The sequence below is a fragment of the Bradyrhizobium sp. USDA 3311 genome (assembly GCF_054062495.1).
The window spans coordinates 1,536,159-1,592,386 of record NZ_JBSSFI010000001.1 but is presented as its reverse complement, the minus strand read 5'-3'; the positions used below and the strand labels follow the sequence as shown (position 1 = coordinate 1,592,386).

The following is a 56,228-nucleotide window of genomic DNA, read 5'->3' as shown; positions in this document are numbered from 1 at the left end:
TGTAGCTGCGCGCATAACCACCCGCGAGCAGCACGGCCGAGACGTTGGCAGTGCGTTTGGTCGCGACGTCGGCAAGAACACGCCCGTATTTGTCGGGGCCGAGATTGGTGATCGTGACGCCGCCCTGGCCGAGTAGGTTGCGCAGCGCGTCGGTGGCGGCTTCAGCTTTGTCCAGTTCCTCCTGGCAGGACGCTTTCATCTCCGGCGCATCGATGCCGCGCAGGCGCACGCGCACGACGAGATCGCGGCCGCCCTGCTGATGCACGCGCGCGAGAAAAGTGTCGCCGTCGATGGTGCGGATGACGTCGACGGGCTGACGGCTAGCGGAATTGCCGGATTGCTGGAGGATGATCTCGGTATCTTGCGACCGACCGTCATGCGGAACGGGCGCTCCGTGCCGGAAGGTGAGCACGATCGCCGCCGCGACGCCGACCACGAACATCCACGGCAACAGGCCCGCGAAGCGGCGGCCGAACGGCGAACCGCCGAACTGCGGCCGATAGGCATTGGGGCGATCGTGGAAGCGCATCAACTCACGCTAGGACTGAGTCGGGGAAACCGGCAAGGCACGATCGGCACCCGGGCTGATCGGTGATCGCTTGATCGCCCCGATCGTTGCCCGACGAAGAAACGTACCTATGCGCGGCGCGCTGTTCCAAACGCTCTCCGCTCGATACCTCCTGTAGTTGTACGGAGTTTAAGATTCACGCGTTGTTTAGTAATAGGGCGGAGTACTCGGTTTGCGTGTGGGGAGCGGTAAGCATGGCATCGTTCAAGGTTCGCATCGGTACAAAACTGGGATTGACCGCGAGTGCGGGTGTCCTTCTCGTCGGCGGCATGCTCGCCAACCAGCTCATTCGCAACGAGCAGATCGCGGACCTGAGCCGGCTGGTGGTCATCAACACCGCGAACAAGGCCAACGCCCAGGGCGCCGAACTCGCAGTGACCCGGGCACGCCTCGCCATAGCGGAAATCGGATCCGCATCCTCCGCCGACGGTCTCGCCAAACATCTCGAAACATTGCGTGGCTCCATCGCCGGTGCCACGACCGAAATAGACGCCGCATTGGAACGGTCCAAGCGTGCCGAAGCCAAAGAGCTTTGTCGCGAGGTGAAGATCCTGCTCGACGCCTCTCTGAAGGCCGGCAACGATCTCGGCGAGGCTCGTGGCACCGCCGTCGCCGAATTCGCCTCGGCAAGCCAGATCGAGGAGGCCTGGAACAAGGCCCTCGAGACCCTGTTGGCGTCGTCCGCAATCGCCGCATCGCAGAACCGGCTCAACATCGAGGTCGCATTGCGCGAAGCCGACGCCTTGTTCAAGGCGGTCAGCGCGGCCGACTGGCATTTCACGGCGACCGGCGACGCCGTGCAGAAGGACCGCATCGCCGAACGCGCCGACGCCATGATCCGCGTTCTGAAACAGGTCCGTCAGTCCGCCGACGACAAGAAGATCGTCGACGGTGTCGACGCGCTCGCCGCGCTCGCCGGACGCTACAAGGCGGCAACCGGCGCAGCCATCAAGGCGGAGGAAGCCAAGAGGCGCATTTTCGACGAGCGGGTGCTTCCGGCCGCCAAGGAAATCACAACGCGCGTCGACAAGCTGGTCGCCGCCAACAACGAATATATGGCTCTGCGGCAGAGCCAGCTCGTGACCGCGCTGGAGCAGGCGACCCAGGTCAGCCTGGCCGTCGGCGTCCTCGTGATACTGGTCCTGGCCGGCTCCGCCCTGTTTTCCGTGCTGAGCATCGCCCGGCCGATCCGTCGCATCGGCGACGTGCTGCTGCAACTCGCCGGCGGCAACAAGGCCGTCGAGATTCCCTACACCGCCCGCGGTGACGAAGTCGGCGACAACGCTCGCGCGGCCCGCACGTTCAGGGACAACCTGATCCGCATCGAGCAGATGGAGGCCGACCAGAAGGATCAGGAGGCCGCAGCCGCTGCGCAGCGCAAGCAGGAGATGATCCGGCTGGCGGGCGCGTTCGAGGATGCGGTCGGCGGCATCATCAATTCGGTTTCGGTCGCCTCGCAGCAGCTCGAATCCGCCGCCGGCACGCTGTCGGGGACAGCGGAAGAGACCGAGCAGCTTTCCGGAATGGTGGCTGCGGCGTCCGAAGAAGCCTCTGCCAATGTCGGAGCCGTGGCGTCCGCCGCCGAGGAGATGAGCGCATCGGTCGTCGAGATCGGCCGCCAGGTCCATGATTCCAGCCGCATCGCCGGCGAAGCGGTGCGGCAGGCCGAGCGTACCGACCTCCGGATCAATGAATTGCTCAAGGCCGCGGGCCGGATCGGCGACGTCGTCAAATTGATCACCGCAATCGCGGAGCAGACCAACCTGCTGGCCTTGAACGCCACCATCGAAGCGGCGCGCGCCGGCGAGTCGGGCCGCGGATTTGCCGTGGTGGCGAGCGAGGTCAAGGCGCTCGCAGCCCAGACCGCGCGGGCAACCGACGAGATCGGCGCACAGATCGCCGACATGCAGACGGCGACGGAAGACTCCGTCGGTGCCATCAAGGAGATCGGCACGACCATCTCCAGGATTTCGGACATCTCGACCACCATTGCCGCCACCATCGAGGAGCAGGGGGCTGCGACGGCCGTGATCGCACGCAATGTCAGCGAAGCGGCTAAGGGAACGGTCGAAGTCGCCGACAAGATCGCCCAGGTCAGTCATGGCGCCGGCGCCACCGGTTCGGCGTCGACGCAGGTGCTGGCATCCGCGCGCTCACTCTCGACCGAGAGTGGCCGCCTCAAGAACGAGGTCGCGAAATTCCTCGATACGGTGCGGGCCGCCTGAGGACCCGCACGTCCTGCGGCCGGCCCGAGGCCGGCCGCAAGCCACCTTTCTCATGTGACGAACAATCAACGGCTTTGGGAGACCCCCACGCCGAGCCCCCGCTCGCGCCTGGGTCAAACATATAGACTGGGGGATTGAGCGATGATCATCAGCATTGTCGGCGGTGGCGCGACCGGCATCACGATCTTGCGTCATCTGGCGGAGCTCGCCGCATCAGGGCGAGACAACGGCGCGATCAGCGGAATTCAGCTCTTCGACAAGTCCGGTTTCGATGGCGGCGTTGCCTATCGCACGCAGAGCGACCGCCATCTGCTCAACATGAAGGCGTCGACGATGTCGATCCGTCCGGGCGACGCGGACGAGTTTCTGCGCTGGCTTCGGGCCCGCGGCCTCTCCTGCCACGGCAACAGGCACCTGCCGCGGATGGTCTATCGGGACTACCTCGACGCCGTGCGACTGGCCGCGATCGCGCAATGCCGCAGCGCCGGCGTGCCCGTTCATGTCGAGCATGCCGAAATTGTCCGCATGCGGTTCTCGCCGGATCGCGATGTCCTGCTGACGACCGACCTCAACATCACGCATATCTCGTCCGTGCTGATCCTCTGCACCGGTCACAACGCGCCCGACGACCATTACGGTCTCGCCGCAAACCCGAACTACATCCGCGACCCCTACGCCCAATTCGCCTTCGCCGATCGCGATGGCGTCGAGGTCGGCATCCTCGGAAGCGGACTCAGCGCGGTCGACACCGCGGCGGCGCTGGCCAAAACCCACCAGTCCGTCAGGATGACCTGCTTCTCCAGAAGCGGCCTGTTTCCGACGGTGCAGCCGGTGACGAGTCCCGCCATCGCAAATGGCTTCCGCGACGCCCTGCATCGCTATGTGGCCAGCCGTGAGCGAATCGAAGCGGACGCCTTTGCCGCCCGCCTTTCCGAACTGCTGCTGGAGACCACCGGAATTCGCTGCGATCTGTCTTGCCGCAACGTCGGCGGCGACGCGCTGGCCGATCTCGAGCGCAACATCGGGCGAGCCGAGTCCGGTGAGCCCAGCGTCCACTCCTATCTCGTCAGTGTCATCGACGTGATGTGCGATGCCTGGAGCCGGATGCGCGATGTCGAGAAGATGCGCTTCATGGACGTCTACAATTCCGGCTGGCTCCGCAATCGTTCGGCGATGCCGCTGGAGAACGCAATCCGTATCCGACCTGATGCGCTCGGGCAGGCTCTCGGCCCACGCCCGGCTGCGCAACGTGACCGGCATCGGCGGCCGATTTCGCGCGATCCTCGGCGACGGCGATCGTCACGACGTCGATTACGTCATCGACGCGACAGGACCGTCCTACCGGCTGGACACCAGCCCGCTCTATCAGGACATGCAGCGGCAGGGGCTCATCGCGTTCGACGACTCGGCGGGATTCGCTGCGGCTACGACGACAGCCGTGTCCACGACCGCCACGGCACAGCTCATCCGAACGTGTACGCGGTCGGTGGCCCGACCAAGGGCACGCACTTCTACGCCGCCGCCGTCGACATCAACCTGCGCCGCGCCCAGGAGCACCATTATCTCTAGCGGCCGGGACGAGCCTTGCCCGCATCATCGGCCGATCCGGCTGACGGCTCAGAAATCGGAAGCGATGCCCTTGCGCTCCCAATCGCCGTAGCGGGTCGGCTCGGGTCCCTTCGGCCCCTGCAACTCCTTCGGCGTCGCCTTGGCGTCGTCCTCGGCCTGGATCGCCGCAGCCTGTCGGCGCGCCTCGGCCTCGGCCAGCGCGCGCTGGGCTGCCGGCGACAGCGGCTTGCGATCGGAAACGGGTGGCTGGTCACTCATCGCCAGGTCTTCTAGCGCAGGACGAGCCGCAATGCGACGTCCAATAACGCATTCCTGAAATCGGGCCCAAAGGGCTGAAAAAGCCGGAAGCGATTCTTACATTTGGCATATTCGCGTGCCAGAGATCGCTTTCTCAAGGCATGCGCCCATATCGGCGGAACTGCCGCTCGCTCAGAACCTTGCTTCCGCATGCCATCTCAACGTTTCGCCCCACCATCCGAAGTGCCTGGTCTCGCGGCGCGGCGGATTGCCGCCGACATCGTCGACGGCGTGCTGCACAAGCACCGCACGCTTGACGACCAGCTCGACGGCAGCGGCGCCCATTCCGGACTGAAGACGCTGGCCGACCGCGACCGCGCGCTGATGCGCCGCCTGGTCGCGACCGTGCTGCGCCGGCTCGGCACGCTCGGCCATGTGCTGTCCCGCCTGCTCGACAAGGGCATTCCCTCCGAAGCACCGCGCGCGCAGAGCGCGCTGCTGATCGGCGCCGCCCAGATCCTCTGGATGGACGTGCCCGATCATGCCGCCGTCGATCTCTCCGTCCGCCTCGTGCAATCCGACCGGCGCGCCGCGCGCTATGCCGGCCTCGTCAACGCCGTGCTGCGCCGCTGTGCGCGCGAGGGCCAGGCGCTGGTCGAGGAAGTCGCCACGCAATCGCTGGACCTGCCGCCATGGCTGCTGGCGCGCTGGCGCGCACATTATGGCGAGGCCGCCGCAAGAGACATGGCGCTGGCGCTCGGCCATGAGCCGTCACTCGATCTGACCGTGAAGTCGGACGCCGAACAATGGGCGAGCCGCCTGCACGGCGAGACGCTGCCGACGGGGACGGTGCGGATGCTGCTGCACGGCTCGGTGACCATGCTGCCCGGCTTCGCCGAGGGACAATGGTGGGTGCAGGATGCCGCCGCCGCATTGCCGGCCCGGCTGTTCGGCGACATCAAGGGCAAGTCCATTGCCGATCTCTGCGCCGCCCCAGGCGGCAAGACCGCGCAACTGGCGCACGCCGGCGCGCATGTCACGGCGATCGACCGCTCGCCCGCCCGGGTGGCACGGCTGCGCGAGAACCTGGCGCGGCTGTCGCTCCAGGCCGAGACCGTCGTCGCTGACGCCGCGGAATGGGCCGGCCCCGCCGAAGGTTTTGACGGTATTCTGATCGACGCGCCCTGCACCTCGACCGGCACGATCCGCCGTCATCCCGACGTGGCCTGGCTGCGACAGGAGTCCGACATCGCCGCCCTGACCGCGCTCCAGCAGCGGCTGCTGCGAAAATCGGTCTCGCTGCTCAAGCCGGGCGGGACGCTGGTCTACTGCACCTGCTCGCTGGAACCCGAAGAGGGCGAACAGGCCATCGCCACGCTGCTGGCCGCAGAGCCTGCACTTCGCCGCGTCCCGATCGAGGCGTCGGAGGTCTCAGGGCTCTCCGAGATCATCACTGCCGAGGGCGACCTGCGCACCCTGCCCAGCCATCTGCCGAACGCCGATCCCAAGCTCGGCGGCCTCGACGGATTCTTTGCAGCCCGGCTCGTTAAATCCTGATTTTGCACTGGTTTTTGCGACCTCGGCGTTGATTCCCGCCGTTCAAGGTGGTGTCAGACGGTCGATTTTGGGATTAATAAGGATTCGTCGGAATCCTCCTCTCCCCCTTCAAGGCAAGGCGTGTCGGTCGCTCAACGCAGACGTATCTCGACGCTGGTGATGAACCGCTTCGCGCGGAACATGCTCGCGCGCGCGAGCGGCGGCTCCGTTGCGCTGTCACGGGTCTGGCCCGGCCGCACCGACCGCCTGATCATCGCGCCGCATGATCTGCGCACCGCGGACGCGACCCGCGCCGCCGAGATCTATGCCGGCCGCTTCGTCTTCGCCGGCAAGATCGTCAATTGCCACGGCCGCTCGATCTTCGATCTCGAGCCGCCGTCGGAGGATTGGGAGGTTGCGCTGCTCGGCTTCGGCTGGCTGCGCCATCTGCGCGCCGCCGACACCGCGCTGACGCGCGCCAATGCGCGCGCGCTGGTCGAGGACTGGATCGCCAACCCCGCCAACAAGCGCCGCCTCGTCGCGCGGCGCGCCGACGTGCTCGCGCGGCGCGTGATCTCGCTGCTGTCGCAGGCGCCCCTGGTGCTCAACGACACCGACAACAAATTCTACCGCCGCTATCTGCGCGCGCTGGCCCGCGAGATCCGCTTCCTGCGCTACACCATGGTCAACATCCCGGACGGGGTGCCGAAGCTCCAGGTGCTGATCGCGCTGTGCTACACGACACTCTGCCTCGCCAACCAGGCGCGCCATATCCGCAGCGCCTCGAAAAAACTTTCGGACGAGTTGCAGCGGCAGATCCTGCCCGACGGCGGACACATCTCCCGCAATCCGGGCGCGCTGATCGAGCTCCTGATCGACCTCTTGCCGCTGCGGCAGACCTTTGCCGCGCGCAACATCGCGCCGCCGCCGGCGCTGCTCAACGCGATCGACCGCATGATGCCGATGCTGCGCTTCTTCCGGCACGGCGACGGCAATTTCGCGCTGTTCAACGGCATGAGCGCAACGCCCTCGGACCTGCTCGCCACGCTGCTCGCCTATGACGACACCCACGGCGCGCCAATGGCGAACATGCCGCATACCGGCTTCCAGCGCCTCGATGCCGGCCAGACCACACTGATCATCGACACCGGGCCGCCACCGCCGGCCGGCGTCAGCCACGACGCCCATGCCGGCTGCCTGTCGTTCGAATTGTCCTCCGGCATCAGCCGCATCGTCACCAATTGCGGGATGCCGACCACGGGCCGCGACAATTGGCGGCCGTTCGCGCGCAGCACGGCGGCGCATTCGACGCTGACCTATCACGACACCTCTTCATGCCAGTTCGTGGAGATGTCGGCGATGAAGCGGCTGTTGCATGGCTCGCCCGTCACCAGCGGCCCGGTCGAGGTCGAGAGCTATCGCGAGGTCGTTCAGAACGGCACGCTGCTCACGACGTCGCATGACGGCTATCTCGCCAAATTCGGCGCGATCCATCGCCGCGTCCTGATGATCGCCAATGACGGCGCGCGCATCGACGGCGAGGACACGCTGTCGCCGCCGCAAGGCGGACGTTTCAAGGGTGCGGATGCCGATTTCGCGGTCCGCTTCCATCTGCATCCGGCGGTGAAGGCGAGCCGGCTGTCGGATGCCCGCGGCGTCATGCTGGTGCTGCCGAACCGCGACGTCTGGACCTTCGAGGCGCTCGACGACAAGGTCGATCTCGAGGACAGCGTGTTCCTGGCCGGCAATGACGGCCCGCGCCGCACCGCGCAGATCGTGGTCCGGCAGGATGCCCGCCAGGCGCCCTCGCTCCGCTGGAGCTTTGTCCGCTCCACCGCTTCGCCCGCTGTCACCAATGCCCGCCGCAACGCCCGCCGCGAGCCGGAACTTCCGCTGTAAATGCGCACGATTCGGCCCCATCTCATCGTTGTGAAAACGGCCGAAAGCTGCTATCGAGCGCTCGCTCGCGCGACTGGCGACCTTGGATGGAGCACCATCGGGAAGCGCGGGACTTAAGACGCCGCGCGCCTGGGCATAGACACTCCTTAAGACAGAGGATCTTGCTCATGACTGACCATCCCCGCCGCGTCACCCGTGCCCTGCTTTCCGTCTCCGACAAGACCGGCCTGATCGAATTCGCCAAGGCGCTTGCCGCCCATGACGTCGAACTGGTTTCGACCGGCGGCACCGCCAAGGCGATCGCCGCGGCCGGCCTCAAGGTGAAGGACGTTTCCGAGCTGACCGGCTTCCCCGAGATGATGGACGGCCGCGTCAAGACGCTGCATCCGAAGGTGCATGGCGGCCTGCTCGCGATCCGCGACAACAAGGACCATGCGGATGCGATGAAGGCGCACGGCATCGCGCCGATCGATCTGCTCGTCGTCAATCTCTATCCGTTCGAGGCGACCGTGGACAAAGGCGCGGGCTTCGAGGATTGCATCGAGAACATCGACATCGGCGGCCCCGCGATGATCCGCGCCGCCGCCAAGAACCATGACGACGTCGCCGTGGTGGTCGAGGCCGAGGACTACAAGGCGGTGCTCGACGAGCTCGCCGCCAACAAGGGCGCAACCACGCTGAAGCTGCGCCGGCGGCTTGCCGCGAAGGCCTATGCGCGCACCGCGGCCTACGACGCCGCGATCTCGAACTGGTTCAACCGGCAGCTCGAGATCGACGCACCTGATTTCCGCGCCTTCGGCGGCAAATTGATCCAGTCGCTGCGCTACGGCGAGAACCCGCACCAGACCGCGGCATTCTATGCGACTCCCGACAAGCGCCCGGGCGTCTCGACCGCACGGCAGCTGCAGGGCAAGGAGCTCTCCTACAACAACATCAACGACACCGATGCGGCCTATGAGTGCATCGGCGAGTTTGACGCCAAGCGCACCGCGGCCTGCGTCATCGTCAAGCACGCCAATCCCTGCGGCGTCGCTGAGGGCTCCGACCTCGTCAGCGCCTATCGCAAAGCGCTCGCCTGCGATTCGACCTCGGCGTTCGGCGGCATCATCGCGATGAACCGCGCGCTCGACGCCGACACCGCGCGCGAGATCACGAAGATCTTCACCGAGGTGATCATCGCGCCCGACGCCAGCGAGGAAGCGATCGCGATCATCGGCGCGCGCAAGAACCTCCGCCTGCTGCTCGCGGGCAGCCTGCCCGATCCGCGCGCGCCGGGCCTCACCGCCAAGACGGTGGCCGGCGGCCTGCTGGTGCAGAGCCGCGACAACGCCGTGGTCGACGACATGACGTTCAAGGTCGTGACCAAGCGTGCGCCCACGGACGCCGAGATGCGGGACCTCAAGTTCGCGTTCCGGGTGGCCAAGCACGTCAAGTCCAACACCATCATCTACGCCAAGGATCTCGCCACCGTCGGCATCGGCGCGGGCCAGATGAGCCGGGTCGATTCAGCCCGCATCGCGGCGCGCAAGGCGCAGGATGCGGCGGCTGAGCTGAAGCTCGCCGAGCCGCTCACCAAGGGCTCGGTGGTGGCCTCGGATGCGTTCTTCCCGTTCGCCGACGGCATGCTCGCCTGCATCGAGGCCGGCGCTACCGCCGTGGTGCAGCCCGGCGGCTCCATGCGCGACGACGAGGTGATCAAGGCCGCCGACGAGCACGGCATCGCCATGGTGTTCACGGGAACGCGGCATTTCAGGCACTGATTTCGCCGTCATTCCGGGGCGCGCGCAGCGCGAACTCTGGTGCGCAATTGCGCACCTGAGAATCTCGCGCGACAACTTCTGGATTCCGGGTTCATCGCTCCGCGATGCCCCGGAATGACGGCGGGAAGCTACTCCCGCACCCGCATCAAGAGCCCCAGTCCCGCGACGAAGAACACCACCAGCACGGCCATGCCGGCCTTCTGGCTGGCCGTCACCGCCGTGATCATGCCGATCAGCAGTGGGCCGATGAAGGACGTCACTTTCCCGGTCAGCGCGAACAGGCCGAAATACTGCGCGATGCGATCCTTTGGCGCGAGGCGGATCAGCAACGTGCGCGAGGCAGCCTGAAGCGGACCGCCGGCGGCGCCGATCAGGCAGCCCAGCACGAGATAGGCGCGTTCAGCCGCGCTCGAGAACAGGGGCGCGCCCGGCTGGGGGGCCGCGACCTTGACGAACAGCACGCTGTCCTTGTCGACCAGAAGAATCGCCGCCACCGACAGCAGCAGAATCAGCATGCTGCCGGCGATGACGCGCTTCGGCCCGAGATGATCGTCGAGCTTGCCGCCGAGCCAGGCGCCGAACGCGCCGGCGATGGCGAGCATGATTCCGAAGGTGCCGATCTGGATCGTGTGCCAGCCGAAGGTGCCGGCGGCGTAGATGCCGCCGAACGCGAACAGCGACACCAGGCCGTCGGTGTAGATCATGTTGGCGAGCAGGAACGCCGCGAGCGATTTCTGCTGCGGCAAACTCCTGATCGATTGCTTCAGCTCCGACAGGCCTTTGCGTAGCGCCTCGCGCACCGGCCGCTTCGCCGGATAGTCCGGCGTGAACAGGAACATCGGCGTCACGAAGATGATGAACCACACCCCGGTCAGCGGTCCGGCGGCGCGATCTCCCTGATGGCTGGCCGGATCGAGCCCGAACAGCGGCGTGAAGCCGAGCAGCGTGCGTCCGGTCTCGGGATTCGCAGCGAGCAAGCCGAGCACGATGATCAGGCTCACGATGCCGCCGATGTAACCCGTAGCCCAGCCGGTGCCGGAGAGCCGGCCGATTCGCTCGGGCGGCACCAGGGTCGGCATCATCGCGTTGTTGAAGAGGGTGGCGAATTCCGCGCCGACGCTGGCGAGCGCGACCGCGGTGAGCAGGGGCGGAATGACTGAGGGATCGCCGGGCTTGCCGATCCACAGCGTGCAGGACGCCAGCACCAGCAGCGTGCCGAACCCCGCGATCCATGGTTTCCTGCGGCCCGAGGCATCCGCGATGGCCCCCAGCACCGGCGACATCAGCGCGATGGCGAGGCCCGCAGCCGCCATCGCAAAGCCCCACAGCGATTGGCCTGTGGCAGCATCTGGCGCGATGCTGGTGGCGAAATAGGGCGCGAACACGAAGGTCGTGATCAGCGTGAAATAAGGCTGCGCAGCCCAGTCGAAAAAGATCCAGCTGATGACAGCGGCGCGCGGCGGATAGGTCCGCAGCACGCCGGCCATGCGCGCATCCGAGGCGATCGTCGTCATCACGCAGTCCTCATCACGAACAGTTTTGCCTGTCTTGGGGCAAACCGTATAGCATAAGCGACGCGTGTGAACTGTCCCGAGGACCCGGCGGAAAATTGATGATGTCGTCATTTTCGACCCGGCGGACGTTTTTCGCCTTCCTGGCCACTCTGGCGCTTGGTCTGGCATCTGCGACCGCGCAGGATGCGCGGCGGGGCTATGTCCCGCCGGCGCTCGACACGGTGCATGCCGTTGCAGCCGAGCACGGCATGGTGGTGGCGCAGGAAAAGATATCGGCGCAGGTCGGCGCCGATATCCTGCGACGCGGCGGCAATGCCGTCGATGCCGCGGTCGCGACCGGCTTTGCGATGGCGGTGACCTATCCGCGCGCCGGCAATATCGGCGGCGGCGGCTTCATGATGATCCATTCCGCCGAGCGCAACGAGGACATCGCGATCGACTATCGCGAGACCGCGCCGGCAGCGACCACGCCGCAAATCTTCCTCGGCCCCGACGGCAAGCCCGACATTGCGAAGTCGCGCGATTCCGCGCTCGGCATCGGCGTGCCCGGAACCGTCGCAGGCCTTGCCCTGGCATTGGAAAAATATGGCTCGGGCCAGTTCACGCTGGCGCAATTGCTCGAGCCCGCGATCGCGCTCGCCCGCGACGGCTTCGTCGTCAGCGACGACATCGCCGACACGCTCCCGGGCTGGCACCGGCGGCTGACACGCTGGCCTTCCGCGGCCAGGATCTTCTCGCGCCCCGATGGCGCGCCGCTCAGTGACGGCGACAGGCTGGTGCAGGGCGACCTTGCCGATACGCTGGCGGCCGTCGCCGCGCAGGGACCACGCGGCTTCTATGAGGGCGCGGTCGCGGACAAACTCGCCAAGGCCGTGTCCGAGGCGGGCGGCATCATGACGCCAGCCGATCTGAAGACCTATCAGGCGGTGATCCGCACGCCGGTGCGCGGCACTTATCGCGGCTACGACATCGTGTCGATGCCGCTGCCTTCCTCCGGCGGCGTGGTGCTGGTGGAGACCCTCAATATCCTCGAAGGCTTTCAGCTTGCCGACCTCAAGCAGGGATCGCCGGCATCGCTGCATCTCCTGATCGAGGCCATGAAGCGTGCCTATGCAGACCGCGCGCGCTATCTCGGCGATCCCGCCTTCGTCAATGCGCCGATCGAGACCCTCACGGCAAAGGACTACGCCGCCAAGCTGCGCGCGGGCATCTCCACCAGCCGCGCCACGCCGTCGAAGCAGCTGGTCTCCGCCGCCGCCTCGCCGCGCGAGGGCAGCAACACCACGCATTTCTCCGTCGTCGACAGCCGCGGCAACGCCGTCAGCAATACATACACGCTGAACTTCAGCTATGGCGTTGGCCTCGTCGCCGAGGGTACCGGCGTGCTGCTCAACAACGAGCTCGACGATTTCACCGCGGCGGTCGGCGCGTCCAACGCCTACGGCCTTGTCGGCTTCGAGGCCAACCTGCCAGGGCCCGGCAAGCGACCGTTGTCGTCGATGTCGCCGACCATCGTCCTGAAAGACGGCAAACCGGTGCTGGTGACGGGTTCGCCCGGCGGCAGCCGGATCATCTCCACCGTGCTCCAGGTGATCGTGAACGTGCTCGATTACAAAATGGATGTGGCCGCCGCCGTTGCCACACCGCGGCTGCACCATCAATGGCTGCCGGACGAGGTGCGCGTCGAGCGCGGCTTTCCCGACGTTGTCCTGTTCGAGCTGAAGGCAATGGACCATCCCATCGTCGAGCCGATGGGACAGACTTCGGCCAATTCGATCGCGGTGACACCGAATGGCCCCCTCGGCGCACCCGATCCGCGCACACGCGGTGCAGAGGCGGCGGGGCAGTAACTCGTCCGCCGCATGGCACGGAAGCGGGCGCCGGCTTGCGCCCGCTGCTGCGCGTGCTACCACCGCGCGGCTTTTAAGAAACTGCCGGGGAAACACACATGACCACAGCCGATCCGAACCAGCGCATCGAACGCGCCGAGATCGAGGACACCAGCCTTCTCGCCTTCTATCGCGACATGAACGCGCCGGAGCGGCGGACGTTCTGGGCCTGCGCGGCGGGCTGGGCGCTCGACGGCATGGACTTCATGATCTATCCGCTGGTGATCGGCACCATCATCGCGCTGTGGAAGGTCGATGCGGCCTCGGCGGGTCTCGCCGGCACCGTGACGCTGCTGGCCTCTGCGATCGGCGGCTGGCTCGGCGGCTACCTCTCCGACCATATCGGACGAGTCAGGACGCTCCAGATCACCATCATCTGGTTCTCGTTCTTCTCGCTGGTCTGTGCCGTCGTGCAGAATTTCGACCAGCTCCTGATTGCACGCGCCGTGCTCGGCCTCGGCTTCGGCGGCGAATGGGCGGCGGGCGCCGTGCTGATGGGCGAGGCGATCCGGCCGCAATATCGCGGGCGCGCGGTCGGCTCGGTGCAGTCGGGCTGGGCGGTCGGCTGGGGTCTCGCCGTGCTCTCGCAGGCGATCCTGTTCTCGCTTCTGCCGGCCGAGACGGCCTGGCGCTGGATGTTCGTGATCGGCGCGCTGCCGGCGCTCTTGGTGTTCTACATCCGCCGTTCCGTCACCGAGCCGGAGATCGCAGCCGAGGCCCGTGCCAGGCATGCGGAAACGGGCAGTCATCCGAAGCTTTGGGAGATCTTCACCTTCCCGATGGTGAAGACCACGATCCTGGCGTCGCTGATGGCGACGGGTTGTCAGGGCGGCTACTACGCCGTCACCTTCTGGGTACCGCAGTTCCTGACCAAGGAGCGGCATCTGTCGATCGTCGGCTCGACCGGCTATCTCTCGACGCTGATCATCGGCTCATTCATCGGCTATCTCACCGGCGCCTGGCTCGCCGACCGGATCGGACGGCGCAATCTGTTCCTGATCTTCTCGCTCGGGGCCATGGCCGTGGTGCTGCTCTATACGCAGCTGCCGCTGACCAACGAGATCCTGTGGGTGCTTGGCTTCCCGCTCGGCTTTTTCGCCTCGGGCTATTTCTCGGGGATCGGCGCGTTCCTGACTGAGCTCTATCCGACGCGGCTGCGCGGCTCCGGCCAGGGCTTTTGCTACAATTTCGGCCGCGGCATCGGCGCGCTGTTTCCGTTCCTCGTCGGTGCGCTGTCGGCGACGACGTCGCTTGCGAACGCAATCGCGATGTTTGCGGTGGTAGCCTACGCGCTGTTCTTCATCGCCGCCTTCGCGCTGCCGGAGACGCGCGGTCGCGTGCTGCACGCGGATTAGTGGAAGGCTGTCATTCCGGGGCACGCGAAGCGTGAACCCGGAATCTCGAGATTCCGGGTCTGGTGCTTCGCACCATCCCGGAATGACAGGAACTAACTACCGCCCCACCTGGTACGGCCCACCCTTTTCGAGCGCTCTGGCGTAGGCCGGCCGCGCATGGATGCGCTCCAGGAACGCCATCGCCCTGGGATGGCCCTGCTCCAGCCCGCCGCGCGCTTGCGCGGCTTCGAGCGGAAAGCTCATCTGGATGTCGGCTGCAGTGAACTCGTTGCCGGCGAACCACTCGCTCTTCGCAAGCTCGCCTTCCCAGTAATCCATGTGCTGCTTGAGCTGCGGATTGACCAGCGCGGTAAGCGCCTGGTTCGAGACCTTGCGCACCAGCGGACGAAGCAGCGCCGGCGCACGCTTCGGCATCAGCGTGAACAGCAGCTTGAGCAGCAGCGGCTGCATCGCCGAGCCTTCCGCATAGTGCAGCCAGTAGGTGAAGCGCAGTCGCTCCGGCGTGTTCGGCGGCGGGATCAGCCGGCCGTTGCCGTAGGTGGCGATGAGATATTCGATGATCGCGCCTGACTCGGCGATGGTGTTGCCGTTGTCGGTGATGACGGGCGACTTGCCGAGCGGATGGATCGCGCGCAGCTCCTTCGGCGCGCGCATGTCGGGCTGGCGCTGATAGCGCACGATCTCGTAGGGCACGCCCAACTCCTCGAGCAGCCACAGCACGCGCTGCGAGCGGGAATTGTTGAGGTGATGGACGGTCAGCATCGGCGGGATCCCCAGGCTAGGCGTGGTCTGTTCGCCGCGTACGTGCCAGCCCGGGAACGCAATGTCGAGCCATCCGGACGGATATTTTAACCCGGGTATATTGACGCCGATAATTTACCCGGGTATTAAATGATCAACGTCATCGGGATATAGCAATGATTTCAATGCAGAGGACATTCACGGCCTTCCAGGGCCAGCGTCGCCTGGCGTCCGGGTCGGCCGGAGAGGTCGCACTTGTCGTCAAGCGGATCGTGCCCCCGCCGGACGAGCCCGTCATCATCTTCGAGGACGCTACGGGCCGATCGATCGACTTCGATCTGCGCGGCGGCGATCGCGAGGTGCTGGCGCGGGTGGCGAAGCTTGTCCCGCCTCCGGTTGAGGAGACCGCACCACCGAGCGAGCCGCGCGGGCGCGGCCGGCCGAAACTCGGCGTGGTCGCGCGCGAGGTAACGCTGCTGCCGCGGCACTGGGAATGGCTCAACGCGCAAGCAGGCGGCGCCTCGGTCGCGCTGCGGAAACTCGTCGACGAGGCACGGCGTGCCAGTGGCGACAAGGACCGAGAGCGGCAGGCGCGCGATGCGGCCTATCACTTCATGTCGACCATGGCGGGCAACCTGCCGCAGTTCGAGGAAGCTTCGCGGGCGCTGTTCGCGGATGACCGGCGGCGCTTCACCGGGCTGATCGCCGACTGGCCGACCGACATCCGCGACCACATCGTCAAGCTCGCCTACAGCGACCGCGCGTAGACCGCGCGGCGCTTTCCCTCAACCCTATCGACGGCACAAGCCGCGCCTCGCGCGGCAACGGTTTCGCACGCCCTGATGAAAGGCAAATCCATGTCCGCCGTCACGCCGCTCTGGACAACATTCCTCCGCTTCCTCGCGCCCTTGATGCTGAGCAACGCGCTGCAATCGCTGTTCGGCACCGTCAGCAACGTCTATCTCGGCCAGATGATCGGCGTCGACGCGCTCGCGGCGGTCTCGGCATTCTTCCCCGTGATGTTCTTTCTGTTCGCCTTCGTCATGGGCTTGAGCACCGGCGCCACGGTGCTGATCGGCCAGGCGTTTGGCGCCGGTGAACATGGCCGGATCAAAATCGTTGTTGGCACGACGCTCGCGGTCGGCCTGCTGCTCTCGATCTCGCTTGCACTGGTCGGCGGGTTGTTCAGCCGGCCATTGATGATGGCACTTGCGACGCCCACGGACATTCTCGACCAGGCCAGCGCTTATGCGCGCGTCATGCTGCTCACGATGCCGCTCGGTTTCTTCTTCCTGCTGATGACGGCGATGATCCGCGGTGTCGGCGATGGGCTCACGCCTCTGCTGGCGCTGGCGCTGTCGACCGCGATCGGCCTGATCCTGACGCCAATGCTGATCCGCGGCGCGTTCGGATTGCCGGCGGCCGGCATCACCAGCCCGGCATGGGCGGCCGCGATCGCCAACGTTCTGACACTGATCGTGCTGGCCCTCTATTTGCTGCGGAAGAAACATGCGCTTGCTCCCGATGCCGCGCTGCTGCGTCATCTGCGGCTCAACGGCGCGGTGCTCGGCAAGGTCCTCGGCATCGGATTGCCGAGCGCGATCGGCATGGTGGTGATGGCGATCGCCGAGCTGGTGCTGCTCGGCCTCGTCAACGGCTTTGGCTCCGACGCCACCGCGGCCTATGGCGCCGTCAACCAGGTGATGGGCTATACGCAGTTCACGGCGATGTCGATCTCGATCGCGGTCTCGATCCTCGGCGCGCAGGCCGTCGGCGGCGGCGACAGGGGCCGGCTCGACGGCATCGTTCGCACAGGCCTCGCCTTCAACCTCGTCCTGACCGGCGGCCTCGTGGCGTTGATCTATCTCGCGCCACGCGCCGTGCTCGGCATCTTCATCACCGATCGCGCCGTGCTCGATCTGGCGAAGGAGTTGCTCATCATCGCCTTGTGGAGCTCGGTGCCGTTCGGCCTGGCAACGGTGTTTTCCGGCGCCATGCGCGCCGCCGGCGTGGCGCTGACGCCGATGCTGCTTTCGATCTTCGCGATTCTCGCGATCGAGCTGCCGGCCGCGGTCATCCTGAGCCGCACGATTGGCCTGAAGGGCGTATGGGCCGCCTATCCGATCGTGTTCTGCGCCATGTTCGTTTTGCAGATGGGCTATTACCTCCTGGTGTGGCGCAAGCGGACGATCCGGCGTCTGATCTGACCCGGATCATCAAGGTATTATGACCATCATTAAACGGTGGACCTGTGGCGCGCGCTGCGCCAGAATGGACGAAAAGCCAGATCAAAAGTCAGGTCAGGGAGAACGATTTTGACCCGCACAGCCCCGCAATTCCTGTTCGATTTCGGCAGCCCGAACGCCTATCTCAGCCATCTGGCGATCCCGGCGATCGAGCAGCGCATCGGCGTCAAATTCGAGTATGTGCCGATCCTGCTCGGCGGCATCTTCAAGTCGACCAACAACAAGTCGCCGGCCGAGACGCTCGCCGGCGTCAAGAACAAGCGTGAATTCCAGGCGGTCGAGACCGAGCGCTTCATCAAGCGCTTCAAGGTTCAGCCCTATGTCTGGAATCCGCACTTCCCCGTCAACACGCTGAACCTGATGCGCGCCGCGATCGCGGCGCAGCTCGAGGGCGTGTTCGAGAAATACGTCGAGGCCGCCTTCCACCACATGTGGCGCGAGCCGAAGAAGATGGACGACCCGGAAATCGCGGCGAAGGCGCTGGCATCCTCCGGCCTCGATGCGCAAAAGCTGTTCGCCCGCGCCCAGGAGCCCGAGGTCAAGGGCAAGCTGATCAAGAACACCGAAGAGGCGGTCGCGCGCGGCGCGTTCGGCTCGCCGACCTTTTTCGTGGGCAACGAGATGTTTTTTGGCAAGGAGCAGCTGCGCGAGGTCGAGGAGATGGTATCGGGAAAGTGATTCCCTCATCTCCCCGAAAGCTAGCAATCTCCCCGACGTCGTCCTGGCGAAAGCCAGGACCCATAGCCGCCAAAGGTTATTGATGTGACGAGCTGGGGCTCCAACTTGTCCGACAACATGCAGTCGGGGTAATGGGTCCTGGCTCCCGTGCGCAATTGCGCACTAGGCCAGGACGACAGCAAGAAGAAAAAAGGACAATCCCATGCGCATCCTCGTGGTCGGCGCCGGCGCCATCGGCGGCTATTTTGGTGGCAGGCTGTTGCAGGCCGGCCGCGACGTCACCTTCCTGGTCCGGCCGCGGCGCGCCGGCGAGCTTGCGAGCGCCGGCCTCGTCATCAAGAGCCCGAACGGCGACGTGACGCTGAAGGCTCCACCGACGGTCGAGGCCGACAAGCTGAAGGACAAGTTCGACGTCGTGCTCCTGAGCTGCAAGGCGTTCGATCTCGACGATGCCATCAAGTCGTTCGCGGCGGCGGTCGGGCCTGATACGGCGATCATTCCGATGCTGAATGGCATGAAGCATCTCGATACGTTGGATGCCAGGTTCGGCAAGGAGCGCGTGCTCGGCGGGCTCTGCGCCATCGCAGCGACCTTGAGCGAGAAGCGCGAGGTGGTGCAGCTCCAGCCGATGCAGGCGATCAGCTACGGCGAGCGCGACGGCAAGCTGTCCGACCGGGTCCGGGCGATCGACGAAGCCTTCAAGAGCGGCATCGTTGGGGCCACCGCCAGCCAGAACATCATGCAGGACATGTGGGAGAAGTGGGTGTTCCTCTCCTCGCTCGCGGCCTCCACCAGCCTGATGCGCGCCTCCGTCGGCAACATCCTCGCCGCCCCCGGCGGCAGGGATTTCCTGCTCGGCATACTCGATGAGACCAGTGAGATTGCCACCGCGTCAGGCTATCCGCCAGGAGGCCCGTTCTTCGAGCGGGTGAAGGGCAACCTCACCACCGAGGGCTCGCCGATGACCGCCTCGATGTTCCGCGACATCAAGGCCGGCCTGCCGGTCGAGGCCGATCACGTCATCGGCGATCTCATCGCACGCGGCGATGCCGCCAAGGTGCCGCTGCCGAAGCTGCGCATCGCCTATACGCATTTGAAGGCGTATGAGAAGCAGCGGGCGGGGTAGCGGCCCGCTACACACTCGGGTGTCGTCCCGGACAAGCGTAAGCGCAGATCCCGGATCCATAACCACGAGAATACATCGTACGCGACGTCGTCACTCCGAGTCCCCGTAACCACATCTTTCTGTGGTTACGGATCCCGGATCTGCGCGCGCTTGGGGCGCGCTTGTCCGGGATGACGGCGGAGTGTGGAGCTACTGCAAATGCGCCAGATAGTGCGCGACCGCCGTAATCTCTTCTTCGCTCATCGCGTAGGCGACATCGGCCATCGCGGCGACGCCGCCGCCGACGCGCTGGCCGGCCTTGTAGTCGTGCAGCGCCTTCACGAGATATTCCTCGCGCTGGCCGGCGAGGCGCGCGACGGCCTTGGTGCCCGCGTAAGTGTCCGTGTGGCATGAGGCACAGCGGCGACCGGCCGCGACTTGTGTGCCTTTCTTCGACAGATCGGGATCCTGGTCTTCCGGCCCCTTCGGCGGCGCGAGCTGCGAGAAGTAAGCCCCTAGATTGCGGATGTCCTCGTTGTTGATCTCTTCGACGATCGGCTGCATCTGCTCGTTCTTGCGCGAGCCGGCGCGGAAGAACACCAGCTGCCATTGCAGGAATTGATCGGGCTGGCCCGCGAGCGAGGGGATGTTCTCGGTCTGCGAGATACCGTTCTCGCCGTGACAGCCGGCGCAGACCTCAGCCTTGGCCTTGCCGGCGGCAGTGTCGGCGGCATCGGCCGGGCAGAAGCCCAGCGTGACAAGCGCAATCGCGCTGATTGCGTGCGAGATGAACTGCCGGCGCATGATGGGGATTCCGATCTATCGAGATTGTCATTCCGGGGCGTGCGAAGCACGAGCCCGGAATCCATAACCACCAGTCGTGGTTATGGGTTCCGGACTTGCGCGCAAGGGCGCGCAATCCGGAACGACGGTCATTCACGAAAAAGGCTGCGGCCGACTCATGCCCACCGCAGCCTTTGATTCGCCCGCGCGCTACTTCTTGCTGTAGCTGATGCGATAGATCGCACCGGCCCAGTCGTCGGCGACGAGGATCGAACCGTCCTTGGCGAGGATGATGTCGTTGGGACGGCCGAGATAGCCCTGGTCACCCTCGATCCAGCCGGAGGCGAACACCTCCTGCTTGGCATTCTTGCCGTCGGGCCCGACGATCACGCGCATGATGCGGCCGCCCTGGTATTTGTGGCGATTCCAGGAGCCGTGTTCGGCGATCAGGATGTTGTTCTTGTACTCGGCGGGGAATTGATCGCCGGTGTAGAACTTCATGCCGAGCGGAGCGACGTGCGCGCCGAGATTCAGCACGGGCGGCGTGAACTCGGAGCACTTGTGACCCATCGCGAACTTCGGATCGGGCAGGTCACCCTGGTGGCAATAGGGATAGCCGAAATGCTCGCCCATCTTCGAGATCATGTTCAGCTTGTCGCTGGGCAGATCGTCGCTGATCCAGTCGCGCGCGTTCTCGGTGAACCAGTACTTGCCGGTACGCGGATCGACGTCGCCGCCGACCGAGTTGCGAACGCCGAGCGCATAGATCTCGGCGTTGCCGGTCTTGGGATCGACGCGGCGGATCTGCGAGACGCTGGTCGGGGGAACGCCGACGTTGAAGGGCGGTCCGAACGGCAGGTAGAACCAGCCTTCCTTGTCGACTGCGATGTACTTCCAGCCATGCGCGGCATAGGAAGGCATGTCGTCATAGACGACCTTGCCGTCGCCGAGCTTGTCCAGATTGGCTTCCGCGTTGTCGTAGCGGATCAGCTTGTCGACCGCGATGACGTACAGCGCGCCATCCTTAAAGGCGAGACCGGTGGGCATGTTCAGCCCCTTCAGGATGGTCTTGACCTCTTTCTTGCCGTTGTTGTCCTTGATGGCATAGACGTTGCCGAGGCCGAACGAGCCGACGAACAGCGTGCCCTTGTCACCCCAGGCCATCTGCCTCGCGGCGAGAACGCCGGGTGCATAGACCTCGATCTTGAAGCCCGCCGGCAGCTTGATCTTCTTCATCATCGCCGCGAGCTCGGCCTCCGACGCACCGGTCGGTGGACCCGACGGCGGCGCGAGGCCCTTCTGCGCCTCGGTCTCGTCGCCCAGGAACCAGTCATCCGGCGGATGGGTCCAGAACTCCTTGGTGCCGGATTCGTATTTCTTCAGCGGCTTGTTCTTGTCCTGCTGTTGCGCATTGCCGGCGCTGGTCCCCGCGAGAAGCGCAACCGCTGCAAGCGCCAGGACGGATTGAAAGACGGATTGATGGAATTTCATCGCGTCACTCCCCTAAGGCAGCCGTCAGGGCTGCACGTTATTTTGTTTTGCTAGTCGAGAGGCGAAGTTTGGAGCCTGTCGAGGCGACAGACGCAAAAAGGTTAGCACATCTGCGAGCGGTGAGAAGCGCGCCGCGTGCACTGCGGTTGCGCTCAATAAAAATTGAGGCGGAATTTCTCCGAAGGCGAACGCAGCGACGAGAACGACCTCGCTGCAACGCGGCATCAGCATGGTGCGTGGCTGATTTTCAGGCAGCGGGAGAGGCGGTCGCGCAAAAAACGCGAAAACAACCCCATGCACAGTAGAACGGCAAAGACCATGTTGCGCCCGGTGACGCCGGACAGACGTTTGACGCATCGAGCAAATCAGCAACTTCGGCGCTTACGAGGCGACCGGGTAAGGTCCGTCGTCGAACACCGTGTCATGATAGCCTTTCGACCCGATCTCGCGCGCCAGCGCGCTGCGAAAATCCTGTCCCGCGCGGAGGCTGTGCAGCACATGCGCGAAGTCGAATTCCGGCCGCCACCCCAGCTCGTGCCGCGCACGATCGTTGACGTAGACGCGATCGATCTGCGGAAACAGGCGCCAGCCGTTCTCCGCATAGAGCTGCGCGCAATCCGGATAGAGCTCGCGCACGACGCCGGCCGCGTCGCGCGCCAGCGCCGCGAGATGGTGCGGCTCGAACGGGCTCGTGGCCGACACGATGTAGCGGGCGAAGCCGAGGTCGGGCGCGCGCTGGACGGCGAGCAGATGGGCGCTCACCGCGTCCGCTATATCCAGCCGGCGATAGAGCAGCTCGTTGGCCTGCGCGTTGTCTAGCGCATAGGCCGACCGCATCGAAGGATCGTCATCGTCCTCCGGAAAGAAACGCGAGGTCCTCAAGACGACGACCGGCAGGCCGCGCTCGCGAAAGAACAGCTCGCACAAACTCTCCGCCATCAGCTTGGTCGTGCCGTAGATGTTCTTCGGCACCGGCGACAGGTCCTCGGTGACCCACACCGCGGCCTGTCCGGCCTCGGGGCGGAGCTGCGAGCCGAACGCGCTGGTGGTGCTGGTGAAGACGAAGCTGCGCACGCCGGCGGCCACGGCCGCCTCGAGCAGATTGAGCGTGCCTGTCACGTTGGTGTCGACGAAATCCTGCCTGCCGTGGGTCGCCACATGCGGCTTGTGCAGCGTCGCGGTGTGGATCACGGCGGTGACGCCGTCCATCTGGCGCCGCACGAAGTCCGGATCGACGATCGAGCCGACGGCATCGGTGAAGGGCGATGGCTTCAGGTCGACCCCGCACACAGCGGACCCGCGCCCGCGGAGCGTGCGGAGAAGGGCCTCCCCAAGATGGCCAGCGCTGCCGGTGATGAGAATTGTCATTGCAGACCCAATACAGCCGCCAGCGGCGTGGAAAACCACGGCCCGACCCGGTTTGGCTGGATGCTCTGGGAAAAATTGGAGCGGGCGAAGGGGCTCGAACCCTCGACCCCGACCTTGGCAAGGTCGTGCTCTACCACTGAGCTACACCCGCATCCTGTGTCGGTCGCGTGACGCGCCGGCAACGGCTGTCGTATGCCAAAAGCGGGAGGGGAATGCAACAGCTACCGGCGGCATAGATTGGTATCTTCGGGCCTATATGGACCCCGAAATTGGCCAAATCGACCGAAAATGCCCCGGAACCGGCGAATCGGCCGCGACGGATTGAAATTCGGCCGCCCCGGCCCAATTTAGGAGCCGACAACGAAGCATATGCATTGGCGACGTGCTAAAGACCCGCCATTCCAGACATGAGACGAGGGAATCCCGTGACGATCATCGACCAGGGTAACGGAGCGGCGGGCCCGGCTGCTGCCGATCTGATCAAGGACACCACCACCCAGACCTTCGTGAAGGACGTCATCGAGGAATCGAAGCGCCAGCCGGTGCTGATCGATTTCTGGGCGGAGTGGTGCGGCCCCTGCAAGCAGCTCACCCCCGTGCTGGAAAAGGCGGTCAAGGCGGCCAAGGGCAAGGTCAAGCTGGTCAAGATGAACATCGACCAGCACCCGGCGATCCCGGGTCAGATGGGCATCCAGTCGATCCCGGCCGTGATCGCCTTCGTCAACGGCCAGCCTGCCGACGGCTTCATGGGCGCGGTGCCGGAGAGCCAGCTCAACGCCTTCATCGAAAAGCTGACCAAGGGCGTGACGGCGCCGGGCGAGCCCAATATCGCCGAGATCCTGCAAGAGGCCGAGGCGGTGCTCGCCGAGGGCGACGCCGCCGCCGCGGCGCAGATCTATGCCGAGGTGCTCTCGCACGATTCGACCAACATCGCGGCGCTCGCGGGCCTCGCCAAGTGCTACACCGTCTCGGGCGCGATGGAGCAGGCCAAGCAGACGCTGGCCATGGTGCCGGAATCCAAGCGCAACGACCCCGCCGTGAAGGCCGTGCAGACCGCGATCGATCTCGCCGAGCAGGCGGAGCAGCTGGGGCCGGTGGCGGAGCTGGAACAGAAAGTCGCCGCAAATCCGCTCGATCATCAGGCGCGCTTCGATCTCGCGACCGCCCTCAACGCGCAGGGCAACCGGGCAGCCGCGACCGAGCAGCTGCTCGCGATCATCAAGCGCGACCGCAAATGGAACGACGACGGCGCCCGCAGGCAGCTCGTGCAGTTCTTCGAGGCCTGGGGCGGCACGGATGATGCAACCGTCGAGGGGCGCAAGCGCCTGTCGACCATCCTCTTTTCGTAGGCGCGCGGCTATTTTTGGAGCATGATCTTGTCGGAAAACCGCTTCGCAATTTGCGCCAACGCGGCCCTCCGGCTCCGGATCATGCTCTAGCGCGCGGGACTTCAGCGGGGACCAGATGCCGATCAACATCGAATATCGCGGGCCCGCCGACCTTCCGGAGATCATTCCGGTATTCCCATTGCCGGGCGCGCTCTTGCTGCCGCGCGGCCAAATGCCGCTCAACATCTTCGAGCCGCGCTATCTCGCGATGGTCGACGATTCCTTCCGCGACGGCCATCGCCTGATCGGCATGATCCAGCCTGACGTGGCGCACTCGCCGAAGAATTCCGACAAGCCGGCGCTGTTCCGCGTCGGCTGCGTCGGCCGCATTACCCAGCTCGCCGAATCCGGCGACGGCCGCTACATCCTCGAGCTCACCGGCGTCTCGCGCTTCAAGGTGGTCGAGGAGCTCGAGGTGCTCACCGCCTACCGGCAGTGCAAGGTGGATTTCTTCACCTATGTCGACGACTTCACCGCGCGGATGGGCGAGGACGAGGTCGATCGCGAGGCGCTGCTTGCTGTGCTGGCGGACTTCTTGAAGGCCAACAATCTCAAGGTCGACTGGGAGGGCGTCGAGAGCGCGCCCAACGAGGCGCTGGTCAACGCGCTGGCGATGATGTCGCCCTACGGCCCCGCGGAAAAGCAGGCCATGCTGGAGGCGCCCGACTTGAAGACCCGCGCCGAGATCCTGATCGCGGTGACCGAGATGGACCTCGCCAAGAAGCGCACCAGCGGCGATCCGCCGTTGCAGTGAGGGCCTGAATTGCTCAGGCAGCGCGAACGGCTGCGCCGGCACCTCGCCGCAGCATCCTGGCGATGTCGGATGCAGGCATCGGCCGGCTGAAATAGTAGCCTTGCGTTTCGAGGCACCCCTCTTCGCAGAGGATATCCAGCTGCTCCTTGGTTTCGACGCCTTCGGCGGTCGTCGTCTTGCCGAGGCTGACTGCGAAACGAACCACTGCGCGCGCGAGATGGCGCGCCTCTGCCCTTGCGCTCGAAAGTTCGTTGACGAAACTGCGATCGATCTTGATCTTGTCGAACGGGAACTTTTGCAGAAAGCTCAGCGATGAATAGCCGGTGCCGAAATCGTCGAGGGCGATTCGCACACCGAGCTCGCGCAATTGGCCGAGGACGGCGAAAACGGCTTCGCTGTCATGCATGATCACCGTCTCGGTGACCTCGAGCTCGAGCCTGTGCGGCGCAACTCCCGAACTCGCCAGCGCGCCGATAACGACTGGAACAAGCTCCTTGCTCCTGAACTGAGCGGGAGACAGGTTGACCGCGATCCTGACATGCGCGGGCCATTTGGCGGCTTCGGCACAGGCGGTTCTCAGGACCCATTCTCCCAGCGGCACGATCAAGCCGGTCTCCTCCGCGAGCGGGATGAATTCGCTCGGCATGACCAGACCTTGCTGCGGGTGATGCCAGCGTAGCAAGGCCTCGAAACCATTGACCTTGCCGGTCGCGGGGCTGACGAACGGCTGGTAGTGGAGCTCGAACTGACGGCCGGCAATCGCATCCCGCATGTCGCGCTCCAGGTTGCGTCGCGCATGCATGAGCTCGTCGAGTTCCGGCTCGAAGAAACAGAATGCACCACGTCCGCCACTCTTGGCCGAGTAGAGGGCGAGATCCGCGCTCTTCATGATCACGTCGGAATCGTTGCCATCGCGTGGCGCGATGGCGATGCCGATGCTGGTGCCCACCGTGACCCGGTGATCACCAAGATCGAACGGTTCGCAAAGCGCCTTCCTGATGTTCTCGGCAAGGGCGGCGGCCTCCACGGCCGGGTTGGTCACGTAATCGATCACGGCGAACTCGTCGCCGCCCAGCCGGGCGATCAACGCGGTTTCCGTGGTGCATTCGCGCAAACGCGCGGCGACGGCGCGCAACAGGGAATCGCCCGTCGGATGTCCCAGCGTGTCGTTGACTTCCTTGAAGCGGTCGAGATCCAGCATGAGCACGGCCAGATCGAGGCCGCCATTGCGCGTAACCGCAATGGCATGCTCCATCCGCTCCCTGAGCAGCACGCGATTTGGCAGATCTGTCAACGCATCGTGTTGTGCCATATGAGCGATCTTGGCCTCGGACCGGCGCTGCTCGGTGACGTCAAGATGCGTAGCCACCCACCCGCCGCCGGCCATTGGCTGCCGCGTCACGCAGATCAACCGACCATCCGTGAACTCGTCGATTCTGCTCGAGACTGCATCGAACGGCAACGCAGCCAGTTTCGAGAGGAATTGCTTGGCAGCGCCTTCGCTGGTGTCGCTCTTGAGGATGCCGGTCACGACGCGATGCCTGATGATGTCGGCGTGCGGTGTCCCCGTTCTCAACAGTTCCGGCGGCAGCTGATAGAGTCGGGCATAGCGCTCGTTGCAGACGACAAGTCGCTTCTCCGCATCGAACATGCACAGGGCCTCGACCATGTTGTTGATGGCCGTATCGAGCCTGAGTTTCTGCTCCTGGATTTCCTGTTGCGAATCTTCCACCTGCTGCCGGGCGAGCGAGAGCTCACTGATGATTTGCTCGAATCTGCTGGTTCTGGTCGCAAGGCGGCGATCCGCCAGCACGCCGACGAAGCTCATCCCGAGCACCGACAGGGCCACGCCCGCAATTGCCACGGCGAGGAAGGTCGGAGAAAGCGACAATGTATCGCTTGCCAGCGTAGGGTCTGGAACGATTTGCACGGCCCCCATGGCCGTGAAATGGTGCGACACGATGGCGAGCGTCAGCAGCAGCGCCGCAGCAAAGGTCCCCCACTTGTCCTTGTGGCCTAGGGCAACGGCGAGCGCAGCGTAGCCCAGCACCATGCCGAGGACGATCGAGATCAACACCAGCCCCGGCGACCAGGTCACGCGACCCGGGACCTCGAGGGCCCACATGCCGATATAGTGCATGCTAGCAATGCCCGCGCCGATGATGCCGCCACCGGCAGCTGCGCGCCATTGGCCGGAATTGTTGACGGCAACGCCAAAACCGCCCGAGGTCAGGATCATCGCCGCGGCGAGCGACAGCACCGTCAGGACGAGGCCGTAATTGGTCGGGACGCCGGGCTCGTAGGCGAGCATCGCGACAAAATGCGTTGCCCAGATTCCGTAGCCGATGGCGGCACCGGCAATCGCAACCCAGATCAACCGCGCCCAGGCCCGCGAGGCGACCGCACGATGAAAGATGCTGACCGCAACGATACTTGCAACGAAGCATACCAAGCCGGCAAGCAGGACGAGACGCCAATCGTGTTCGGCCGTAAGGCAGGAAAAAACGCGGAACATCCAATAGCGCTCCCCTCGTCAATATCGTCGATGGTGGATCGCCTAGACGTTCTTCGCGTTAATTTTGTGCAACGCCTGATTGCATGATTACCAGCGGGTTAACGCGGCCTGTGCAATTCGATCTGCGGAAATTTGCGCCATCGACGGCCGGCGGACGTGCGCCGTGATCGGCAACGAACGTCTAGAGGTGAGTGCCGATGCGCTTGCGTCCGGTGATCATCGCGCGGATCAGGTTCTCGCGCTGGAGAATCCCCATCAGCACCACGCCCACGACGTGCAGCACGACCAGGACGATGACCGCGTCCGATGAATAATGGTGGGCGTCTTCGACCCACCAGACGCCAAAGAAGGTGACGGTCACCGACATCGCTCCCGTGATCGTGGAGACGGCGAGCGAGGCCAGCAGCGCCACCAGCATCAACGTGCCGGCGGGATTGAGACCGATGTAGCGGCCGGTCATGCCGCGGCGCAGGTTCCAGAGATAGCCTGGCGCCGCGCGAAGCCTGACGCCGACCATGCGGAAGCGCGAATAGCGGCTTCCCCAAAAACCCCAGACCAGGCGGAAGGCCAGGAGCCCAAGCACCATATAGCCGACGATGCGGTGCAGGCGGTCAAAGACGGTGGGGGTGAACCACGCGGCCAGAACACAGATCGCCAGGGCCCAGTGCCAGAGGCGCAACGGGAGGTCCCAGACCGCGATCGTGCGCGGAGCAGTTCGATCCGCGGGGCTCCTGTCGGACGCCCCGCGCGCTTCTGGCACCGCTTCTTCGATCAAGCGAAGACCACCCTCAAGCCTTACTTTGCGCAGATCACTTCGCGCAGGTTATTTCGCGCAAGTCATTTCGCGATCGTGTGCTTCAGGCTGAGATCTTCGGGGCTGTAGAACAGCTCGTAGAGCTTGCCTTCCTTGACGCCATAGACCTCATAGCACGAGCCTTCGATCTTGGAGCGCCGCACTTCGTAACCGAGCGCCTTGGCCTTGGCTTCGGCTTCGCTCGCCGGCTTCCACGACGCCTTGTCGAGCTTGGTGCAGTTCTTGAAACCGTCGGCCATGGCGGCGGATCCCGTGCCAATCCCGATCGTCAGTACCATGGCAACAACACGAATGACCTTCACGAACGTCTCCTCCTTTGTCGTGAGCGCTGCGCGGGAAGCCGCGAAGCGGGACGGAAGGAAGCAAAGCACATGATGAAGTCAATGCGGTTCGGGGCCGGTTCGCTTTAGAGATATTCTAACGATCCGAGAAAGATCAGCGCTCTCCGCATGCAGCACGCATTTGAACGGCCGCTGCGGCCTTACGTCTCACGGGCCGGAGGCACGCTGCCGCCGGGCTGGTCATCCCTGGATCGCGCTTCGCGCAGCGGGGTAGTTGCGTTGCAGCCAGTCCGCCCAGGAGAGCCGTCCGCGAACGCCTTGGCTGACGACGAAGCCCATGCCGCGCGCCTTCGCGTCCGAAAGATTCATCGGCAGGATTTTCCGATGCAGCCCCCGGGCGTGCTGATACCGGCGGGCCAGCGAGACCAGCTCGAGATCTTCGGGGCCGCCAATCTCCGCGCGCTCGCCACGCATCCCGTCGAAGGCGCAGGCCACGACGTGGTCGGCGACATCCGACGTATCGACGGGATTGAACAGCGTCGTCGGCACCGGCCACACCGGAAGCCAGGCGAGGCCCGAGAGCAGGCTGTCGAGCAGATAGTAGAACGGCATCGCGCGAACCACCGACCAGGACAGAGCCGATGCACGCACCAGCCGTTCGCCGGCAAGCTTGACCCGCGCGTAGGGCAGGGTTGCCTCATCGAGGCCGACGATCGAGACGTGGAGGAAGTGCCGCACCCTGGCTTCCCCGCAGGACGACAGCAGGCGCCCGGTGCCCTCGACGTCCACGGCGGAGGGCGAAGTGAAGAAGTCTTTCGGGCGAATGCCGCCGCGCCGCGCGATCGGCGAATAGGTCGCCGCGTTGATGACCGTGTCGACGTCATGCAGCGCGTCCCGCAACCCGGCGCCTGTGGCGAGGTCGCCGATCGCCCATTCGACGTCCGGTCGCGTGCCCGGCGCTCGCGCAAAGACCCGGACGTGACGTCCGTCGCGAACGAGGCGATCGACGATATCCCGACCGAGATGGCCTGTGCCCCCGGTGACGAGTGTCAGAGCCATGCTTGAAGCTCCATCTGCAACGGCTCGCCGTTCGCCGTAGCGGGAAGGCGTCTACGGCGAGCTCAATAGCCGGCAACCGTCATGGCAACGACGGCGCTGAGCGCCATCCAGCCGAAGTGCCGGCCGCGTGTCGCCCATGCGTTGGCGAAGGCGGAGAAACCGAACACGCAGGCCATGGTGATGACGATCCAGTGGCGCGCCGGCGCCGAGTCCATCCAGGGCGCCGCGATCAGGAGCACGCCGCCGCCGATCCAGGCGACGGTCGATGCCTGCCAGACCAGGCGGATCAGGGTGCGCAGCCGTTCCGGCTCGATGCTCGCGCGAGCAAAGACCTTGGTCTCGCCGAGGATGCCATGGATGAGGGCCACGACGATGGTCAGGACGCCGGCGCACTGGAGCAACAGATCACGCATCGATATCTCCGTACATAACTGTATGGAGACATAGGGGCTGGCCTGCCGCCTGTCAATACACTAGTGTATGGTCAAGTTCCGGGAACCTGGCATGACCGAACAGCTCTCCGCCGACGATTGGATCAAACAGGGGCTGAAGGCGCTCGCGAAAAGCGGCTTCACGGCGCTGAAGGCCGACCCGCTGGCAAAGGCCATCGGGGTTTCGCGCGGCAGCTTCTATTGGCATTTCACCGATCTCGGCGCGTTCCATGCCGCCGTGCTGAAACGCTGGCGCGAGATCGCGGCCGAGCAGATCATTGCCGATGTCGAAGCCGCCGGCGACGAGCCGCTGAAGGCGCTGCTGCGCAGGTCCTTCGGCGCGCGGCTCGATCTCGAACGCGCGGTCCGCAACTGGGCGGCATTCGATGCCGCCGCGCAAGCCGCGGTGCGCGCGATCGACCGCCGCAGGCTCGACTATATCGAGCAGCTCCTGGACAAGCGCGGGCTAGACCCGGCGACGGCGCAGGCTCGCGCGCAGATCCTCTATTGGACATTTCTCGGCTTCGCCCTGTCGGGCCCGCCGGTGCCGGCGGCACGGCTCCAGGGCCTGCTCGACGACCTGCTACGGATGATCTCTGCCGAGTGACCCGTTCCAATAGAACGGGTCACTCGGCGGACGCGAATTTCTGTGCTAGAGGCAGCCCATCGCCGGAGACCACAATGAACGCGCCCACCGAACGCCCCGAAACCAGCGTCGATCCGAAATTGCTGGAGATTCTGGTCTGCCCGCTGACCAAGGGTCCGCTGGAGTTCGATTCCGCAAAGCAGGAGCTGATCTCGCGCAGCGCCAAGCTCGCTTACCCGATCCGCGACGGCATCCCGATCATGCTGCCGGAAGAGGCGCGGAAGATCGATTGAGGTCGCAGTCTTGCGCAGCGGCCGCGCAACAATCGCGATGTCGTCCTGGCGAAGGCCAGGACCCATAATCCCAGGGAGGGGTTTGGCGCGAAGCTGGTAACTCCGAGTCTTCGCAAGACTATTGCTGCGGCGTATGGGTCCCGGACCTGCGCGCGCTTGGGGCGCGCTTGTTCGGGACGACGAGCGGAGGGTGGAGCGCCAGCGAGGATAAGAACTACAACGCCTCGCCCTTCAGCAGCCGCGGCACCTCGCCCGTCAGGCCCGCGGCCTGGCGGATGAAGAGGTTTTTCAGCGGCGGGGCGCGGTCGACGAGGCCGAGGCCGATGTCGCGCACGGTGCGCAGCAGCGTCGACTGGTTGGAGAACAGGAAGTTCAGCGAGTTGGTGGCAACGCCCATCGCCATGGTGTCGAAGCGGCGCCAGCGCTGGTAGCGCTCGAGCACGTCGGCCGCGCCGAGATCCATCCCGAGCCGCGCGGCATCGACGACGACCTCGGCCAGCGCGGCGACGTCCTTCAGCCCCATGTTGAGGCCCTGGCCCGCGATCGGGTGGATGACGTGGGCGGAATCGCCGACCAGCGCGAGGCGCTCGGCGATGAAGGAGCGCGCCACGAAATAGGACAGCGGAAATGCTCGCGGCTTGTCGAGCGCCTTGACCTCGCCGAGATGCAGGCCGAAGCGCTGCTCGAGCTCGCCGTGAAACTCTTCGTCGCTGAGCGCGATGATGCGCGCGGCCTGAGCCCGGCGCTCGGTCCAGACCAGCGAGGAGCGCTTTCCGGACAGCGGCAGGATCGCGAAGGGACCTGCGGGCAGGAAGTGCTCTTCGGCGCGGCCTTCGTGATCGCGCTCATGGCCGACGGTGACGACGATGCCGGACTGGTCATACTCCCAGCCATTGGTGGCGATGCCGGCGCGCTCGCGCAGCTTCGACCTCGCACCATCGGCGGCGACCAGCAGGCTGGCCGCGATCACGCTGCCGTCGCCGAGCGTCACGTCGATGCCGTCGGAACGCGCGTCGTAGGAGGCGACCGTGGTGGCGCGGAGATCGATGCCCTCGGCCTCGGCACGCACGACCAGCGCGTCGATCAGGCGGCGGTTCTCGACCATGTGCGCAAAGGGCTCGCCCGGCGCGACGTCGCCGGCGAAGTTCAGGAACACCGGACGCGTGGCGTCCTCCAGCTTGGAATCGGTGACGACCATGTCGAGGATCGGCTGCGCCTCGCCCCTGACGTCGTCCCAGGCACCGATCGCCTCGAACAGGCGGCGGCAGGCGGCGACGATCGCGGTGGCGCGCGGGTCCCGGCTCGGCCGCGTGCTGAGCGCGGGATCGGCGACGATGACGGGAATCTCGGGCCCGAGCCCCTGGCGGAGCGCCAAGGCCAGCGCCAGGCCCGCAAACGCGCCGCCGCCAATGACAATGCTACCCTGTACCGACATACCAAGCTTCCCGGCCAATACTTCGCCTGTTCTTGGTCTTGCTAGCAGACTTGAGGTGGGCGAAACAGTGCGGTGAAACAAGGGCGGAACGGCCCAATTCCGTCATTCCGGGGCGCGCGGAAGCGCGAACCCGGAATCCAGAGGTTATCGCTCGGGATTCCGGGTTCATCGCTGGCGCGATGCCCCGGAATGACGAGATTTTCGAAAGCACAATCATGTCCAAAAGCCTGATCGACCTGATCTCGATCCTCGACCTCGAACAGCTCGAGGTGAACCTGTTCCGCGGCAACAGTCCGAAGACGAGCTGGCAGCGGGTGTTCGGCGGCCAGGTGATCGGGCAGGCGATGGTCGCGGCCTGCCGCACCGTCGAGGGCCGGCTGCCGCATTCGCTGCATTGCTATTTCATCCTGCCGGGCGATCCGCAGATCCCGATCATCTACCAGGTCGAGCGCCTGCGCGACGGCAAGAGCTACTCGACCCGCCGCGTCACCGCGATCCAGCACGGCAACGCGATTTTCTCGATCATGGTGTCGTTCCATGCCGAGGAGGAGAGCGCGTTCGATCACCAGGACAAGATGCCGGACGTACCGCCGCCGGAAAAGCTGACGGCGGAGGAAGTGGCGAAGCAGCCGCTGTTCAAGGAGATGCCGGAGTTCATTCGCCGCTACTATGAATCCGACCGTCCGATCGAGCTGCGCCCGGTCGAGCTCGGCCGCTACTTCGGCCAGAAGATCGAGGACGGCCGCATCCACGTCTGGATCAGGACCGCGGCGAAGCTGCCCGACGATCCGGCGCTGCACATGTGCGCGCTGGCCTATGCGTCGGATTTCTCGCTGCTCGACGCGATCATGGCGCGCTACGGCCGCACGCTGTTCGACAAGCGCATGATGCCGGCGAGCCTTGACCACGCGATGTGGTTTCACCGCCCGTTCCGCGCCGACGAATGGCTGCTCTACGCCCAGGATTCGCCGAGCGCGCGAAGCGGCCGCGGGCTGACCCGCGGCTCGATCTTCAAGCCCGACGGCACGCTGGTCGCCTCCGTCGCGCAGGAAGGCTCCGTGCGCGAGCGGAGGGCGTAACGCCTAGAGGGAGCCGCGGGGGGCGAGCTCGGTCTGCGACGCAAACCAGTTCATGATCCAGCGATACAACCACGGGATCGGGATGATGAGGCTGAACAGGATTGCGGCCACGATTCCACGCCAGAGAATCTCAAGACCGCTGCCCTTGAAGACGATCTCGCGCCGCGTGCCTTCAATGCTGCGGCAGAACCAGCGCATCTGAGCCGCGGCAACCCAGGCCCAGCCGATGATGGTAATGATCGAGATCGCGAACAGCAGATTCCAGCCGACATAGGCCCAGACCGAGCCGGTGAAGCTGAGGCCGAGCGGCTGCCCATTGGAGGCGAGGTTCGCGACGATCCATTTGATGAGGAGCCAGTAGAGAACGATCTGCACGAGGAACAGCAGGTTGCTCAGCAACTGGCTGCCGATGAAGCCGATCGCGATCGCCAGAACGATGAAGCCGAAAAACCAGGGCACCAGCGCCATCGCATTGCCGGTGAAGCTGAGGTTCGGGCGTCCCGGGACCTTCACGCAAGGCACGATCCATTTTGTGTACCAGACGAAGACCCACGGCGCCGGGATGACAAAGCACATGCCGATCAGCATCACGATGCTGCGCCAGGTGAATTCGAGGATGCCAAAATCGACCGACAGTGATCCGCCGGCGGCGCCACCATTGCCGCGGCCACCCATCGTCGGCGGACCACCGGCCGGGATCATCGGCGGCGCGCCGCCGCCGACCAGGCCGGGGATCTCGGCGGCCTTCTGCCAGCCGGCCATGCCTTCGGTCCACACCAGCGTATCCGGGCGCACGACGCCCTGGGCGATGAGGTCGCGGAACTGCCCTTCGGGAAAGGGCCCCTGCTGCTTGCCCTCGGATGCGTAGAACCAACTCGCCATGAAACGTCCCCCTCAAACATACTTATGTACCGGCTGGGACGCTTCGGTTCACCGCATCCATGCCAAAAATGCATTGTGACGGATGAACGGCTGCCCTGTACAGAGGCGGCCGTTCACAACGCCAAACGTTTTTCCGCTTCAATCTGCAACTTTTTTATGCCATTTGCCCGGAAAGATGCCAGATTGACGCTGCGCCGGGGACATACGGCGCGGCGCATCCCGGGGAATAGGCCTGACCATGAAACTCGTCGTCGCGATCATCAAACCCTTCAAGCTCGATGAGGTCCGCCAGGCCCTGACGGCGATCGGCGTCCACGGCATGACCGTGACCGAGGTAAAGGGTTATGGCCGCCAGAAGGGCCACACCGAGATCTATCGCGGCGCGGAATATGTCGTGAACTTCCTGCCGAAGCTGCGCATCGAGATCGCGGTCGCCTCCGACGTCGCCGACAAGGCGGTCGCCGTGATCACCGCCACGGCGCGCACCGGGCAGATCGGCGACGGCAAGATCTTCGTCACGCCGATCGACCACGCGCTGCGCATCCGCACCGGCGAAACCGACAGCGACGCGCTCTAACGATTCTTCTTCGATCGCGCCGGGCAACGACGCCACAGCTGCGACGCAATTTCTATGCTGGGGGAAATGACATGGCGGGATTGTTGCGCCGCGCGGCCGTTGTGGCTGCGCCGGCCGGACTTATGTCGATCGTTGCCGCGCCGGCGCAGGCCGCGGGTTCCGAGATCAACACCGCCGACACCGCCTGGATGATCGTCGCCACCGCGCTGGTGCTGATGATGACGATCCCCGGCCTCGCGCTGTTCTATTCCGGCATGGTGCGCAAGAAGAACGTGCTCGCCACCATGGCGCAGAGCCTTGCCGCCGTGACGATGATCTCGATTCTCTGGGTCGCGTTCGGCTATTCGCTCTGCTTTGTCGGCGACGGCCCCTGGATCGGCACGCTCGACCGCTGGTTCCTGGCGGGCATGACGCTCGACAGCGTCAACCCGGCCGCGAAGACCATCCCGGAATCGCTGTTCATGCTGTACCAGATGACGTTTGCGATCATCACGGTGGCGCTGGTCGCGGGCTCGGTCGCCGACCGCATGCGGTTCTCCGCTTATCTGCTGTTCTCGGTCGCCTGGTTCATCTTCGTCTACATTCCGCTGGCGCATTGGGTGTGGGGCGGCGGCTTCCTCGCCAGCATGGGCGTACTGGATTTCGCCGGCGGCCTCGTGGTGCATCTGTCGGCCGGCACCGCCGGCCTCGTCGCCGCCAAGGTGATGGGGCGCCGCCACGGCTACGGCACCGAAAATCTCTCGCCGTTCGATCTGTCGCTCGCCGTGATGGGCACTGGCCTGTTGTGGGTCGGCTGGTTCGGCTTCAACGGCGGTTCGGCCGGCGCGGCCAATTCGCGCGCGGTGCTGGCGATCATCGCGACCCATCTGGCGGCCTGCTCCGGCGCGCTGACCTGGGGCGCAATCGAATGGTCGACGCGGCGCAAGCCTTCCGTGCTCGGCATGATCTCCGGCGCGGTCGCTGGCCTCGGCACCATCACGCCGGCTTCGGGCTTCGTCGCGCCGTGGCATGGCATCGTCATCGGCATCATCGCCGGGGCGGTTTGCTACTGGGCCTGCACCTGGCTGAAGCACCGCTTCGACTATGACGATTCGCTCGACGTGTTCGGCGTCCACGGCATCGGCGGTCTGACCGGCACCCTGCTCGCCGGGGTGTTCGCAACCAGCGCCATCGGCGGCACCGCCGGCCTGCTCGAAGGTCATCCGCGGCAGCTTCTGATCCAGCTTTATGGGGTCGCCGTCACCTTCGTTTGGGCGGCAGGCGTGAGCTTCATCCTGCTCAAGCTGGTCGGCCTGTTCGTGCCCTTGCGCGTATCCCGTGAGCACGAGCTCGAGGGACTGGATATTTCGCAGCACGGTGAGGCCCTGCAGTAAGCTGCGGGCGAGCGGTTCGAGGAATCGAGCAGCCTAAGCCCAGGACTTGCACATCACATAAGTGTATGCTTATGTGTTGCCATGATCGAAGCCGACATCTTCAAGGCGCTGGCCGACCCGACGCGTCGAAGGGTCTTTGAGAAGCTCGCTGGCGGAAGCCTGAATGCGAGCGCTTTGCGCGACGGATTGGAGATCAGCCAACCGGCGATGTCGCAGCACCTCGCGGTGCTGCGTGCGGCAGGTCTGGTGCGTGAACAGCGGCAGGGCCGCTTTGTGAACTACGAAGTCGACCCGGACGGAATCGTCGCCATCGGGGCATGGCTTGCGCGCTACCGCGCCTACTGGCCGAAGCGCATGGAAGCACTCGCCGATCTCCTCAAGGACATGGATCAATAAGGACCTGGATTAATAAGGACCTGGACCGATGAGCGACGCCGCGAAGCCTGATCGTCCCGACGAAGCCCTGGTGCTTGAATATGATTTCGATGCGCCGCCGGCAAAGGTCTGGCGCGCCGTGACCATTCCGGCCTTGCGCGAGCGCTGGTTGCCGGATTGCGACCTTGCGGGCGCCGAGCCGGAATCAACGATCGCAGGCGAAGAGGTGCGCTACCGGCTTCGCGATTCAGAGCCGCCGTTTCGCGAGAGCCACGTCATCTTCCGGATCGAGCCGAACGAGGACGGCGGCACCCGCTTCCGCATCATCCAGCAAGCCTGCGACGACCTCGCGAAACTGCCGCAGCCGGCCAACACCAATTGCCGCCTGATGATGGCGGCCTGACAGCAAAAGACTTCATCACCTGCAGACATGGAGGTCGCCAATGCGCGACATGCTTCAGCTCGTCCCTATGGTTGTCGAACAATCTGCCCGCGGCGAGCGATCCTTCGACATCTATTCGCGGCTCCTGCGCGAGCGCATCATCTTCCTCAACGGCGAGGTCAATGATGCGATGTCCGGACTGGTCTGCGCGCAATTGTTGTTCCTGGAGGCGGAGAATCCGAACAGGCCGATCAATCTCTACATCAATTCCTATGGCGGCGTAGTCACCAGTGGACTGGCGATGTACGACACCATGCAGTTCATCAAGGCGCCGGTTCATACGCTGTGCATGGGCACCGCGCGCTCGATGGGCTCGTTCCTGCTGATGGCCGGCGAGCGAGGTCACCGCGCCGCGCTGCCCAATGCGAGCCTTCACGTGCATCAGCCGCTCGGCGGCTTCCAGGGCCAAGCGTCCGACATCCTGATCCATGCCAACGAAATGCAGGAGACCAAGCGGCGCATCACCCGGCTCTACGCGCAGCATTGCGGGCGCACTGAGGCGGAGGTGGAACGAACCTTGGACCGCGACCACTTCATGACTGCACAGCAGGGGGTCGAATGGGGATTGATCGACCGGGTCTTTGCGGAACGCGACGCTACCTGACGGTCCGACGGCGGCTTCGGCCGGATACCGTCCGGCGAGCTTTGTTCTGCCCGAGCGGCTCGGCCGGTTGCGCGCATCCCGTGGGCACGAGCTCGGGGGGTTCGGTATTTCGCCGCACGGCGAAGCACTTCAGTAAGCTTTGCCCATAATTAGATACCTTCCAGCTGCCCGACACGTGAGCAACATTGTGTCGGCAGCCTGTCGTGCCCTCATTTTGAGCAGTCGTGACCAGCTTTTGAGCGCGACGTAATAGCGCACTGCACCGCAATACCCGCGAAACGCGAAAACCCCCGCTTTCATAATCCGTTAGGCAACACGCCCGTTCTGGCACGGCATTTGATTCTAGGGGGCGTGGCTGTGCCCGCGTAGTGAAACTTCTCCCTCGTGGCGAACCAGTCGAGAAACGCCCGGCCACGTCCGGACCGGGCCCAAGCGGGGATAGGACCCATGAAAATTGTTATGGCGATTATTAAGCCATTCAAGCTGGAAGAAGTCCGTGACGCCCTGACCGCCATCGGCGTTCACGGTCTCACGGTGACGGAAGTCAAGGGGTATGGCCGCCAGAAGGGCCATACGGAAATCTATCGCGGCGCTGAATATGCCGTGAGCTTCCTGCCCAAGATCAAGATCGAGGTCGCTGTCGCCTCCGACCAGGTCGACAAGACCATCGACGCCATCACGTCCGCCGCGAAAACCGGACAGATCGGCGACGGCAAGATCTTCGTCATCAACCTCGACCATGCGGTTCGTATCCGCACCGGCGAGGCCGATGCCGCGGCCCTTTGATTTCGCGCTCAACCTTATCCAATCAGGAGTAAATAATATGACGTTCAAGCGTCCCTATGGCGCGGGATTGGCGGCTCTCGCAGTCGGCCTGTTCGCTGCGACCGCAGCCTATGCCGAGCCAACGGTCAATAAGGGAGACAACGCCTGGATGCTGACATCGACAGTCCTCGTGCTGTTGATGACGATCCCGGGTCTTGCGCTGTTCTACGGCGGTCTCGTCCGTTCCAAGAACATGCTCTCGGTCTTGATGCAGGTCTTCTACACCGTCTGCGTCGTCACCGTGATCTGGGCCGTGTACGGCTACAGCCTCGCCTTCACCGGCGGTTCCGACTTCATCGGCGGCTTCTCCAAGGCCTTCATGATGGGCGTCACCACCGACTCGAAGGCCGCGACCTTCTCGGTCGACGCCAACATCTCGGAGCTCATCTATATGTGCTTCCAGATGACCTTCGCGGCAATCACGCCGGCCCTCATCGTCGGCGCCTTCGCCGAGCGCATGAAGTTCTCGGCGATCGCTCTCTTCATCCCGCTCTGGGTCACGCTGATCTACTTCCCGATCGCGCACATGGTCTGGTACTGGCCCGGCCCGGACGCGATCCAGGACGCTGCCAAGGCTCTGGCTGCGGCGACTGATGCGGTGGCGAAGACCGCGGCGCAGGCCAAGCTCGACGAGATCAACGCCGACGCCGGCTGGATCTTCAAGAAGGGCGCGATCGACTTCGCGGGCGGCACCGTGGTGCACATCAACGCCGGCATCGCAGGTCTCGTCGGCGCTCTCCTGATCGGCAAGCGCACCGGCTACGGCAAGGAGCTGATGGCTCCGCACTCGCTGACCATGTCGATGATCGGCGCCTCGCTGCTCTGGGTCGGCTGGTTCGGCTTCAACGCCGGCTCCAACCTCGAAGCCAACGGCGGCGCTGCCCTCGCCATGACCAACTCCTTCGTCGCCACCGCAGCCGCCGCGCTGTCGTGGATGTTCGCGGAGTGGATCGTGAAGGGTCACCCGTCGGTGCTCGGCGTCATCTCCGGCGCTGTCGCGGGTCTCGTGGCCGTCACGCCCGCCGCCGGCTTCTCCGGCGTCATGGGTGCGATCGTCCTCGGTCTCGTGGTCGGCGTGGTCTGCCTGTTCTTCTGCACCGTCGTGAAGAACGCGATCGGCTACGACGACTCCCTCGACGTGTTCGGCGTGCACTGCATCGGCGGCATCGTCGGTGCTCTCGGTACCGGCATCCTGGTGAACCCCGCCCTCGGCGGCGCCGGCATCATCGACTACACGGCGATCCCGCCGAAGGTTGCCGATTACGACTTCGCGGCGCAGATGGTGTCCCAGTTCTGGGGCGTCTGCACCACGCTGGTGTGGTCGGGCGTCGGTTCGGCGATCCTCTACAAGGTCGTCGATGTGATCGTTGGCCTCCGCGCCAATGTCGAGAGCGAGCGTGAAGGCCTCGACATCACCGAGCACACCGAGCGCGCCTACAACATGTAACCTCTCCTCCCGGGCACGGTCTCCCCGGAGACCGCGTCCACAACTACGGTTTGGGCACATACCCGGCAATGCCCCGACCGTTGAGGGGCTCCAGCGCAAGCTGGAGCCCCTTTCTTTTTGCGCCGCGCGGCAAAGAAGCAAAGAAAAGGATTGCCATTCCAGATTGCCGGCGCAGAAATATCGACCACAACGAACAACAAACCGGGAGATCGTCATGCGTTTGGAAGGCGGATGCTATTGCGGCGAAGTGCGCTACGTGGCCGAGGGCGACCCTATGATGCAGGCGCAGTGTCATTGCCGCGAGTGCCAGTACATCTCGGGCGGCGCACCCAACACCTTCATCGCGATGCCGGTGGCCGGCTTCAGCTACATCATCGGGCAGCCCAAGCAGTTCACCCGCAAGGACCTCGAGCGCGCCGTGACGCGCGAGTTCTGCCCCGAATGCGGCACGCATCTGGTGACCAAGGTTCCGGGCCTCCCCGCAGCGATCCTGAAGGTCGGCACGCTGGACGAGCCCGAGCAGTTCCATCCGCAGATGGCGATCTACACCTGCGACAAGCAGGAATTCCACGCCATCCCCGCCGGCATGACGACGTTCGAGAAGCTGCCGGGGCACTAGTCCACGATGACGGCGCGCTGCCTCCCCCGCATGCGGGGGAGGGCGAGGGCAGGGGAGAGGGTGTCTCAACATCGGGACAGTCCCTATGCGGAGAGAACCCTCATCCGCGCCTTCGGCGCGACCTCTCCCGCAAGCGAGAGAGGTGGAGGAACCAGCCGGCCCTGTAGCCCACCCATCCCGTTGTTGTCCGGCCTCAATATTCCCGCTCTGGACGGGGGCGGCGGCCGATGGTTAATCGCGTCTTAACCTCGCCCTATCTATGGTGAACTGAACCGCTTCCCGCCGGCGCCTTGGTGCGACCGGCTGTTCCAAGAGTGCTGGCGTCCAGAATGGCTATGACCGCTTCATCCCGTGCGCCGCAGGCCAGCGGAAGCTCCGATTCCGAACGCTCGCCCTTCGTCCGGCTGAACGAGCTGCTGGCCCCCCATCAGCCGGGTAAGCCCTTGATTACGCTTGCGGTCGGCGAGCCTCAGCATCCCGTGCCCGATTTCGTCGGCCCGGTCCTGGCCAAGCACACCGCCGATTTCGGCCGTTACCCGATGAACCAGGGCACCGAGCCGTTCCGGAAAGCCGCGAGCGCCTGGTTGTCGTCGCGCTTCAAGCTGCCGCGGCCGCTCGACCCCGCGAGCGAGCTTCTCGTCCTCAATGGCAGCCGCGAGGGGCTGTTCCTCGCCGCGATCACGGCCGCACGCTATGTCGGCCCGCGCCCCGGCAAGCCCGCCATCCTGATGCCGAACCCGTTCTATCCGGTCTATGGCGCCGGCGCCCGCGCAGCGGCTTGCGAGCCGGTCTATCTGCCGACCACCGTCGAGAATGGCTTCCTGCCCGATCTCGACGCCATCGACGAGGCGACGCTGGCGCGCACGGTGGCGCTCTATCTGGCCTCGCCCGCCAATCCGCAGGGCTCGGTCGCCAAGCCCGACTATTTCAAGCGGTTGAAGCAGCTCGCCGACCGCTACGGCTTCGTGATCCTCAGCGACGAGTGCTATTCGGAGATCTACACCCGCGAGGCCCCGGGCAGCGCGCTCGAATGTGCCGGCCCCGACTTCACCCGCGTGGTTGCGTTCCAGTCGCTGTCGAAGCGCTCCAATTTGCCGGGCCTGCGCGTCGGGTTCGCCGCCGGCGACAAGAAGTTCATCGGCATGTTCCTCGAGCTGCGCAACATCGCAGCGCCCCAGGTGCCCGTGCCGCTCCAGCATGTCGCCACCGTCGCCTATGGCGACGAAGCGCATGTCGAGGAGAACCGCAGGCTCTACCGGATCAAGTTCGACCTCGCCGACCAGATCATCGGCAATCGCTACGGCTATCGCCGGCCCGACGGCGGCTTCTGCGTCTGGCTCAACACGTCCGAGCTCGGCGACGACGTGTCGATCACGCTCAGGCTCTTCAAGGAAGCCGGCGTGCGCGTGGTGCCCGGCAGCTATCTGGCGCGGCTCCAGCCCGACGGCTTCAATCCCGGCGCAGGCTACATTCGCCTCGCGCTGGTGCAGGATGGCGAGACCACGGCACAGGCGCTGCACCGCCTGGTCGAGACTCTGGGTTAGGCGGGGCCCGTGAGCATGTCGGCAATCGAACGTGTCATTCCACTGGTCGGCCATCTGCCGCCGTCGATCCGCGAGGGGCTGGCGCGGCGTATGCGCGAGCTCGCCGGCCTCGGCCTGATCGCGCTGTCGGGGCTCGCCTCGGCCGCGCTCATGACCTGGTCGGTGCAGGATGCAAGCCTCAGCCACGCGACCTCGCGGCCGATCCGCAACATCCTCGGCTATGCCGGCGCGATCGGCGCCGACCTTGCGATGCAGATCCTCGGGCTCGGCGCCATCATGCTGGTCCTGACGGTCGCGGTCTGGGGCTGGCGCATGATGACCCATCGCCCGTTCGACCGCGAGGCGCTGCGGCTCGGCTCCTGGATTCTCTGCACCGTGATCGCTGCGGGCTTTGTCAGCTGCTGGCCGCACGGCGGCGCATGGCCGCTGCCGACCGGACTCGGCGGCGTGGTCGGCGATGCCCTGGTGCGCGCGCCCGCGGTGATTTTCGGGCCGCCCGGCATGATCTATCGCACCGTGCTCGGCGTGATCCTGTTCGCGGCGATGGCCGCGACCTTCCTGATCGCCTGCGGTCTTGGCGCGCGCGAGCATGACGACGAGCTCGCCGAGATCGAGGATGACGACAAGCCGCTCGATGAAGACGAGGAGAGCGATCGCGGCTCGGTGTCGCTGGGATGGCTGTTCCATGCGCTGATGAGCACCAAGGCGCGCCTGATCTGGCTGTGTGGTGCCGCTTACCGCTCGCTGGTCTCGAGCGGACCGAAGACCAGGGCCGTTGGGTTCAGCCGCCAGGAGCCGAATCTCGGCGGCGGCCGCGCCGCGCCGCCGATCTCGCCGCGGTCCGAAGACGAGGACTACGAGGAGGAGCACGAGGAAGAGGAAGACGAGGAGGAAGAGGAGGAGCCTGCCGCGCGCGCACCGCGCAAGAAGGCGGCTCCGAAGGCCGCGGCCAGGAAATCCTCCGACAAGTTCGAGCTTCCGTCCGTGTCCGTGCTGGCCGCGCCCAAGGCCGGCGATCGCCAGCCGCTCAGCAAGGCCGAGCTGGAGGCCAATTCGCGCGCGCTCGAAGGCGTGCTGCAGGACTTCGGCGTGCGCGGCGAGATCGTGAAGGCCAATCCGGGTCCCGTCGTCACGCTGTACGAGCTGGAGCCGGCGCCCGGCATCAAGTCGTCGCGCGTGATCGGCCTCGCCGACGACATCGCCCGCTCGATGAGTGCGCTGTCGGCGCGCGTCGCCGTCGTGCCCGGCCGCAATGCCATCGGCATCGAATTGCCGAACGCCCATCGCGAAAAGGTCTATCTGCGCGAGCTGCTGGTCGCCAAGGAGACCGTCGACACGGTCGCAAAGCTGCCGCTCTGCCTCGGCAAGACCATCGGCGGCGACCCCGTCATCATCGACCTCGCGCGCACGCCGCACATGCTGATCGCCGGCACCACCGGCTCGGGCAAGTCGGTCGCCATCAACACCATGATCCTCAGCCTGGTCTACCGGCTGCGCCCGGACCAGTGCCGGCTGATCATGGTCGATCCGAAGATGCTCGAACTCTCCGTCTATGACGGCATTCCCCATCTGCTCACGCCCGTCGTGACCGACCCGAAAAAGGCGGTGGTCGCGTTGAAATGGGCCGTGCGCGAGATGGAAGAGCGCTACAAGAACATGGCCAAGCTCGGTGTGCGCAACATCGACGGCTACAACACGCGCCTGCTCGAGTTGAAAGCCAAGGGCGAGGAGCCGACCCGCACGGTGCACACCGGCTTCGACAAGGAAACCGGCAAGGCGATCTACGAGGAAGAGAAGCTCTCGCTCGACCCGCTGCCCTACATCGTCATCATCGTCGACGAAATGGCCGACCTGATGATGGTCGCCGGCAAGGACATCGAAGGCGCGGTGCAGCGTCTCGCGCAGATGGCGCGCGCCGCCGGCCTGCATGTGATCCTGGCGACACAGCGTCCGTCGGTGGACGTCATCACCGGCACCATCAAGGCGAACTTCCCGACCCGCATCGCCTTCCAGGTCACCTCCAAGATCGACAGCCGCACCATCCTCGGCGAAATGGGCGCCGAGCAGCTGCTCGGCCAGGGCGACATGCTCTACATGGCGGGCGGCGGCCGCATCAGCCGCGTGCACGGACCGTTTGCATCGGACGACGAAGTCGAGAAGGTGGTGCGCCACCTCAAGACGCAGGGTCAGCCCGAATACCTCGAGGCCGTCACGGCCGAAGAGCCGACCGAGGACGAGGACGGCGGTGCCGTGTTCGACGCCAGCGGCATGGGCGCGGATGGCGGCGGCGATCTATTCCAGCAGGCCGTTGCCATCGTCAAACGCGACCGCAAGGCCTCGACCAGCTACATCCAGCGCCGCCTGCAAATCGGCTATAACCGCGCCGCATCGCTGATGGAGCGCATGGAACTGGAAGGCATTGTCGGTCCCGCCAACCACGCCGGCAAGCGCGAGATCCTGGTCGAGGAAGAAGACAGCCATATGTGAGGCGAGCCGCCTCAAAACAGGCTTTCACGCAAAATCGATATCTGCTTTTGCCCGAAATCACGCTAAAAGGCGCCTAGCCATACAGGACGACGCGTTGATCAGACATCCGGACATTCGATTCGCTGCCACCATCGCCGCGCGAAGCGCGCGCGTGGCCGGCGTGCTTCTCGTCACCGCCGCGATGGTGACCGCGGCGTCGTCCGCGCAGAACGTGCCGGTGCCGAAGCCTGCGCCGAAGGGCCGCGACAATGGTGCAGCCGCCGGCGGGCCTGCGGTCACCGGCGCGACCCAGACGCCGCCGAATCCGGTGATCCCGGATCCGCGCCGCAACGTGCCGAGCAGCATCTTCCAGACCTTCGACGCCAACCAGAAGGCGCAGGCGGCCAAGGTCAGCGCCTATCTGTCCTCGCTGTCGACACTGGTCGGGAATTTCGTCCAGGTCGGCCCCGACGGCAGCAAGACGCAGGGCGATTTCTACATCCAGAAGCCGGGCAAGGTGCGCTTCGAATATGACGCGCCGAGCCCAATCGACATCGTCGCCGACGGATCGTCGCTGGTGGTGCGCGACCGCAAGCTCGCCACGCAAGACGTCTATCCGCTGTCGCAGACGCCGCTGCGCTTCCTGCTGTCCGATCGCATCGACCTGATGAAGGACACCAACGTCGTCAACGTCTCGGCCGACGACGTCTTCGTCAGCGTCACCATCGAGGAGAAGCAGGCGCTGGTCGGCACCAGCCGCCTCCTGCTGATGTTCGGCGCCAAGGACGGCCAGCTGAAGCAGTGGACCGTCACCGACCCGCAGGGCTACGACACCACGATCGCGGTCTACAATCTCGACGCAACCAAGAAGCTCGATCCCGGCATGTTCAAGATCGACTTTACCAATTACGGCCCATCGCCAGGATAGTTGCTGTAGGGTGGGCAAAGGCGCACTTGCGCCGTGCCCACCATCTCTCCTCCTCGCGGCAGGAATGGTGGGCACGCTTCGCTTTGCCCACCCTACGAGAGCTCGCTGTGGACAAACATTTTCCCCGCGCCAATCCATGCTAAGACGCATCCCTCATGCGTCTTTCCCTGACAACCTGGAACATCAATTCGGTGCGGCTGCGCATCGATCTGGTCGCGAAATTCCTCAAGAGTGCGCGGCCGGACGTGCTGTGCCTCCAGGAGACCAAGTGCATCGACGATGCCTTTCCGCTGAAGCGCTTCAAGCGGCTCGGCTATGAGCACGTCGCGCTGAACGGGCAGAAGGGCTATCACGGCGTCGCCATCGTCTCGAAGATCCCGTTCGAGTCCAAGGACATCCGCACCTTCTGCGACAAGGTGGATTCGCGCCACATTTCTGTATCTTTCGGGACGCAGGCCAACATCGCAAAGCCGCTGGTGCTGCATAATTTCTACGTGCCGGCCGGCGGCGACATTCCCGATCCGGCGCTGAACGAGAAGTTCGACCACAAGCTGCGCTTCCTCGACGAGATGACGGCGTGCGAGCCGCTGCATCCGCGCGGCGATGACCGCCACATCCTGGTCGGCGATCTCAACGTCGCCCCGCACGAGAACGACGTCTGGTCGCACAAGCAGCTTCTGAAAGTGGTCTCGCACACGCCTGTCGAAACCGAGAAGCTGAAGGCGGCACTCGCGGCCGGTGAGTGGGTCGACGTCGCGCGCGAGCGCATTCCGATGTCGGAGAAGGTCTACACGTGGTGGAGCTACCGTTCCGCCGACTGGACCGTCGGCGATCGCGGCCGCAGGCTCGACCACATCTGGGTCTCGCGCGCGCTGAAGGACGCGGTCCAGGATTTCAAGATTCTCCGCGACGCGCGGAGCTGGGAGCGACCGTCGGACCACGTGCCGGTGACGGTGACGCTGGAGGTGTGACCTCCTGTCATTCCGGGGCGCGCGTAGCGCGAGCCCGGAATCCATCGGGCGGCAGAGTTGGTGGATGAATGGATTCCGGGCTCGCGACTTCGTCGCGCCCCGGAATGACAGGGGCCTCAGGTCGTCAGCTTCGCACCGGCCATCAGGATATCGCTCGCGATCTGGCTGGAGCGAACTGCGAATTCGTCGCGCAGGCGAACGGCGGCGGCGGGGTCGCTTTCGAGCACGCGCTGAAACAGGCTGCGCGCGACGCGGATGACGGAGGAATGCTCCAGCGCGATCGCGCTCGACGGCCGCTTCATCGGCACCACCAGCGCGAGCTCGCCGATCAGCGCGCCGGGACCCACGGTCATCTCGGCGCCGGCGCCGTCTTCAACCCGGAAGGCGCCGCGCTGGACCACGAAGCCGGCATCGGCGTCGTCGCCAAGATTGAACAGGATGTCGCCGCGGACGAAGTCACGCTGCTCGGAGCCGATCGCCAGCATGCGCAACGAGGCGTCTCCCAACAGGCGCAATGTCGGGACCCGCTCGAGAAGCGCTACGTCGTCGTCAATTGACATTCAGATCCGAGGCTCAAGGGCACGCGATCTAAAACGATTCGCACGCCCCCAAAGCGTATCACGGCACCAGCTTGTAGCCACCGGCTTCCGTTACCAGGATCTCCGGGTTGGCGGCGTCCTTCTCGATCTTCTGGCGGAGGCGGTAGATGTGGGTTTCCAGCGTGTGGGTGGTGACGCCGGAATTGTAGCCCCAGACCTCCTGGAGCAGGGTCTCGCGCGACACCGGCATCTGGCCGGCGCGGTAGAGGAAGCGGAGGATGGCGGTTTCCTTCTCCGTCAGCCGGACCTTGCGCGCATTGGCGGCGGTCAGCATCTTCGAGCCGGGCCGGAAGCTGTAGGGGCCGACCGAGAACACCGCGTCCTCGCTGGCTTCGTGCTGACGGAGCTGCGCGCGGATACGGGCCAGCAGCACGGCGAAGCGGAAGGGTTTTGCGACGTAGTCGTTGGCGCCGGATTCCAGGCCCAAAATCGTGTCGGAATCGGTGTCATGCCCGGTCAGCATGATGATGGGGGCCTTGAAGCCGCCCTTGCGCAAGGAGCGGACCACCTCGCGGCCATCGGTGTCGGGCAGGCCGACGTCCATCAGGACGAGATCGGGGGAATTGGCCTTCGCGGCGCTCGCGCCCTTGGCGCCGGTATCGACGGCGGAGGCTTCGAATTCTTCGTGCAGCGATAATTGCTCCACCAACGTATCGCGCAGATCGGTATCGTCATCCACGATCAGGATCTTGCGGGCATTGGCCATAGGGTATCATCCTTTTGGGGTCCGGCTCGGCGCGCATGCATGCCGCGCCCAGCCGCGAGGGGAAGTTTAGGGGTCGCCGTTATTATTGTTGTTCGTGTTGAAGTAGTGGGCTGTTACCGATTCACAAGCCAGAAGCACTCTAACCTAGAATAGCAGGGCGTTTTGATGAATGTCCTGTAATGAATGCGACATCGCACGGTCACATGAAAAACAACGCTGCTTCAGCTACTTACACCAAAAATCGAGGCGCCGGACCGCTGTCCGCGATCCGCGTTAAGGCTGCCGCCGGTAATCCGCGCCGCGGCTGGCTGACGGCCGGAGCGCTGACCATTCCGGTGGCGCTGGGGCGGGGCGGTATTCTCGCCAACAAGCGCGAGGGCGACGGCGGCACCCCGAGGGGCAGCTTCCGACCGCGGCGACTGTGGTGGCGGGGCGACCGGCACAGCCGGCCGCAAACCTTCCTGCCGGCGCGGATCATCACCGGCGAAGACGCCTGGTGCGAGGACCCCCACGACCGTCATTACAATCAGGGAATCCGACTCGGCGAGGGGCAGGGCGGTGACCGGCTCAAGCGGGCCGACCATCTCTATGACTTCATCATCGAAATCGACCACAACACGCGCCCGCGCATCGCCGGCCGCGGCAGCGCGGTGTTTCTGCATCTGGTCCGCGACAGTTTCGGCCCGACCGCGGGCTGCGTCTCCATGACCAAATCCGCGATGCTGCAATTGCTGCGGCGGATCGGCCCACGAACAAGAATCATCATCGGGTGAGGGCCCATGCTCGAGAAGGATCAGATCGCCGCCGCATCGCGGGTCCTCGTTCAACACTGGCGTGACGGCACCAAGCTCGACGCGCTGGAGGGACATCTGCGGCCGCAGACCCGCGCCGAGGGCTACGCCATTCAGGCCGCGCTCGAAGCGCAATCGCCCGGAAAGCTGTTCGGCTGGAAGATCGCGGCAACGAGCTTGTCCGGACAGAAGCACATCAATGTCACGGGACCGCTGGCCGGGCGCATCATGAGCGACACCGTGATCGCCGATGGCGGCACCGCGTCGATGAAGGGCAACGCGATGCGCGTCGGCGAGCCGGAATTTTGCTTCCGCATGGGACGCGATCTGGCGCCGCGCGCGGCGCCGTTCGCCGTCGACGAGGTGCTGGGCGCCGTGGACAGCTTCCATCCCGCGATCGAGATTCCGGATTCGCGCTTTGTCGATTTCGCCGGCGCCGGCGAGGCGCAGCTCATCGCCGACAATGCCTGCGCGCATCTGTTCGTGCTGGGCGCGGCGACGCCTGCGAACTGGCGCGGGATGGATCTCGTCGAAGAACGGCCGCAGATCACGCTGCGCGGCGAGCGCTATATCGGCCATGGCAAGAACGTGCTCGGCGATCCCCGTGTTGCACTCGCCTGGCTCGCCAACGAGCTGCGCGGGCTCGGCATCACCTTGCGGGCAGGGGAGGTGGTGACCACAGGCACCTGCCATCCGCCGCTGCCGATCCAGGCCGGCGATCACTTTGCGGTGGATTTTGGCGTGTTGGGGAAGGTGTCGGTGGGGTTCGAATAATCACTGCTGTCGTCCTGGCGAAGGCCAGGACCCATACCGCGTGATCTCTCGATTCCGCTCGGTTGCAATATCGACGGCCAATCTTCGCCGAACCACTCCCTGGGGTAATGGGTCCTGGCTTTCGCCAGGACGACCCAAGACAATTATCTATGCCCGAAGATCGCGCTTCCCACGCGCACATGCGTGGCGCCGAGCATGATGGCGGTGGCGAAATCCGCGCTCATGCCCATCGAGAGATTCTTCAAGCCGTTACGCGCGGCGATCTTGGCGGTCAGCGCGAAATGCGCCGCCGGCGGCTCGTCGACCGGCGGGATGCACATCAGTCCGGAGATCGTCAGCCCATAGGTATCGCGGCAGCTTGCGAGGAAGGCATCGGCCTCGCCGGGCGCGACGCCGGCCTTCTGCGGCTCCTCGCCGGTGTTGATCTGGACGAAGAGCTGCGGGTGCTTTTTCTGGGATTCGATTTCCTTGGCTAACGCCTGGCAAATGCTCGGGCGGTCAACCGAATGGATGGCGTCGAACAGCGCGACCGCCTCTTTCGCCTTGTTGGATTGCAGCGGTCCGATCAGATGCAGCGCAATATCGGGGTAAACGGACGTTAACGCCGGCCACTTGCCTTTGGCCTCCTGCACCCGATTCTCGCCAAATACGCGCTGTCCGGCGGCGATGACCGGGGTAATTGCATCCGCGTCGAAGGTCTTCGACACCGCGATCAGCGTGACCGAGGCGCGATCGCGCCGCGCGTCCTTGCAGGCGCGGGCGATTTCGGCTTCGACCGCGGCGAGCGCGTTTGGTGAATGGCCGGTTACCGGCGCGGCGTTGGCTTCTGTCATGACGTCGATTGGCTGTGGTCGTAACCGAGGTAAGTCCAATTTTACCGAGTTCAAGAAAGAGTTTTTGAACCCTTCGCTTTACCTTGGCCCATGGGGTGGGCAGCGAAGATGGCAAACGTCAGTTTCAACCGTAAGCGAGCAAAACTCAAGCAGGTCCTTGGAATCCGGGCGCGGCTTGCGTTACTCGCCGTGATTCTGGTGGCGCCCTTGATGCTCGAGCGCATCCGTTCGCTCGAGAACACGCGCACCAGCCAAATCGCGCAGGCCGCGGCCGAGTTCAACACCGTCGCAAGGCACAGCGCCGATGCGCAGCGCGAGGTGATCTCGTCGGTCGAGACCATCCTGAAATCGGAAGCCTTCATCCGCGCCTCCGCCGGCGGCATCAGCAAGAGCTGCGACGTGCTGCGCGCGAGCCTGCCGTCGAACCTTCCCTGGATCCGCACGCTTCTGATCGCCGGCCAGGACGGACGCATCCAGTGCGCCACCAACAACATGTATGTCGGCCTCGATCTCAGCGACCGGCCTTACTTCCAGCAGGCGCAGGAAACCGGCCGTTTCGTGCTGAGCGACTTCATCCTGTCGCGGCCGGTGCCGTCACCGACCGTCATGGCGGTCTATCCGGTGTCCGCCTTCAGCGGCGTCGCCGATGCCGTCGTGCTCGCCACCGTCAACCTCGACTGGATGTCGAAGGTCATGAGCAATCTCGGTGGTCGCGCCGGCATCACCGCCGTGCTGGTCGACAGCGCGGGCACCGTGCTGGCCGCACCCGCCGACCAGCACAGCGCGGTCGGCCGTCCCCTCGACAACATGCCGCTGATGTCCGCAATCGCCGACAAGGCGCTGCGGTCGGACCAGGACGAGGGCTCGCTGTCCTTCCTCGCCGCCGACGGCTCGCGCCGCGCCGTCAGCTACATCCGCATCGCCGGCACAAATGCCCGCCTGATCGCCAGCATCGACGAGGACAAGGTGTCTGCGGCCGTGAGCCGCGACATCCGCACCGCCTATCTCCAGCTCGCTTTCGTCGTCCTGTTCGTCCTGCTCGGCGCGCTGATCGCCGCCGAGAAGCTGGTGATCAAGCCGATCGAGATGCTTGCCGACATGGCCAAGCGCCTCGGCGAGGGCGATCTGTCGGCACGCGCGGCGCGCAATCGCCTGCCGGCCGAATTCGTGCCGCTGGCCCGCGCGTTCAACGCGATGGCCGCGCAATTGAGCCAGCGCGAGCGCGAGCTGATCGCGAGCAACGACCGGCTGACGGTAATGGCCTCGATCGACATGCTGTCGGGCCTAGCCAACCGCCGCGGCTTCCAGAGCCGGCTCGACTTCGAATGGATGCGCGCGCAGCAATATGGCAGCGACCTCGCGCTGCTGATGATCGACGTCGACCACTTCAAGCTCTTCAACGACACTTACGGCCATCTCGAAGGCGATTCCTGCCTGACCCGGCTCGGCGAGTCGCTGTCCGGTATCGCCGCCGACACGATGGGCTTTGCGGCGCGCTATGGCGGCGAGGAATTCTGCCTGCTGCTGCCGAACACCGACGTGGACCGCGCCGTGGAGATCGGCGAACTGGTGCGTGCGGCCGTGCTGAGGCTCTGCCTGCCGCACATCACATCCGCCCACATGATCGTCACCGTCTCGATCGGCGTTGCCGCAGCGAAGCCCAACGAGGCCTTGCGCCCCGGCGACCTGATCGAAGCCGCCGACGCCGCCCTCTACGCCGCAAAACACCGCGGCCGCAACAACGTCGTCGAACACGGCGTGCAGGCGATCGAGACCGGCGCAGCGGACATGATGATGGCGGGCTGACGGCCGGCTGCAAGACTACCGCGGAGATATCGTTTCGAGACCGCGCTCCAGCTTTTGCGACAGCTCGGAGACCGACGGCGCATTTTGTCCCCACTTGACGGGTGGATGAATCTTCGTCGGAGGACCCTTTGTCAGACTAACACGTTTAAGGAAATTGTTCGTGTTGTCGCTGCTCATCATTTGCTTGAGAGGGATAAAGCCGATCCCCTCGGGAAAAATGAGTCTGATCGAATCAGTGTCGCTGTTGAGCTCGGCAAACCTCATCGTAATCAGATAGGTCTGATCGTCCGTTTGCTTGAAATCATATGCATAGGGCTGAATCCGTATCTGCTCCGCAGAGTTGGTGGTGTAGGGCCTGCTTACGCTGTCGTCCGATTCGACGAATTGAACCAAGGCTTCGACCGTCCAATAGGGACGCTGAAGACCTCGCACATACTCAATCGTCGGCTCGAGAAACTTGAAGAAGCCGAGCGCCAGGATAGCGAAGTAGAAGCCGGCCGCTCCGCCCGCTTTCACTGCAACTCCCAGTATCTTCCATTGCGTATCAACCGGCGCGTTGGGAAACAGCCGGTAGATCATAACCGCAGGAACCAGGGGTACGACCGCCCAGAAGATGTAAGTGACGCACAATGCGAAGAGCAGGACGACATCCCGGCTGAGCAATTCGTTCATTTGCCAATCCTCCAATATATGGAGCGACTTGTTTCGTAATCTTACCGAATTCCTAGTTTCTTGAAATCGTCGGCGACGGTGCTGCTGATCGCCTTGGCCGCATTAATATCTTCTTCGCCGCCGGCACGATCGCCAAGCTTCAACTTGCTGATACCGCGGCCATAGAGGGAGTTCTCATCCTTCGGACTTATATTGAGCGCCCGATCGTAGTCCTCGATGGCCTGGGCTAGATTTCCCGACTTGAGGTTGACAAGACCGCGGCTATTTGACGTGACGGCGCTGTTCGGCCGCAATGAAAGCGACCGGTCGCAGGCATAGAGTGCCGTTTTCAGCTGATCTATGATGCCAAGAGCCCAGCACAGATTATTCCATGTCTCGGGATCGTTCGGGTTCAATTGTGAGGCTTTGGTGTAGTCGTCCGCAGCTTGTTTGTATTCCTCTCTTTGGTCGTGAACGTACGCGCGCCCAAAGAATGCGCTCGCGGATTTCGGGTCGAGCGCGATCGCCCGATCGTAGTCATTGAGCGCCAGGTCGGTTTGATTCTTCAAACGATGGGCCCGACCCCGTCCAATGTAGGGATTTACATAGGTTGGAACGAGCTCGATCGCGCGGTCGCAATCCTTCAAGGCATTGTCCGCGTCTTTCAAGCTGTTGTAGGCCGAACACCGATTGTTCAGGGCATAGACGAACGTCGGATCGAGATCGATCGCCGCGCTGAAGTCCTTGATCGCACGATCCAGGTCATGCAGTCGCAGGTAGATCAAGCCCCGATTGTTAAGCGCCTGAATGCTCTTGCTGTCGAGTTTGAGGACCTGGCCATAGACTTCAATTGCGCGCCCGTAGTCTTCTATGGACGAATAAGAGAGAGCGGCACCGAAGAGCGCAGCCGTTGAATTCTTGTCGAGCGCGATGGCGCGCTCGTAGTCTATGATTGCCTGACTATGCAGATTCTTCAGGCGGTAGGCGTTGCCCCTGCTCACGTAAGCACTTGTGTAGTTTGCGTTCAGGTTGATGGCGTTGTCGCAATCTTCGATCGCGCGATTGAATTCGCGCTTTCTGACGTAGACGGCGCACCGATTGCTGAAAGCATTCGCATATTGCGGGTCAACCTTGATTGCCTCGCCGTAGTCCTGGATTGCTTTGTCGAAATCGTTTGCGCGACTGGCGAGAAAGCCACGGTTCAGATAGAGGACAGCCAGATCGTGGCCCTGAAGGCTCCCCGATTTGATTGCGGCAGTGCACGCATCTGGTGAGATGAGCGGGTCGATCTTTTTGCAGGTCTCGACGTCATCTGCGGCAGCCGCGCACAGTCCACTTGCTAGCAGAGCGGCCAGCCAGGCCCATGGCCTGAGATGTTTACGCAGCGCGCAAATGGGCACTTCCGGGCCCCCTTGTCGATGCCCGTACCACACGCATGCTCCGCCTAAACTGCAGCTAAGGATCGCGCGGGCGAGCCTCTGCGGAAACTGTTGTGGTCAGGCAAATTATTGTTGCCACTTCAGCTAACGTCGTCGCTGTCAGGGCGAAAACCAGTAACACTCTCAAAAATCGCTTCATGGCGTATACGAAGGTGAAATACGACTAGGGATTGTGTTCCTGGTGCCGTTGGTTGTCAATACTCATCCGTTGACCCCACGGTCGCTTTTATGGCCTAGTCCGGCCACTTCAGACCGCCGAACCCACGAAAAAACCAACGATTCCATGACCTCCGAACGCTATAACGCCCGCGATTCCGAACCGCGCTGGCAAGCCGCCTGGGACGAAAAGGCGATCTTCGTCTCCAAGAACGACGATTCGCGGCCGAAATACTATGTGCTGGAGATGTTCCCCTACCCGTCCGGGCGCATCCACATCGGCCATGTCCGGAACTACACGCTCGGCGACGTGCTGGCCCGCTTCATGCGCGCCAAGGGGTTCAACGTGCTGCACCCGATGGGCTGGGACGCTTTCGGCCTGCCGGCCGAGAACGCCGCGATCGAGCGCAAGGTCGCCCCGAAAGCCTGGACCTACGACAACATCGCCGCGATGAAGAAGCAGCTCCGCTCGATCGGGCTGTCGCTGGACTGGAGCCGCGAGATCGCGACCTGCGATCCCTCCTACTACAAGCACCAGCAGAAGATGTTCCTGGACTTCCTGCGTGCGGGCCTTGCCGAGCGTGAGAAGCGCAAGGTGAACTGGGACCCGGTCGACATGACCGTGCTCGCCAACGAGCAGGTGATCGACGGCAAAGGCTGGCGTTCCGGTGCCGTTGTCGAGCAGCGGGAAATGAATCAGTGGGTCTTCAAGATCACGAAGTACTCGCAGGAGCTCTTGTCCGCGCTGGATACGCTCGACCGCTGGCCCGACAAGGTGCGGCTGATGCAGCGCAACTGGATCGGCCGCTCCGAAGGCCTCCTGGTGCGCTTCGCGCTGGATCAGGCGACGACGCCGGCCGGCGAGAGCGAGCTGAAGATTTTCACGACGCGCCCCGACACGCTGTTCGGCGCCAAGTTCATGGCGATCTCGGCCGATCATCCGCTGGCGACGGCCGCCGCCGCCAAGGACCCGAAGCTTGCGGAGTTCATCGCCGAGATCAAGAAGATCGGCACCGCGCAGGAGATCATCGACACCGCGGAGAAGCAGGGTTTCGACACCGGCATCCGCGCGATCCATCCGTTCGACCCGAGCTGGAAGCTGCCGGTCTATGTCGCCAACTTCGTGCTGATGGAATACGGCACCGGCGCGATCTTCGGCTGCCCCGCGCATGACCAGCGCGACCTCGACTTCGTCAACAAGTACAACCTCGGCAACACGCCGGTGGTGTGCCCCGAGGGCCAGGATCCGAAATCGTTCGTCATCACCGACACCGCTTATGACGGTGACGGCCGCATGATCAATTCGCGCTTCCTCGACGGCATGACCATCGAGCAGGCCAAGGATGAAGTCGCAAAACGCCTCGAAAGCGAACTGCGCGGCAACGCGCCGGTCGGCGAGCGTCAGGTGAATTTCCGCCTGCGCGACTGGGGCATTTCGCGCCAGCGCTATTGGGGCTGCCCGATCCCCGTCATCCATTGCCCGACATGCGATGTGGTGCCGGTGCCGGACGCCGACCTGCCGGTGAAGCTGCCTGACGATGCGACCTTCGACAAGCCGGGCAACGCGCTCGATCATCATCCGACCTGGAAGCACGTCACTTGCCCGCAATGCGGCGGCAAGGCGCAGCGCGAAACCGACACCATGGACACCTTCGTGGACTCGTCCTGGTACTTTGCGCGCTTCACCGATCCCTGGAACGAGAACGCGCCGACGACGCCCGCGGTCGCCAACCGGATGCTGCCGATCGACCAGTATATCGGCGGCGTCGAGCACGCGATCCTGCATCTGCTCTACAGCCGCTTCTTCACCCGCGCGATGAA

General features: G+C 64.6%; 52 protein-coding genes, 1 tRNA gene and 1 riboswitch (2 of these 54 cut by a window edge). Of the genes, 33 read left to right on the top strand and 20 right to left on the bottom strand.

Annotated features, from left to right (window positions below):
• A protein-coding gene (locus ACVWW6_RS07530) for a thermonuclease family protein (RefSeq protein WP_456680457.1) crosses the window boundary here: on the bottom strand, window positions 1-529 show its 5' portion. Its footprint begins 50 nt before the window's first position; only the first 529 of its 579 coding nucleotides appear in the window; the start codon lies at window positions 527-529; the stop codon falls past the left edge of the window.
• A 233-nt stretch (window positions 530-762) separates the two neighbouring features.
• Here ACVWW6_RS07530 and ACVWW6_RS07525 point away from each other — a divergent pair, with 233 nt between their 5' ends.
• Together ACVWW6_RS07525 and ACVWW6_RS07520 are read left to right on the top strand one after the other, a co-directional pair.
• Window positions 763-2,793, top strand: a complete 2,031-nt coding sequence (locus ACVWW6_RS07525; protein WP_456680456.1) for a methyl-accepting chemotaxis protein — start codon at window positions 763-765, stop codon at window positions 2,791-2,793.
• Between the two features lie 141 nt (window positions 2,794-2,934).
• Window positions 2,935-4,362, top strand: coding sequence for an FAD/NAD(P)-binding protein (locus ACVWW6_RS07520; RefSeq protein WP_456680455.1), 1,428 nt, complete (start codon window positions 2,935-2,937; stop codon window positions 4,360-4,362).
• Window positions 4,363-4,410: 48 nt separating this feature from the next.
• Here the strand turns inward: ACVWW6_RS07520 and ACVWW6_RS07515 are convergent, their stop codons facing one another.
• Entirely contained in the window at window positions 4,411-4,620 is a 210-nt protein-coding gene (locus ACVWW6_RS07515; protein ID WP_011083407.1) for a DUF1674 domain-containing protein, read from the bottom strand.
• Between the two features lie 189 nt (window positions 4,621-4,809).
• Between ACVWW6_RS07515 and ACVWW6_RS07510 the strand changes: the two genes are divergently transcribed.
• The 3 genes from ACVWW6_RS07510 to purH all read left to right on the top strand — a co-directional run bounded on the left by ACVWW6_RS07510 (window position 4,810) and on the right by purH (window position 9,794).
• Window positions 4,810-6,156 carry an RsmB/NOP family class I SAM-dependent RNA methyltransferase gene (locus tag ACVWW6_RS07510; protein ID WP_456680454.1) on the top strand — a complete coding sequence of 449 codons (1,347 nt, stop codon included), beginning with the start codon at window positions 4,810-4,812 and terminating at the stop codon, window positions 6,154-6,156.
• 159 nt (window positions 6,157-6,315) lie between these two features.
• Window positions 6,316-8,034: a heparinase II/III family protein gene (locus ACVWW6_RS07505; RefSeq protein ID WP_456683129.1), complete on the top strand. Its 1,719-nt coding sequence runs from the start codon at window positions 6,316-6,318 to the stop codon at window positions 8,032-8,034.
• 59 nt (window positions 8,035-8,093) lie between these two features.
• A riboswitch (ZMP/ZTP riboswitch) is annotated at window positions 8,094-8,176 on the top strand.
• Between the two features lie 25 nt (window positions 8,177-8,201).
• Window positions 8,202-9,794, top strand: a complete 1,593-nt coding sequence (gene purH / locus ACVWW6_RS07500) for a bifunctional phosphoribosylaminoimidazolecarboxamide formyltransferase/IMP cyclohydrolase (RefSeq protein ID WP_028174960.1) — start codon at window positions 8,202-8,204, stop codon at window positions 9,792-9,794.
• 128 nt (window positions 9,795-9,922) lie between these two features.
• On the opposite strand, the gene ACVWW6_RS07495 is transcribed toward purH, so the two are convergent.
• The gene (locus ACVWW6_RS07495; protein ID WP_456680453.1) at window positions 9,923-11,308 is read right to left on the bottom strand and encodes an MFS transporter; all 1,386 of its coding nucleotides are present in this window, start codon (window positions 11,306-11,308) and stop codon (window positions 9,923-9,925) included.
• Between the two features lie 98 nt (window positions 11,309-11,406).
• On the opposite strand from ACVWW6_RS07495, the gene ggt reads away from it, so the two are divergent.
• The gene (ggt, locus tag ACVWW6_RS07490) at window positions 11,407-13,158 is read left to right on the top strand and encodes a gamma-glutamyltransferase (RefSeq protein ID WP_456680452.1); all 1,752 of its coding nucleotides are present in this window, start codon (window positions 11,407-11,409) and stop codon (window positions 13,156-13,158) included.
• Between the two features lie 98 nt (window positions 13,159-13,256).
• Window positions 13,257-14,552 (top strand): MFS transporter, encoded by a 1,296-nt coding sequence (locus ACVWW6_RS07485; protein WP_028174963.1) that lies wholly within the window; start codon window positions 13,257-13,259, stop codon window positions 14,550-14,552.
• A 96-nt stretch (window positions 14,553-14,648) separates the two neighbouring features.
• On the opposite strand, the gene ACVWW6_RS07480 is transcribed toward ACVWW6_RS07485, so the two are convergent.
• Window positions 14,649-15,314, bottom strand: a complete 666-nt coding sequence (locus tag ACVWW6_RS07480) for a glutathione S-transferase family protein (RefSeq protein ID WP_060909632.1) — start codon at window positions 15,312-15,314, stop codon at window positions 14,649-14,651.
• A gap of 164 nt (window positions 15,315-15,478) precedes the next feature.
• Between ACVWW6_RS07480 and ACVWW6_RS07475 the strand changes: the two genes are divergently transcribed.
• From ACVWW6_RS07475 to panE, 4 genes are all read left to right on the top strand, one after another.
• The gene (locus ACVWW6_RS07475) at window positions 15,479-16,060 is read left to right on the top strand and encodes a DUF2239 family protein (protein ID WP_161536930.1); all 582 of its coding nucleotides are present in this window, start codon (window positions 15,479-15,481) and stop codon (window positions 16,058-16,060) included.
• A 75-nt stretch (window positions 16,061-16,135) separates the two neighbouring features.
• A complete protein-coding gene (locus ACVWW6_RS07470) occupies window positions 16,136-17,500 on the top strand; it encodes an MATE family efflux transporter (RefSeq protein ID WP_456680451.1) in 1,365 nt (454 codons plus the stop codon).
• Between the two features lie 108 nt (window positions 17,501-17,608).
• The gene (locus ACVWW6_RS07465; protein ID WP_028174966.1) at window positions 17,609-18,217 is read left to right on the top strand and encodes a 2-hydroxychromene-2-carboxylate isomerase; all 609 of its coding nucleotides are present in this window, start codon (window positions 17,609-17,611) and stop codon (window positions 18,215-18,217) included.
• A gap of 202 nt (window positions 18,218-18,419) precedes the next feature.
• Window positions 18,420-19,343, top strand: coding sequence for a 2-dehydropantoate 2-reductase (gene panE, locus ACVWW6_RS07460; protein ID WP_404524864.1), 924 nt, complete (start codon window positions 18,420-18,422; stop codon window positions 19,341-19,343).
• Between the two features lie 189 nt (window positions 19,344-19,532).
• Here panE and ACVWW6_RS07455 read toward each other — a convergent pair whose 3' ends face one another.
• The 4 genes from ACVWW6_RS07455 to ACVWW6_RS07440 all read right to left on the bottom strand — a co-directional run bounded on the left by ACVWW6_RS07455 (window position 19,533) and on the right by ACVWW6_RS07440 (window position 23,115).
• Window positions 19,533-20,126: a c-type cytochrome gene (locus ACVWW6_RS07455; protein ID WP_028174967.1), complete on the bottom strand. Its 594-nt coding sequence runs from the start codon at window positions 20,124-20,126 to the stop codon at window positions 19,533-19,535.
• A 189-nt stretch (window positions 20,127-20,315) separates the two neighbouring features.
• Window positions 20,316-21,596 (bottom strand): PQQ-dependent sugar dehydrogenase, encoded by a 1,281-nt coding sequence (locus ACVWW6_RS07450; protein ID WP_028174968.1) that lies wholly within the window; start codon window positions 21,594-21,596, stop codon window positions 20,316-20,318.
• Between the two features lie 381 nt (window positions 21,597-21,977).
• Complete coding sequence (locus tag ACVWW6_RS07445) at window positions 21,978-22,964, bottom strand: NAD-dependent epimerase/dehydratase family protein (protein WP_456680450.1); 987 nt, start codon at window positions 22,962-22,964, stop codon at window positions 21,978-21,980.
• Window positions 22,965-23,040: 76 nt separating this feature from the next.
• Window positions 23,041-23,115: transfer RNA gene (locus tag ACVWW6_RS07440), tRNA-Gly, on the bottom strand.
• 274 nt (window positions 23,116-23,389) lie between these two features.
• Between ACVWW6_RS07440 and trxA the strand changes: the two genes are divergently transcribed.
• Window positions 23,390-24,313, top strand: coding sequence for a thioredoxin (gene trxA / locus ACVWW6_RS07435; protein ID WP_456680449.1), 924 nt, complete (start codon window positions 23,390-23,392; stop codon window positions 24,311-24,313).
• A gap of 115 nt (window positions 24,314-24,428) precedes the next feature.
• Entirely contained in the window at window positions 24,429-25,106 is a 678-nt protein-coding gene (locus tag ACVWW6_RS07430; protein WP_011083424.1) for an LON peptidase substrate-binding domain-containing protein, read from the top strand.
• Between the two features lie 13 nt (window positions 25,107-25,119).
• Here ACVWW6_RS07430 and ACVWW6_RS07425 read toward each other — a convergent pair whose 3' ends face one another.
• Window positions 25,120-27,558 (bottom strand): EAL domain-containing protein, encoded by a 2,439-nt coding sequence (locus ACVWW6_RS07425; protein WP_456683128.1) that lies wholly within the window; start codon window positions 27,556-27,558, stop codon window positions 25,120-25,122.
• Here ACVWW6_RS07425 and ACVWW6_RS07420 point away from each other — a divergent pair.
• Entirely contained in the window at window positions 27,514-27,708 is a 195-nt protein-coding gene (locus tag ACVWW6_RS07420; protein ID WP_304553955.1) for a hypothetical protein, read from the top strand. The genes ACVWW6_RS07425 and ACVWW6_RS07420 overlap by 45 nt on opposite strands.
• A gap of 94 nt (window positions 27,709-27,802) precedes the next feature.
• Here ACVWW6_RS07420 and ACVWW6_RS07415 read toward each other — a convergent pair whose 3' ends face one another.
• The 4 genes from ACVWW6_RS07415 to ACVWW6_RS07400 form a co-directional block, all read right to left on the bottom strand.
• Window positions 27,803-28,396, bottom strand: coding sequence for a cytochrome b/b6 domain-containing protein (locus ACVWW6_RS07415; protein WP_456680448.1), 594 nt, complete (start codon window positions 28,394-28,396; stop codon window positions 27,803-27,805).
• 62 nt (window positions 28,397-28,458) lie between these two features.
• Window positions 28,459-28,737: a PepSY domain-containing protein gene (locus tag ACVWW6_RS07410; protein WP_161532792.1), complete on the bottom strand. Its 279-nt coding sequence runs from the start codon at window positions 28,735-28,737 to the stop codon at window positions 28,459-28,461.
• A gap of 219 nt (window positions 28,738-28,956) precedes the next feature.
• Complete coding sequence (locus ACVWW6_RS07405) at window positions 28,957-29,775, bottom strand: SDR family oxidoreductase (RefSeq protein WP_456680447.1); 819 nt, start codon at window positions 29,773-29,775, stop codon at window positions 28,957-28,959.
• A gap of 62 nt (window positions 29,776-29,837) precedes the next feature.
• On the bottom strand, window positions 29,838-30,188 hold the full coding sequence (locus tag ACVWW6_RS07400) for a hypothetical protein (protein WP_028174975.1): 351 nt from the start codon (window positions 30,186-30,188) through the stop codon (window positions 29,838-29,840).
• A gap of 91 nt (window positions 30,189-30,279) precedes the next feature.
• Here ACVWW6_RS07400 and ACVWW6_RS07395 point away from each other — a divergent pair, with 91 nt between their 5' ends.
• Window positions 30,280-30,813, top strand: coding sequence for a TetR/AcrR family transcriptional regulator (locus ACVWW6_RS07395; RefSeq protein WP_456680446.1), 534 nt, complete (start codon window positions 30,280-30,282; stop codon window positions 30,811-30,813).
• A 74-nt stretch (window positions 30,814-30,887) separates the two neighbouring features.
• Window positions 30,888-31,085, top strand: coding sequence for a Trm112 family protein (locus ACVWW6_RS07390; protein WP_011083431.1), 198 nt, complete (start codon window positions 30,888-30,890; stop codon window positions 31,083-31,085).
• Between the two features lie 214 nt (window positions 31,086-31,299).
• On the opposite strand, the gene ACVWW6_RS07385 is transcribed toward ACVWW6_RS07390, so the two are convergent.
• Complete coding sequence (locus ACVWW6_RS07385; protein WP_456680445.1) at window positions 31,300-32,520, bottom strand: ubiquinone biosynthesis hydroxylase; 1,221 nt, start codon at window positions 32,518-32,520, stop codon at window positions 31,300-31,302.
• Window positions 32,521-32,735: 215 nt separating this feature from the next.
• On the opposite strand from ACVWW6_RS07385, the gene tesB reads away from it, so the two are divergent.
• A complete protein-coding gene (tesB, locus tag ACVWW6_RS07380; RefSeq protein ID WP_028174978.1) occupies window positions 32,736-33,599 on the top strand; it encodes an acyl-CoA thioesterase II in 864 nt (287 codons plus the stop codon).
• A 3-nt stretch (window positions 33,600-33,602) separates the two neighbouring features.
• Here tesB and ACVWW6_RS07375 read toward each other — a convergent pair whose 3' ends face one another.
• Entirely contained in the window at window positions 33,603-34,481 is an 879-nt protein-coding gene (locus ACVWW6_RS07375) for a DUF4339 domain-containing protein (protein WP_456680444.1), read from the bottom strand.
• 238 nt (window positions 34,482-34,719) lie between these two features.
• On the opposite strand from ACVWW6_RS07375, the gene ACVWW6_RS07370 reads away from it, so the two are divergent.
• The 12 genes from ACVWW6_RS07370 (at window position 34,720) to xth (ending at window position 46,652) form a co-directional block, all read left to right on the top strand.
• Window positions 34,720-35,058, top strand: a complete 339-nt coding sequence (locus ACVWW6_RS07370) for a P-II family nitrogen regulator (protein ID WP_008142802.1) — start codon at window positions 34,720-34,722, stop codon at window positions 35,056-35,058.
• 71 nt (window positions 35,059-35,129) lie between these two features.
• Window positions 35,130-36,431, top strand: a complete 1,302-nt coding sequence (locus ACVWW6_RS07365; protein ID WP_038965115.1) for an ammonium transporter — start codon at window positions 35,130-35,132, stop codon at window positions 36,429-36,431.
• An 81-nt stretch (window positions 36,432-36,512) separates the two neighbouring features.
• Complete coding sequence (locus ACVWW6_RS07360; RefSeq protein ID WP_011083437.1) at window positions 36,513-36,827, top strand: ArsR/SmtB family transcription factor; 315 nt, start codon at window positions 36,513-36,515, stop codon at window positions 36,825-36,827.
• A gap of 28 nt (window positions 36,828-36,855) precedes the next feature.
• Window positions 36,856-37,209, top strand: a complete 354-nt coding sequence (locus ACVWW6_RS07355; protein ID WP_161532796.1) for an SRPBCC family protein — start codon at window positions 36,856-36,858, stop codon at window positions 37,207-37,209.
• Window positions 37,210-37,249: 40 nt separating this feature from the next.
• On the top strand, window positions 37,250-37,852 hold the full coding sequence (locus ACVWW6_RS07350; protein WP_011083439.1) for an ATP-dependent Clp protease proteolytic subunit: 603 nt from the start codon (window positions 37,250-37,252) through the stop codon (window positions 37,850-37,852).
• A gap of 447 nt (window positions 37,853-38,299) precedes the next feature.
• Window positions 38,300-38,638 carry a P-II family nitrogen regulator gene (locus ACVWW6_RS07345; protein ID WP_008142813.1) on the top strand — a complete coding sequence of 113 codons (339 nt, stop codon included), beginning with the start codon at window positions 38,300-38,302 and terminating at the stop codon, window positions 38,636-38,638.
• 37 nt (window positions 38,639-38,675) lie between these two features.
• The gene (locus ACVWW6_RS07340; RefSeq protein WP_456680443.1) at window positions 38,676-40,124 is read left to right on the top strand and encodes an ammonium transporter; all 1,449 of its coding nucleotides are present in this window, start codon (window positions 38,676-38,678) and stop codon (window positions 40,122-40,124) included.
• A gap of 214 nt (window positions 40,125-40,338) precedes the next feature.
• A complete protein-coding gene (locus tag ACVWW6_RS07335; protein WP_011083442.1) occupies window positions 40,339-40,743 on the top strand; it encodes a GFA family protein in 405 nt (134 codons plus the stop codon).
• Between the two features lie 329 nt (window positions 40,744-41,072).
• The gene (locus ACVWW6_RS07330; RefSeq protein WP_456680442.1) at window positions 41,073-42,287 is read left to right on the top strand and encodes an aminotransferase class I/II-fold pyridoxal phosphate-dependent enzyme; all 1,215 of its coding nucleotides are present in this window, start codon (window positions 41,073-41,075) and stop codon (window positions 42,285-42,287) included.
• A 9-nt stretch (window positions 42,288-42,296) separates the two neighbouring features.
• On the top strand, window positions 42,297-44,774 hold the full coding sequence (locus ACVWW6_RS07325; RefSeq protein ID WP_161532799.1) for a DNA translocase FtsK: 2,478 nt from the start codon (window positions 42,297-42,299) through the stop codon (window positions 44,772-44,774).
• A 151-nt stretch (window positions 44,775-44,925) separates the two neighbouring features.
• The gene (locus ACVWW6_RS07320; RefSeq protein WP_011083445.1) at window positions 44,926-45,681 is read left to right on the top strand and encodes an outer membrane lipoprotein carrier protein LolA; all 756 of its coding nucleotides are present in this window, start codon (window positions 44,926-44,928) and stop codon (window positions 45,679-45,681) included.
• 155 nt (window positions 45,682-45,836) lie between these two features.
• Window positions 45,837-46,652 carry an exodeoxyribonuclease III gene (gene xth, locus ACVWW6_RS07315; RefSeq protein WP_028174987.1) on the top strand — a complete coding sequence of 272 codons (816 nt, stop codon included), beginning with the start codon at window positions 45,837-45,839 and terminating at the stop codon, window positions 46,650-46,652.
• A 116-nt stretch (window positions 46,653-46,768) separates the two neighbouring features.
• Here xth and ACVWW6_RS07310 read toward each other — a convergent pair whose 3' ends face one another.
• Both ACVWW6_RS07310 and ACVWW6_RS07305 read right to left on the bottom strand, forming a co-directional pair.
• A complete protein-coding gene (locus ACVWW6_RS07310) occupies window positions 46,769-47,212 on the bottom strand; it encodes a cyclic nucleotide-binding domain-containing protein (protein ID WP_011083447.1) in 444 nt (147 codons plus the stop codon).
• 58 nt (window positions 47,213-47,270) lie between these two features.
• Window positions 47,271-47,957 (bottom strand): response regulator transcription factor, encoded by a 687-nt coding sequence (locus tag ACVWW6_RS07305; protein ID WP_008142830.1) that lies wholly within the window; start codon window positions 47,955-47,957, stop codon window positions 47,271-47,273.
• 203 nt (window positions 47,958-48,160) lie between these two features.
• Between ACVWW6_RS07305 and ACVWW6_RS07300 the strand changes: the two genes are divergently transcribed.
• Both ACVWW6_RS07300 and ACVWW6_RS07295 read left to right on the top strand, forming a co-directional pair.
• On the top strand, window positions 48,161-48,730 hold the full coding sequence (locus ACVWW6_RS07300; protein ID WP_456683127.1) for a L,D-transpeptidase family protein: 570 nt from the start codon (window positions 48,161-48,163) through the stop codon (window positions 48,728-48,730).
• Window positions 48,731-48,736: 6 nt separating this feature from the next.
• Window positions 48,737-49,522, top strand: a complete 786-nt coding sequence (locus ACVWW6_RS07295) for a 2-keto-4-pentenoate hydratase (protein WP_456680441.1) — start codon at window positions 48,737-48,739, stop codon at window positions 49,520-49,522.
• A 143-nt stretch (window positions 49,523-49,665) separates the two neighbouring features.
• Here ACVWW6_RS07295 and ACVWW6_RS07290 read toward each other — a convergent pair whose 3' ends face one another.
• Window positions 49,666-50,355 (bottom strand): YggS family pyridoxal phosphate-dependent enzyme, encoded by a 690-nt coding sequence (locus tag ACVWW6_RS07290; protein ID WP_060909612.1) that lies wholly within the window; start codon window positions 50,353-50,355, stop codon window positions 49,666-49,668.
• A gap of 108 nt (window positions 50,356-50,463) precedes the next feature.
• On the opposite strand from ACVWW6_RS07290, the gene ACVWW6_RS07285 reads away from it, so the two are divergent.
• Window positions 50,464-52,161 carry a diguanylate cyclase domain-containing protein gene (locus ACVWW6_RS07285; protein ID WP_028174991.1) on the top strand — a complete coding sequence of 566 codons (1,698 nt, stop codon included), beginning with the start codon at window positions 50,464-50,466 and terminating at the stop codon, window positions 52,159-52,161.
• A gap of 15 nt (window positions 52,162-52,176) precedes the next feature.
• Here the strand turns inward: ACVWW6_RS07285 and ACVWW6_RS07280 are convergent, their stop codons facing one another.
• Window positions 52,177-52,833 (bottom strand): hypothetical protein, encoded by a 657-nt coding sequence (locus ACVWW6_RS07280; RefSeq protein WP_456680440.1) that lies wholly within the window; start codon window positions 52,831-52,833, stop codon window positions 52,177-52,179.
• A gap of 41 nt (window positions 52,834-52,874) precedes the next feature.
• Window positions 52,875-54,245 carry a tetratricopeptide repeat protein gene (locus ACVWW6_RS07275; RefSeq protein ID WP_456680439.1) on the bottom strand — a complete coding sequence of 457 codons (1,371 nt, stop codon included), beginning with the start codon at window positions 54,243-54,245 and terminating at the stop codon, window positions 52,875-52,877.
• Window positions 54,246-54,534: 289 nt separating this feature from the next.
• Here ACVWW6_RS07275 and leuS point away from each other — a divergent pair, with 289 nt between their 5' ends.
• Window positions 54,535-56,228, top strand: partial view of a leucine--tRNA ligase gene (gene leuS, locus ACVWW6_RS07270; RefSeq protein ID WP_456680438.1) — the 5' portion only. The gene runs 931 nt beyond the window's last position; only the first 1,694 of its 2,625 coding nucleotides appear in the window; it begins with the start codon at window positions 54,535-54,537; its stop codon lies beyond the right edge, outside the window.

What these genes read in the sequence shown, in the direction of transcription:
- tesB (WP_028174978.1), top strand. Translation starts at nt 32,736, where the DNA reads ATGTCCAAAAGCCTGATCGACCTGATCTCGATCCTCGACCTCGAACAG.
- xth (WP_028174987.1), top strand. Translation starts at nt 45,837, where the DNA reads ATGCGTCTTTCCCTGACAACCTGGAACATCAATTCGGTGCGGCTGCGC.
- ACVWW6_RS07335 (WP_011083442.1), top strand. Translation starts at nt 40,339, where the DNA reads ATGCGTTTGGAAGGCGGATGCTATTGCGGCGAAGTGCGCTACGTGGCC.
- ACVWW6_RS07445 (WP_456680450.1), bottom strand. Translation starts at nt 22,964, where the DNA reads ATGACAATTCTCATCACCGGCAGCGCTGGCCATCTTGGGGAGGCCCTT.
- ACVWW6_RS07430 (WP_011083424.1), top strand. Translation starts at nt 24,429, where the DNA reads ATGCCGATCAACATCGAATATCGCGGGCCCGCCGACCTTCCGGAGATC.
- ACVWW6_RS07525 (WP_456680456.1), top strand. Translation starts at nt 763, where the DNA reads ATGGCATCGTTCAAGGTTCGCATCGGTACAAAACTGGGATTGACCGCG.
- ACVWW6_RS07515 (WP_011083407.1), bottom strand. Translation starts at nt 4,620, where the DNA reads ATGAGTGACCAGCCACCCGTTTCCGATCGCAAGCCGCTGTCGCCGGCA.
- panE (WP_404524864.1), top strand. Translation starts at nt 18,420, where the DNA reads ATGCGCATCCTCGTGGTCGGCGCCGGCGCCATCGGCGGCTATTTTGGT.
- ACVWW6_RS07360 (WP_011083437.1), top strand. Translation starts at nt 36,513, where the DNA reads ATGATCGAAGCCGACATCTTCAAGGCGCTGGCCGACCCGACGCGTCGA.
- ACVWW6_RS07475 (WP_161536930.1), top strand. Translation starts at nt 15,479, where the DNA reads ATGCAGAGGACATTCACGGCCTTCCAGGGCCAGCGTCGCCTGGCGTCC.
- ACVWW6_RS07300 (WP_456683127.1), top strand. Translation starts at nt 48,161, where the DNA reads ATGAAAAACAACGCTGCTTCAGCTACTTACACCAAAAATCGAGGCGCC.
- ACVWW6_RS07330 (WP_456680442.1), top strand. Translation starts at nt 41,073, where the DNA reads ATGGCTATGACCGCTTCATCCCGTGCGCCGCAGGCCAGCGGAAGCTCC.
- ACVWW6_RS07420 (WP_304553955.1), top strand. Translation starts at nt 27,514, where the DNA reads ATGAAAGATGCTGACCGCAACGATACTTGCAACGAAGCATACCAAGCC.
- ACVWW6_RS07480 (WP_060909632.1), bottom strand. Translation starts at nt 15,314, where the DNA reads ATGCTGACCGTCCATCACCTCAACAATTCCCGCTCGCAGCGCGTGCTG.
- ACVWW6_RS07355 (WP_161532796.1), top strand. Translation starts at nt 36,856, where the DNA reads ATGAGCGACGCCGCGAAGCCTGATCGTCCCGACGAAGCCCTGGTGCTT.
- ACVWW6_RS07505 (WP_456683129.1), top strand. Translation starts at nt 6,316, where the DNA reads ATGAACCGCTTCGCGCGGAACATGCTCGCGCGCGCGAGCGGCGGCTCC.
- ACVWW6_RS07510 (WP_456680454.1), top strand. Translation starts at nt 4,810, where the DNA reads ATGCCATCTCAACGTTTCGCCCCACCATCCGAAGTGCCTGGTCTCGCG.
- ACVWW6_RS07345 (WP_008142813.1), top strand. Translation starts at nt 38,300, where the DNA reads ATGAAAATTGTTATGGCGATTATTAAGCCATTCAAGCTGGAAGAAGTC.
- ACVWW6_RS07295 (WP_456680441.1), top strand. Translation starts at nt 48,737, where the DNA reads ATGCTCGAGAAGGATCAGATCGCCGCCGCATCGCGGGTCCTCGTTCAA.
- purH (WP_028174960.1), top strand. Translation starts at nt 8,202, where the DNA reads ATGACTGACCATCCCCGCCGCGTCACCCGTGCCCTGCTTTCCGTCTCC.
- ACVWW6_RS07455 (WP_028174967.1), bottom strand. Translation starts at nt 20,126, where the DNA reads ATGCGCCGGCAGTTCATCTCGCACGCAATCAGCGCGATTGCGCTTGTC.
- ACVWW6_RS07365 (WP_038965115.1), top strand. Translation starts at nt 35,130, where the DNA reads ATGGCGGGATTGTTGCGCCGCGCGGCCGTTGTGGCTGCGCCGGCCGGA.
- ACVWW6_RS07310 (WP_011083447.1), bottom strand. Translation starts at nt 47,212, where the DNA reads ATGTCAATTGACGACGACGTAGCGCTTCTCGAGCGGGTCCCGACATTG.
- ACVWW6_RS07485 (WP_028174963.1), top strand. Translation starts at nt 13,257, where the DNA reads ATGACCACAGCCGATCCGAACCAGCGCATCGAACGCGCCGAGATCGAG.
- ACVWW6_RS07390 (WP_011083431.1), top strand. Translation starts at nt 30,888, where the DNA reads ATGAACGCGCCCACCGAACGCCCCGAAACCAGCGTCGATCCGAAATTG.
- ggt (WP_456680452.1), top strand. Translation starts at nt 11,407, where the DNA reads ATGATGTCGTCATTTTCGACCCGGCGGACGTTTTTCGCCTTCCTGGCC.
- ACVWW6_RS07395 (WP_456680446.1), top strand. Translation starts at nt 30,280, where the DNA reads ATGACCGAACAGCTCTCCGCCGACGATTGGATCAAACAGGGGCTGAAG.
- ACVWW6_RS07280 (WP_456680440.1), bottom strand. Translation starts at nt 52,833, where the DNA reads ATGAACGAATTGCTCAGCCGGGATGTCGTCCTGCTCTTCGCATTGTGC.
- ACVWW6_RS07305 (WP_008142830.1), bottom strand. Translation starts at nt 47,957, where the DNA reads ATGGCCAATGCCCGCAAGATCCTGATCGTGGATGACGATACCGATCTG.
- ACVWW6_RS07400 (WP_028174975.1), bottom strand. Translation starts at nt 30,188, where the DNA reads ATGCGTGATCTGTTGCTCCAGTGCGCCGGCGTCCTGACCATCGTCGTG.
- ACVWW6_RS07495 (WP_456680453.1), bottom strand. Translation starts at nt 11,308, where the DNA reads ATGACGACGATCGCCTCGGATGCGCGCATGGCCGGCGTGCTGCGGACC.
- ACVWW6_RS07450 (WP_028174968.1), bottom strand. Translation starts at nt 21,596, where the DNA reads ATGAAATTCCATCAATCCGTCTTTCAATCCGTCCTGGCGCTTGCAGCG.
- ACVWW6_RS07350 (WP_011083439.1), top strand. Translation starts at nt 37,250, where the DNA reads ATGCGCGACATGCTTCAGCTCGTCCCTATGGTTGTCGAACAATCTGCC.
- ACVWW6_RS07370 (WP_008142802.1), top strand. Translation starts at nt 34,720, where the DNA reads ATGAAACTCGTCGTCGCGATCATCAAACCCTTCAAGCTCGATGAGGTC.
- ACVWW6_RS07385 (WP_456680445.1), bottom strand. Translation starts at nt 32,520, where the DNA reads ATGTCGGTACAGGGTAGCATTGTCATTGGCGGCGGCGCGTTTGCGGGC.
- ACVWW6_RS07290 (WP_060909612.1), bottom strand. Translation starts at nt 50,355, where the DNA reads ATGACAGAAGCCAACGCCGCGCCGGTAACCGGCCATTCACCAAACGCG.
- ACVWW6_RS07470 (WP_456680451.1), top strand. Translation starts at nt 16,136, where the DNA reads ATGAAAGGCAAATCCATGTCCGCCGTCACGCCGCTCTGGACAACATTC.
- ACVWW6_RS07340 (WP_456680443.1), top strand. Translation starts at nt 38,676, where the DNA reads ATGACGTTCAAGCGTCCCTATGGCGCGGGATTGGCGGCTCTCGCAGTC.
- ACVWW6_RS07285 (WP_028174991.1), top strand. Translation starts at nt 50,464, where the DNA reads ATGGCAAACGTCAGTTTCAACCGTAAGCGAGCAAAACTCAAGCAGGTC.
- ACVWW6_RS07375 (WP_456680444.1), bottom strand. Translation starts at nt 34,481, where the DNA reads ATGGCGAGTTGGTTCTACGCATCCGAGGGCAAGCAGCAGGGGCCCTTT.
- ACVWW6_RS07520 (WP_456680455.1), top strand. Translation starts at nt 2,935, where the DNA reads ATGATCATCAGCATTGTCGGCGGTGGCGCGACCGGCATCACGATCTTG.
- ACVWW6_RS07405 (WP_456680447.1), bottom strand. Translation starts at nt 29,775, where the DNA reads ATGGCTCTGACACTCGTCACCGGGGGCACAGGCCATCTCGGTCGGGAT.